Origin of the sequence: Sphingomonas fucosidasi (genome assembly GCF_036663855.1) — a bacterium.
Classification (GTDB): Bacteria; Pseudomonadota; Alphaproteobacteria; order Sphingomonadales; family Sphingomonadaceae; genus Sphingomonas; species Sphingomonas faeni_B.
On sequence record NZ_JAXOJR010000008.1, the window covers coordinates 115,344 to 173,014 of the forward strand.

General features: G+C 66.3%; 48 protein-coding genes (2 of these 48 cut by a window edge). 26 read left to right on the top strand and 22 right to left on the bottom strand.

All coding sequences use genetic code 11. The features are described from left to right. Nucleotides 1–564 carry the 5' portion of a ribonucleotide-diphosphate reductase subunit beta gene (locus tag U1737_RS15395; protein ID WP_056060836.1) on the bottom strand. The gene continues 489 nt to the left of window position 1, outside the view, so only the first 564 of its 1,053 coding nucleotides appear in the window; the start codon lies at nt 562–564; its stop codon lies off the left edge, out of view. A 62-nt stretch (nt 565–626) separates the two neighbouring features. Further along, a complete protein-coding gene (locus tag U1737_RS15400) occupies nt 627–830 on the bottom strand; it encodes a hypothetical protein (RefSeq protein WP_187502157.1) in 204 nt (67 codons plus the stop codon). A 71-nt stretch (nt 831–901) separates the two neighbouring features. On the opposite strand from U1737_RS15400, the gene U1737_RS15405 reads away from it, so the two are divergent. Then, nucleotides 902–1,162, top strand: a complete 261-nt coding sequence (locus tag U1737_RS15405) for a DUF2171 domain-containing protein (protein ID WP_187502156.1) — start codon at nt 902–904, stop codon at nt 1,160–1,162. Nucleotides 1,163–1,301: 139 nt separating this feature from the next. Here U1737_RS15405 and U1737_RS15410 read toward each other — a convergent pair whose 3' ends face one another. The 4 genes from U1737_RS15410 to U1737_RS15425 all read right to left on the bottom strand — a co-directional run bounded on the left by U1737_RS15410 (nt 1,302) and on the right by U1737_RS15425 (nt 9,907). Then, on the bottom strand, nt 1,302–3,188 hold the full coding sequence (locus tag U1737_RS15410; RefSeq protein WP_443027138.1) for a ribonucleoside-diphosphate reductase subunit alpha: 1,887 nt from the start codon (nt 3,186–3,188) through the stop codon (nt 1,302–1,304). A 660-nt stretch (nt 3,189–3,848) separates the two neighbouring features. After that, nucleotides 3,849–5,978, bottom strand: coding sequence for a hybrid sensor histidine kinase/response regulator (locus U1737_RS15415; RefSeq protein ID WP_332797366.1), 2,130 nt, complete (start codon nt 5,976–5,978; stop codon nt 3,849–3,851). Between the two features lie 117 nt (nt 5,979–6,095). Continuing rightward, nucleotides 6,096–6,821 (bottom strand): haloacid dehalogenase type II, encoded by a 726-nt coding sequence (locus U1737_RS15420; protein WP_248523435.1) that lies wholly within the window; start codon nt 6,819–6,821, stop codon nt 6,096–6,098. Between the two features lie 431 nt (nt 6,822–7,252). Next, nucleotides 7,253–9,907: an EAL domain-containing protein gene (locus U1737_RS15425; protein WP_332797367.1), complete on the bottom strand. Its 2,655-nt coding sequence runs from the start codon at nt 9,905–9,907 to the stop codon at nt 7,253–7,255. Nucleotides 9,908–10,110: 203 nt separating this feature from the next. Here U1737_RS15425 and U1737_RS15430 point away from each other — a divergent pair, with 203 nt between their 5' ends. Further along, nucleotides 10,111–11,250: a Gfo/Idh/MocA family protein gene (locus tag U1737_RS15430; protein ID WP_332797368.1), complete on the top strand. Its 1,140-nt coding sequence runs from the start codon at nt 10,111–10,113 to the stop codon at nt 11,248–11,250. Between the two features lie 5 nt (nt 11,251–11,255). Continuing rightward, nucleotides 11,256–11,813 (top strand): transcriptional regulator, encoded by a 558-nt coding sequence (locus U1737_RS15435; RefSeq protein ID WP_332797369.1) that lies wholly within the window; start codon nt 11,256–11,258, stop codon nt 11,811–11,813. A 405-nt stretch (nt 11,814–12,218) separates the two neighbouring features. Here the strand turns inward: U1737_RS15435 and U1737_RS15440 are convergent, their stop codons facing one another. The 3 genes from U1737_RS15440 to U1737_RS15450 are packed head-to-tail and all read right to left on the bottom strand — an operon-like array spanning nt 12,219 to nt 18,307. Continuing rightward, the gene (locus U1737_RS15440) at nt 12,219–13,808 is read right to left on the bottom strand and encodes an efflux transporter outer membrane subunit (RefSeq protein WP_332797370.1); all 1,590 of its coding nucleotides are present in this window, start codon (nt 13,806–13,808) and stop codon (nt 12,219–12,221) included. Further along, a complete protein-coding gene (locus U1737_RS15445) occupies nt 13,805–17,080 on the bottom strand; it encodes a multidrug efflux RND transporter permease subunit (RefSeq protein WP_332797371.1) in 3,276 nt (1,091 codons plus the stop codon). The genes U1737_RS15440 and U1737_RS15445 overlap by 4 nt, the downstream gene beginning before the upstream one ends. Before the next feature lie 6 nt (nt 17,081–17,086). After that, nucleotides 17,087–18,307 carry an efflux RND transporter periplasmic adaptor subunit gene (locus U1737_RS15450; RefSeq protein ID WP_248523679.1) on the bottom strand — a complete coding sequence of 407 codons (1,221 nt, stop codon included), beginning with the start codon at nt 18,305–18,307 and terminating at the stop codon, nt 17,087–17,089. Between the two features lie 477 nt (nt 18,308–18,784). Here U1737_RS15450 and rpiA point away from each other — a divergent pair, with 477 nt between their 5' ends. From rpiA to U1737_RS15520, 14 genes are all read left to right on the top strand, one after another. Continuing rightward, entirely contained in the window at nt 18,785–19,465 is a 681-nt protein-coding gene (gene rpiA, locus U1737_RS15455; protein WP_248523423.1) for a ribose-5-phosphate isomerase RpiA, read from the top strand. Between the two features lie 68 nt (nt 19,466–19,533). Continuing rightward, nucleotides 19,534–21,624 carry a transketolase gene (gene tkt, locus U1737_RS15460; RefSeq protein WP_332797372.1) on the top strand — a complete coding sequence of 697 codons (2,091 nt, stop codon included), beginning with the start codon at nt 19,534–19,536 and terminating at the stop codon, nt 21,622–21,624. After that, on the top strand, nt 21,624–22,748 hold the full coding sequence (gene tal / locus U1737_RS15465; protein ID WP_332797373.1) for a transaldolase: 1,125 nt from the start codon (nt 21,624–21,626) through the stop codon (nt 22,746–22,748). Before tkt ends, tal begins: the two co-directional genes overlap by 1 nt. A gap of 136 nt (nt 22,749–22,884) precedes the next feature. Beyond that, entirely contained in the window at nt 22,885–23,868 is a 984-nt protein-coding gene (gene gnd / locus U1737_RS15470) for a phosphogluconate dehydrogenase (NAD(+)-dependent, decarboxylating) (protein WP_332797374.1), read from the top strand. Further along, complete coding sequence (locus U1737_RS15475) at nt 23,865–24,707, top strand: HAD family hydrolase (protein WP_332797375.1); 843 nt, start codon at nt 23,865–23,867, stop codon at nt 24,705–24,707. The genes gnd and U1737_RS15475 overlap by 4 nt, the downstream gene beginning before the upstream one ends. Then, the gene (locus tag U1737_RS15480) at nt 24,704–25,447 is read left to right on the top strand and encodes an HAD-IIB family hydrolase (RefSeq protein WP_332797376.1); all 744 of its coding nucleotides are present in this window, start codon (nt 24,704–24,706) and stop codon (nt 25,445–25,447) included. Before U1737_RS15475 ends, U1737_RS15480 begins: the two co-directional genes overlap by 4 nt. 4 nt (nt 25,448–25,451) lie before the next feature. Further along, nucleotides 25,452–25,919 carry a GreA/GreB family elongation factor gene (locus U1737_RS15485; protein ID WP_332797377.1) on the top strand — a complete coding sequence of 156 codons (468 nt, stop codon included), beginning with the start codon at nt 25,452–25,454 and terminating at the stop codon, nt 25,917–25,919. Continuing rightward, nucleotides 25,919–26,101, top strand: a complete 183-nt coding sequence (locus U1737_RS15490) for a hypothetical protein (RefSeq protein ID WP_055881387.1) — start codon at nt 25,919–25,921, stop codon at nt 26,099–26,101. The genes U1737_RS15485 and U1737_RS15490 overlap by 1 nt, the downstream gene beginning before the upstream one ends. A 556-nt stretch (nt 26,102–26,657) precedes the next feature. Continuing rightward, on the top strand, nt 26,658–27,830 hold the full coding sequence (locus U1737_RS15495) for a BaiN/RdsA family NAD(P)/FAD-dependent oxidoreductase (RefSeq protein ID WP_332797378.1): 1,173 nt from the start codon (nt 26,658–26,660) through the stop codon (nt 27,828–27,830). Nucleotides 27,831–27,887: 57 nt separating this feature from the next. Next, nucleotides 27,888–29,657 carry a DEAD/DEAH box helicase gene (locus U1737_RS15500; protein WP_332797379.1) on the top strand — a complete coding sequence of 590 codons (1,770 nt, stop codon included), beginning with the start codon at nt 27,888–27,890 and terminating at the stop codon, nt 29,655–29,657. A gap of 243 nt (nt 29,658–29,900) precedes the next feature. Next, complete coding sequence (locus U1737_RS15505) at nt 29,901–30,368, top strand: YaiI/YqxD family protein (protein ID WP_443027141.1); 468 nt, start codon at nt 29,901–29,903, stop codon at nt 30,366–30,368. Nucleotides 30,369–30,609: 241 nt separating this feature from the next. Beyond that, nucleotides 30,610–31,908: an Hsp70 family protein gene (locus tag U1737_RS15510; protein WP_332797381.1), complete on the top strand. Its 1,299-nt coding sequence runs from the start codon at nt 30,610–30,612 to the stop codon at nt 31,906–31,908. Continuing rightward, the gene (locus U1737_RS15515; protein ID WP_332797420.1) at nt 31,905–32,567 is read left to right on the top strand and encodes a polyamine aminopropyltransferase; all 663 of its coding nucleotides are present in this window, start codon (nt 31,905–31,907) and stop codon (nt 32,565–32,567) included. The genes U1737_RS15510 and U1737_RS15515 overlap by 4 nt, the downstream gene beginning before the upstream one ends. Beyond that, nucleotides 32,564–33,622, top strand: coding sequence for an AbrB family transcriptional regulator (locus tag U1737_RS15520; protein WP_332797382.1), 1,059 nt, complete (start codon nt 32,564–32,566; stop codon nt 33,620–33,622). The genes U1737_RS15515 and U1737_RS15520 overlap by 4 nt, the downstream gene beginning before the upstream one ends. A 96-nt stretch (nt 33,623–33,718) precedes the next feature. Here the strand turns inward: U1737_RS15520 and U1737_RS15525 are convergent, their stop codons facing one another. Together U1737_RS15525 and U1737_RS15530 are read right to left on the bottom strand one after the other, a co-directional pair. Continuing rightward, nucleotides 33,719–35,056 carry a sigma-54-dependent transcriptional regulator gene (locus U1737_RS15525; protein WP_332797383.1) on the bottom strand — a complete coding sequence of 446 codons (1,338 nt, stop codon included), beginning with the start codon at nt 35,054–35,056 and terminating at the stop codon, nt 33,719–33,721. Then, nucleotides 35,053–36,837 (bottom strand): sensor histidine kinase, encoded by a 1,785-nt coding sequence (locus U1737_RS15530; RefSeq protein WP_332797384.1) that lies wholly within the window; start codon nt 36,835–36,837, stop codon nt 35,053–35,055. The genes U1737_RS15525 and U1737_RS15530 overlap by 4 nt, the downstream gene beginning before the upstream one ends. Before the next feature lie 205 nt (nt 36,838–37,042). On the opposite strand from U1737_RS15530, the gene U1737_RS15535 reads away from it, so the two are divergent. The 4 genes from U1737_RS15535 (at nt 37,043) to U1737_RS15550 (ending at nt 42,666) form a co-directional block, all read left to right on the top strand. After that, nucleotides 37,043–38,446 carry a dicarboxylate/amino acid:cation symporter gene (locus tag U1737_RS15535; protein WP_332797385.1) on the top strand — a complete coding sequence of 468 codons (1,404 nt, stop codon included), beginning with the start codon at nt 37,043–37,045 and terminating at the stop codon, nt 38,444–38,446. A 58-nt stretch (nt 38,447–38,504) separates the two neighbouring features. Next, complete coding sequence (locus U1737_RS15540; RefSeq protein WP_332797386.1) at nt 38,505–40,142, top strand: alginate export family protein; 1,638 nt, start codon at nt 38,505–38,507, stop codon at nt 40,140–40,142. A 240-nt stretch (nt 40,143–40,382) separates the two neighbouring features. Beyond that, complete coding sequence (locus U1737_RS15545) at nt 40,383–41,579, top strand: acyl-CoA dehydrogenase family protein (protein ID WP_248523669.1); 1,197 nt, start codon at nt 40,383–40,385, stop codon at nt 41,577–41,579. A 4-nt stretch (nt 41,580–41,583) separates the two neighbouring features. After that, a complete protein-coding gene (locus tag U1737_RS15550) occupies nt 41,584–42,666 on the top strand; it encodes an acyl-CoA dehydrogenase family protein (protein ID WP_332797387.1) in 1,083 nt (360 codons plus the stop codon). A gap of 128 nt (nt 42,667–42,794) precedes the next feature. Here the strand turns inward: U1737_RS15550 and U1737_RS15555 are convergent, their stop codons facing one another. After that, nucleotides 42,795–43,112, bottom strand: a complete 318-nt coding sequence (locus U1737_RS15555; RefSeq protein WP_248523397.1) for a hypothetical protein — start codon at nt 43,110–43,112, stop codon at nt 42,795–42,797. 41 nt (nt 43,113–43,153) lie between these two features. Then, nucleotides 43,154–44,068, bottom strand: coding sequence for a LysR family transcriptional regulator (locus tag U1737_RS15560; RefSeq protein WP_332797388.1), 915 nt, complete (start codon nt 44,066–44,068; stop codon nt 43,154–43,156). Between the two features lie 106 nt (nt 44,069–44,174). On the opposite strand from U1737_RS15560, the gene U1737_RS15565 reads away from it, so the two are divergent. Further along, nucleotides 44,175–45,701 (top strand): CoA-acylating methylmalonate-semialdehyde dehydrogenase, encoded by a 1,527-nt coding sequence (locus tag U1737_RS15565; protein WP_332797389.1) that lies wholly within the window; start codon nt 44,175–44,177, stop codon nt 45,699–45,701. 88 nt (nt 45,702–45,789) lie between these two features. On the opposite strand, the gene U1737_RS15570 is transcribed toward U1737_RS15565, so the two are convergent. Next, a complete protein-coding gene (locus U1737_RS15570; protein WP_332797390.1) occupies nt 45,790–46,113 on the bottom strand; it encodes a GIY-YIG nuclease family protein in 324 nt (107 codons plus the stop codon). A gap of 112 nt (nt 46,114–46,225) precedes the next feature. Between U1737_RS15570 and U1737_RS15575 the strand changes: the two genes are divergently transcribed. The 4 genes from U1737_RS15575 (at nt 46,226) to mmsB (ending at nt 50,432) form a co-directional block, all read left to right on the top strand. Beyond that, nucleotides 46,226–47,383 carry an acyl-CoA dehydrogenase family protein gene (locus U1737_RS15575; protein WP_332797391.1) on the top strand — a complete coding sequence of 386 codons (1,158 nt, stop codon included), beginning with the start codon at nt 46,226–46,228 and terminating at the stop codon, nt 47,381–47,383. Nucleotides 47,384–47,495: 112 nt separating this feature from the next. Then, nucleotides 47,496–48,536 carry an enoyl-CoA hydratase/isomerase family protein gene (locus U1737_RS15580; protein ID WP_332797392.1) on the top strand — a complete coding sequence of 347 codons (1,041 nt, stop codon included), beginning with the start codon at nt 47,496–47,498 and terminating at the stop codon, nt 48,534–48,536. 92 nt (nt 48,537–48,628) lie between these two features. After that, the gene (locus U1737_RS15585; protein ID WP_332797393.1) at nt 48,629–49,405 is read left to right on the top strand and encodes an enoyl-CoA hydratase; all 777 of its coding nucleotides are present in this window, start codon (nt 48,629–48,631) and stop codon (nt 49,403–49,405) included. 94 nt (nt 49,406–49,499) lie between these two features. After that, nucleotides 49,500–50,432: a 3-hydroxyisobutyrate dehydrogenase gene (mmsB, locus tag U1737_RS15590; RefSeq protein WP_443027139.1), complete on the top strand. Its 933-nt coding sequence runs from the start codon at nt 49,500–49,502 to the stop codon at nt 50,430–50,432. A 24-nt stretch (nt 50,433–50,456) separates the two neighbouring features. Here the strand turns inward: mmsB and U1737_RS15595 are convergent, their stop codons facing one another. From U1737_RS15595 to U1737_RS15630, 8 genes are all read right to left on the bottom strand, one after another. After that, nucleotides 50,457–50,852: an MAPEG family protein gene (locus U1737_RS15595; protein WP_332797395.1), complete on the bottom strand. Its 396-nt coding sequence runs from the start codon at nt 50,850–50,852 to the stop codon at nt 50,457–50,459. Nucleotides 50,853–50,891: 39 nt separating this feature from the next. Next, entirely contained in the window at nt 50,892–51,110 is a 219-nt protein-coding gene (locus U1737_RS15600) for a hypothetical protein (protein ID WP_187504449.1), read from the bottom strand. Between the two features lie 85 nt (nt 51,111–51,195). Beyond that, nucleotides 51,196–52,569 (bottom strand): MATE family efflux transporter, encoded by a 1,374-nt coding sequence (locus U1737_RS15605; protein WP_332797396.1) that lies wholly within the window; start codon nt 52,567–52,569, stop codon nt 51,196–51,198. A gap of 385 nt (nt 52,570–52,954) precedes the next feature. Continuing rightward, on the bottom strand, nt 52,955–54,085 hold the full coding sequence (locus U1737_RS15610) for an extracellular catalytic domain type 1 short-chain-length polyhydroxyalkanoate depolymerase (RefSeq protein ID WP_332797397.1): 1,131 nt from the start codon (nt 54,083–54,085) through the stop codon (nt 52,955–52,957). Nucleotides 54,086–54,183: 98 nt separating this feature from the next. Beyond that, nucleotides 54,184–55,437 (bottom strand): adenosylmethionine--8-amino-7-oxononanoate transaminase, encoded by a 1,254-nt coding sequence (locus tag U1737_RS15615; protein WP_332797398.1) that lies wholly within the window; start codon nt 55,435–55,437, stop codon nt 54,184–54,186. Next, entirely contained in the window at nt 55,434–56,051 is a 618-nt protein-coding gene (bioD, locus tag U1737_RS15620) for a dethiobiotin synthase (protein ID WP_248523375.1), read from the bottom strand. The genes U1737_RS15615 and bioD overlap by 4 nt, the downstream gene beginning before the upstream one ends. Continuing rightward, nucleotides 56,048–57,166 carry an 8-amino-7-oxononanoate synthase gene (locus tag U1737_RS15625; RefSeq protein WP_332797399.1) on the bottom strand — a complete coding sequence of 373 codons (1,119 nt, stop codon included), beginning with the start codon at nt 57,164–57,166 and terminating at the stop codon, nt 56,048–56,050. The genes bioD and U1737_RS15625 overlap by 4 nt, the downstream gene beginning before the upstream one ends. Nucleotides 57,167–57,584: 418 nt before the next feature. Further along, on the bottom strand, nt 57,585–57,671 hold the final stretch of the coding sequence (locus U1737_RS15630) for a 2-dehydro-3-deoxy-6-phosphogalactonate aldolase (protein WP_332797400.1). It continues 555 nt past the right edge of the window; only the last 87 of its 642 coding nucleotides appear in the window; the start codon falls outside the window, past its right edge; the stop codon is at nt 57,585–57,587.

A 57,671-nucleotide genomic window follows, 5' to 3' on the forward strand; every position in this document is an offset into this window, starting at 1 on the left:
CGACCACGTGACGATCTGGCCCATGCCCTTCATCTTGTTGAAGCGCGGGAAGTTCATCAGCATCGCGAACGACGCGAACAGCTGGACGCCCTCGGTGAAGCCGCCGAACATGGCGAGCGTGCGCGCGATATCCTCGTCGTTGTCGACGGTGAACTGCTGCATGTAGTCATGCTTTTCCTTCATCTCGGCATATTCGAGGAAGGCGCCATACTCGCTCTCGGGCATGCCGATGGTGTCGAGCAGATGGCTGTAGGCGGCGATGTGGACCGTCTCCATGTTGCTGAACGAGGTCAGCATCATCTTGATCTCGGTCGGCTTGAACACGCGGCCATACTTCTCGTGGTAGCAATCCTGCACCTCGACGTCGGCCTGCGTGAAGAAGCGGAAGATCTGCGTGAGCAGGTTGCGCTCGTGATCGCTGAGCTTCTGCGCCCAGTCGCGGCAATCCTCGCCCAGGGGCACTTCCTCGGGGAGCCAGTGGAGCTGCTGCTGGCGCTTCCAGAACTCGAACGCCCAGGGGTATTCGAACGGCTTGTACTGCTTGGAGGCGTGAAGGAGGGACATGGGGTAAGCCTTTCGGGGAATTGGTTTTAAATCTGGAAACTGGTTGGATCAGGTCGCGCGTTTCATGTCTCGGTGCTCCATTGCCACATCGCGGCGGCGGACATGGCGAGGACGATCGCGCCCGAGGTGAGCATGATGCCGATCATGCGGAACGCGTAGGTCTGTTGCTCGGTGACGCTGGGGCTGCGCAGACGGAGCAGCATCGCGGTGCCGACGATTCCGAGCACGCCCGCGACCACGAACATGATAGCTGAACCATATGTCATGCGGCGAACTCGCATGACGTGCGTTGAGATGCCGAGCCCCGTATCGGGGAACCCACAACAGGAGAACGACCATGGTCGATGCAACCCAGATCCAGGAACATGCCGAAGTCATCGGCGCGGACGGCGTCCATGTCGGCACCGTCGACAAGGTCGAAGGCAACCGCATCAAGCTGACCAAGAAGGATTCCGGCGCGCAAGTCGTCGAGGGCAAGGGTCGCCATGAAGGGCATCATCACTTCATCTCGCTCGGGCTGGTTGCGGATATCGAGGACGGCAAGGTCCGGCTTTCCGCCAACGCCGACGTGGCGGTGACGTTCGAAGAAGAGGCCTGAACTCTTAGCGGCGCGTGTCGTACGCGCCGTCGAGACTGCCCGAACCCCGGTCCGCTTCGCGCGGGCCGGGGTTTTTTGCGTCAGGCGCCCCCCGGTCCGTGTTTCACGGGCCAGGGTCACGCTTGAGCGCCGGGGCGCCTTACTGGCAGGCAAGGCACTCATCGTAATCCTTCGACTCGACGTCGATCTGGCGCAGGTCGATGGTGTTGTCGGCCTCGACCCCGCCGGCAAAGCCCGCGCGCTGGACCGATTTCGAGCGGAGGTAATAGAGCGACTTGATGCCGAGCTCCCACGCGCGGAAGTGGAGCATCAGCAGGTCCCACTTCTCGACGTCCGCCGGGATGAACAGGTTCAGCGACTGCGCCTGGTCGATGTACGGCGTGCGATCCGCCGCTAGCTCGAGCAGCCAGCGCTGGTCGATCTCGAACGACGTCTTGTAGCAGTCCTTTTCCTCGGTCGAGAGGAAGTCGAGATGCTGGACCGAGCCGCCCTGTTCGAGGATCGAGTTCCAGACCGCGTCCGAGTTCTTCGACTTCTCGCTCAGCATCTTTTCAAGATACGGGTTCTTGATCGAGAAGCTGCCCGACAGCGTCTTGTGCGTGTAGATGTTCGCCGGGATCGGCTCGATGCACGCGCTGGTGCCGCCGCAGATGATCGAGATCGACGCGGTCGGGGCGATCGCCATCTTGCAGCTGAACCGCTCCATCGCGCCGACATCAGCCGCGTCGGGGCAGGGGCCACGCTCGATCGCGAGCTGCATCGAGGCTTCGTTGGCCTGGCTGCTGATGTGCTTGAACATGCGCAGGTTCCACGACTTCGCCATCGCGCCCTCGAACGGGATGCCGCGCGCCTGGAGGAAGCTGTGGAAGCCCATCACACCGAGTCCGACCGAGCGCTCGCGGCCTGCCGAATAGGCGGCGCGTTCCATGCCGGGTTCGTGGCGGTCGATGTAGTCCTGCAGTACGTTGTCGAGGAAGCGCATGACGTCCTCGATCAGGCCCTTCTCGTCCTTCCACTGATCCCACGTCTCGAGGTTCAGCGACGACAGGCAGCAGACCGCGGTCCGCTCGTTGCCGAGGTGATCCTTGCCGGTCGGCAGCGTGATCTCCGAGCACAGGTTCGAGGTCGAGACCTTGAGGCCGAGCTCGCGGTGATGCTTGGGCATCGCCTTGTTCACGTGATCGGCGAAGACGATGTACGGCTCGCCGGTCTGGAGGCGGGTCTCGACGAGCTTCTGGAACAGCGAGCGCGCGTCGACGGTGGCGCGGATCGCCTGGTCCTTCGGCGAGCGGAGATGCCATTCGTCACCGTTGCGGACGGCTTCCATGAAGTCGTCGGTGATCAGCACGCCGTGGTGGAGGTTCAGCGCCTTGCGGTTGAAATCGCCCGAGGGTTTGCGGATTTCGAGGAATTCCTCGATCTCGGGGTGCGAGACGTCGAGATACACGGCCGCCGAGCCACGGCGCAGCGAGCCCTGGCTGATCGCAAGCGTCAGCGAATCCATGACGCGGACGAACGGGATGATGCCGCTGGTCTTGCCGTTGAGGCCGACCGGCTCGCCGATGCCGCGGACGTTGCCCCAATAGGTGCCGATGCCGCCGCCGCGCGAGGCGAGCCAGACATTCTCGTTCCAGGTGTCGACGATGCCGCCGAGGCTGTCGGGGACCGAGTTGAGGTAGCACGAGATCGGCAGGCCGCGCCCGGTGCCGCCGTTCGAGAGAACGGGGGTGGCGGGCATGAACCAGAGCTTCGAGATCGCGTCGTACAGCCGCTGCGCGTGGCCGGCGTCGTCGGCGTAGGCCGACGCGACGCGGACGAACAGGTCCTGGTAGCTCTCGCCCGGGAGCAGATAGCGATCCTTGAGCGTGTCCTTGCCGAATTCGGTGAGGAGCGCGTCGCGGCTGTGATCGACCTCGACCGGGTAGATCTGCGCGCGCACGGAATGGCTGTCCTGCGCCTGGCGCGGCGCCTTCGGAGCCTCGGCTTCGATGGTGGCAGTGGTCTGTTCGATCGTATCTGTGGTCATGTCGCTATCCCGGCTGCTGTCTCTGAAATCCATCGAAACCGCTCCTAGTGTTCTGTATTCGTTCGAATCGGTCGCCTGTCGCCATGCTACCATCGGACGGGCTCAAACGGGAGAACAAAAAGTGACCATCGCGGCGGTGGAAGGCGCGCTTACGGTCATATCGCATATGGCTATGCGAGGGTTGTTCTACCAGCGATTGGGTCCGCCCCTGAACGCAACCCCAAGAGATTGTGCCAAAGCGCGAAGAGACGCAAGGGGGTGCGGGGGTGGTCGGGGGCTCGGTTCGTCGCGTTCGTCGCGGGGCTGGGCGAGCGGGGATTCGCGACGCGTGGACTTCTGCGGGGTTCGCGATGTGCAAGGGAACGAGGCGGGAACGAAAAATTATTTCGGTGGTCGAAGTGGCAAATGTTGCTTCCGTTGTGAGCGAGGGCGGGGCGCTTGATATGGGGTAAGTCCCTAACGATCCTCCCCCGCCAGGGGGAGGTGGCTGGCACTCGCCAGACGGAGGGGGAGGTAAGCGCCACCTTCGTTCCGTGTCCTCCCCCTCCGTCGCCTAAAGGCGCCACCTCCCCCTGGCGGGGGAGGGTCGAAGTTTGGGTGGCGTTTCACTCAGCCACGGCTTCGCCGGGGGTGACGGAGGGAGAGGGCGGCTTCCTACCCCTATCCCTCGATGATCGTCCGGATCTGAGTCGCGAGGGCCTCCATCGCGAAAGGCTTGGTGACCATCGACATGCCCGGCTCCAGGAAGCCCGCTGCGAGCGCCGCGTTTTCCGCGTAGCCGGTCATGAACAGCACGCGGAGTCCGGGACGCATCGCGCGGCCGGCGTCGGCGACCTGGCGGCCGTTCAACCCCGGCAGGCCGATATCGGTGACGAGCAGGTCGATCCGCTCCATCGTCCGCAACCGTTCGAGGCCGGTCGGGCCGTCATGCGCCTCGACCGCCTGATAGCCGAGTTCGCCCAGCACCTCGACGATCAGCGACCGGACGACGGCATCGTCCTCCACGACCAGCACGATCTCGCCCGCGTCGGTAACGTGGTCCTGTGTCAGGCCGGGAAGCGGCTCGTCCTGCTCCGCTTCACCGTAATGGCGGGGGAGGTACAGCTTGACCGTCGTGCCCTGGCCGACTTCGCTGTAGATCTTCGCATAGCCCTCCGACTGGCGCGCGAAACCGTAGATCATCGACAGGCCGAGCCCGGTGCCCTGGCCGATCGGCTTGGTAGTGAAGAACGGTTCGAACGCCTTCGATATGGTGTCGGCGGACATGCCGGTGCCGGTGTCGGACACGCAGATGCAGACATAATGGCCGGGGCGCACGTCGCGCTGGCTGGTGGCGAAGTGATCGTCGAGATGCGCGTTGCACGTCTCGATCGTCAGCTTGCCACCATGCGGCATCGCGTCGCGCGCGTTGATGACGAGATTGAGCAACGAGTTTTCGAGCTGGTTGGGATCGCACAGCGTCGTCCACAGGCCGGCACCAAGCACCATCTCGAACTCTATCCGTTCGCCGATCGTGCGGCGGAGCAGATCCTCCAGCGACGCGACCAGCGGGTTGGCCTTCACCGGACGCGGATCGAGCGGCTGGCGGCGCGAGAAGGCGAGCAGGCGGTGGGTGAGCGAGGCCGCGCGGTTGGCGGCGGTGGTCGCGCCGGTGATGAAGCGGTCGAGCTCGCCGACCCGCCCCTGCGCGACGCGGCGCTGGACGATCTCGAGGCTGCCGGTGATGCCTTGCAGCAGATTGTTGAAGTCGTGCGCGATGCCGCCCGTGAGCTGGCCGACCGCCTCCATCTTCTGCGCCTGACGGAGCGCCTCCTGCGCCTCGACCAGTTCCTGCGTGCGATCGCGGACGCGCTGTTCGAGGTCGGCGTTGAGCGCCTGCAGGTCGCGCTCCAGCATCTTGCGGTCGGTGACGTCGGCGCCCTCGACGAAGATTCCGACGACCGCCCCGTTCGCGTCGCGGATCGGCTGGTAGACGAAATCGAGATAGCGATCGTCGACCGGGCCGCCGGGCGCTGCCTGTACCGCATAGAGCATGCCGGACGCGGTGAACGGCTCGCCGGTTGCGTAGACATGGTCGAGCAATTCGAGAAAACCCTGTTCGACCGCATCGGGCAGGGCCTCGGCGACGGTGCGGCCGAGCATGAAACGGTGGCCGACCAGCTTGTCATAGCCCGGATTGGTCAGTTCGAAGCGGTGCTCGGGCCCGCGCAGCATCGCCATGAAGGTCGGTGCCTGCGCAAACATCTGGCCCATCCGCTCGCGCTCGTCGCGGAGCGCGCGTTCGATCAGGACCCGCTCGGTACTTTCGTAGGTCGAGCAGAACATGCCGGCGACCGCGCCGCTCTCGTCGCGCACCGGCGAATAGGAGAAGGTGAACCAGGTCTGCTCGTCATAGCCCTTGCGATTGGTGACCAGCGGCAGGTTTTCGAAGAACGACGCCTTGCCGGCGAGAGCGCGATCGACCAGCGGGCCGATGTCCGACCAGAGTTCCGACCATATGACATCGAGCCGACCGCCCAGCGCGGCGGGGTGCTTGTCGTAGAGAATCCGCGCGTAGTGATCGTTGTAGAGGAAGCCGAGTTCGGGGCCCCAGGCGACGCACATCGCGAATTCCGAGGCGAGCATGAGCGACACGATCGACCGCAGCGATTGCGGCCATTGCTCGATCGGGCCGAGCGGCGACGACGACCAGTCGTGCACGCGGATCATCGTCGCCATATCGCCGCCACCGGTGAGGAAGTCGGCTGCGGCGGTCGGCTGTCCCGCCGGGGTCTTCGCGTCTGTTGTCATCTCAGAGTCCTGCCGGGTCGCACACCGGACCGGAGTATACTCCGATGTCGGGTCGATACCGGCTCGGCCCACGATAATCCATCGGTCGCACGACTCTGGCCGCCACGGGTCGGCGGGTCATCGGCACAGCTCGTCGGCAAGTCGGGTCAGGCTGTCGACGCTGAACTCCCAGTCCTGCGCGTCGTTGGCGTCGGGTGCGGGGCGGCCGCCATATTCCAGCGGGCGATCGACATAGGCGGTCTGCAAGCCGGCGGCGCGGGCGGCGGCGAGGTCGCTGTGATGCGCGGCGACGAGGCAGAGTTCGGCAGGGTCGACCGCGAGCATGCGCGCGGTGGCGCGGTAGGATTCGGGGAGCGGCTTGTAGACGCGGCTGACTTCGGCGCCGAGGATCGCGTCCCAGGGTAGGTGCGCGCGGCGGGCCATGTCGAGCATCAGCGCGATGTTGCCGTTGCTGAGCGTGACGACCGGATAGCGGGCCTTGAGGCGGGTGAGGCCTTCGACGGAATCCGGCCATGGGTCGAGCCGGTGCCAGGCGTGGGTAAGGTCGACGATCGTGGCTTCGTCGAGCGTGGCGGGATCGATGGCATGGTGGCGGAGCAGGTCTTCGAGCGCCTCGCGGTGGAGCGTGTCGAGGATCACGAACGGCCGCCGTCCGCTGCGAACTTCCTCCAGCGCGGGCTGATAGCGTCTGCGCCAGCCATCGGCGAAGGCATGCGGGTCGATATCGCTGCGACCGAGCCGCGCGAGAACGGGTGCGGCGTCGCGGGCTATCCCGGAGCGCCAATCGACCACGGTGCCGAATACGTCGAAGGCGAGGGCCTTGATGGGGGTGCGCTGGGGCATGGGAGAGAGACGGTATCGGGGGGCGGTTGGTTCCGAGCGGGGGGGCGTGAGTGCGTCCCTATGTGCCAATTCGGGTTGTCCAGCACCCGGGCATCTCCCACCCGGGCTAGCTACCACCCGGGCTAGCTACCACCCCGGCGGAGGCCGGGGCCCAAGTGGGGGCGGTGCATTGGCGTATGCTGCGCGCGTTTACTTCGACCTTTCCAATTGGGCCCCGGCCTTCGCCGGGGTGGTTGGTGGGGTTTGCGACCTGCTCTCTCACCGCGGCCCGCTGCCGTCGACGATTCGTCACCCAACAAAGTTCGTCACAAAAGCGAAAGCTGGGGTCTTCCGGTTGTCGCGCGTGAGCTTGCCGCACGAGACCCCAGCTTCCGCTGGAGTGACGGGAGAAACTGGGGTGACGGGAAAGAGGCTAACCTGACGCCCCTCCGTCACCCCACCCGGCGGATGCGAGCTGCCTGGCCGGGGTTCAACCGTTCCAGATTGAACGCCTCGTCGAACTCGATCCCCGCCTTGCCGCCGCGCGCCCAGCGGACCCGGGCGGGGGTCATCTGGTTTTCGAGGAGTTCGATCTGGATCTCGATGCCGTCGGGGTTGCCGTCGAACTTCAGGCCGTCGAGCATCGCGCCCGAGGTCGAGATGTCGCGGATCCGGACGTCGCCGTGGATGCCGTCGAGCAGGATGCGGGCGGAGCGCAGCATCTTGTGGCGGCGGGCGCGGCTAACCTTGAAGCCGCTCGCGGTCGCCGCACCGTTCTCGAGGCCCAATTGCCGCAGCGCCTCTTCCGCGCGGACCGGGCGACCATAGACATAGCCCTGGATGTGGCTGCAGCCGAGATCGCGCAACAGGTCGATCTCGTCCTGCACCTCGACCCCCTCGGCGGTCGTCTCCATGCCGAGCGTGTCGGCGAGCGTGACGATCGCCTTGATGATCGCGGCGTTGCGGTTGCCGGGTTCGGCGGCGCCCTTCACGAACGACTGGTCGATCTTGATCTTGTCGAACGGCGCGTTGCGTAGATAGCCGAGCGACGAATAGCCGGTGCCGAAGTCGTCGAGTGCGAGGCGGACGCCGACGCCCTTGAGCGCCCTGAACATCTGTTCGGACGAGCGCGTCTCGTCGAGGAAAACGCCCTCGGTGATCTCGAGTTCGAGCCGGCCGGGGGCGATCCCCGACTGGGCCAGCGCGCTGGTGACGAGCGCGGGGAGGACCGGGTTGGCGAACTGGATCGGCGAGACGTTGACCGCAACGCGGATCGTGTCGGGCCAGCGTGCCGCCTCGCTGCACGCGGTACGCAGGACCCATTCGCCGATTGCCTCGATCAGCCCGCATTCCTCGGCCACCGGGATGAAGTCGGCGGGCGAGACCAGCCCTCGCGTCGGGTGGTTCCAGCGGATCAGCGCCTCGTAGCCGACGATCCGCACCGAGTCCGTGCTGACGACCGGCTGGTAGCAGAGGTGGAACGCGCCCTCCGACACGGCGACGCGCAGGTCGTCCTCGAGCAGCTTGCGCGTCCGCGCGCCGGCCAGCATCTCGTCGGCGAAGAACCGGTGGACGCCGCGGCCGTCGCCCTTGGCGGCATACAGCGCGAGATCGGCGTTGCGGACCAACGTCTCGGAATCTTCGCCGTCGTCGGGCGCGATGGCGATGCCGATCGAACAGCCGATCGTGACCGCGGTGCCGCTGATGAAATACGGCTGCGACAGCGACGCGATCAGCTCGCGCGCGAGATCGGCGAGCGTATCGCGATTGTCGATACCCGGCAGCACGACCTTGAACTCGTCGCCGCCGAGCCGCCCGACCAGCCCGGTGCCGCCGACTCCGCGCTGCAGCCGTTGCGCGACCTGCTTCAACAACGCATCGCCGGCCTGGTGACCGAGCGTATCGTTGACCGCCTTGAACCGGTCGAGGTCCATCAGGAACAGCGAGGTCGCGCGGTACGGCCCGGTGTTCTGCGCGAGCGTTTTTTCGAGCGAGATCCGCATCCGCTGGCGGTTGGCGAGCCCGGTGAGGCCGTCGAACAGCGCCAGCCGGGTGATCTCCGCCTCAGACTTGCGCTGTTCGGTCAGGTCGCTGCCCGAGCCGATGAACCCCTGGAACCGGCCGAGGTCGTCGACCACCGGGCGACCCGAGATCGACCACCAGCGGTCGCTGCCGGAGGCCGCGGCGCAGACGGAATAGTCCGAGAACGACGTCCGCGACGAGATGTGGAAGGCGAGCGTGCGCTCGGTGCCGGGCGTGTCGCTGTCCATCTGGAACAGGTCGGTCAGCGACTGGCCGATCGCGCTGCCGGAGGGGACGAGATCGCGCGCGACCTTGGCCGAGAGATAGGTCACGCGGCCCTGGCGGTCGGCTTCCCAGAACCAGCCGGCGCCGTGCTGCTCGAACTCCGCGATCATCTTGACCGCGACGCAGCCCGCGTTCGAGGCCGCCGCGCGATCGAGTTCGCGCGCGTGGTCGATCCGTGCGAGGCGCAGCGTCGCTGCGATCAGGCAGCCGAGGAACAGCAAGGCGATCGCCACCGGGATGCCAGGCCCGGCGAGGACCGCCAGCGTCAGCACCAGCCCGCCGCCGAAGCCGAGCGACGCGGCGCGGACCGGGTGGAGGCTGACCGCGGTGATGCCGATCGTCCCCGCCACCGCGACCGCGTCGGTGAACCGGATCGGACCATCGGGCGCCGACGTGATGACCCACAGCAGCGCGGTCAGCATAGCCGCCATCGCCGCCGCGCAGAGCGTCACGATCCGGTTGCGCTTGTACGGCGCGAGCGCAACGAGCGCCGGCAAGCGGACGGTCGCGAAGATCGACAGCGAGGCCGCCAGGAGGATCGCGCACTGCGCGGCGGTCCCGATGAGGCTGACCTGCGTATCGTTAGCGCCGAATGCGGCGAGGCCGATCAGCAACGCACACGCGATGCCCTGGATCGCCAGCGTGAACGGCCAGACCGCGGCGACCTGCGCGAGCTTCAGCACGAACAGATCGGTCACCTGATCGCGGTCGTCCTCGCTCAGCCCGAACAGTCCGCGCAGTGCAAGGCCGTGCGGGCGGCTCTGCGCACGGCGATCGGCGGTGGGAAGCGGCGCGTACATCGGGAGTATCCTGCGGATTCGAGACGATCCGGGCATGTGCGGCGACGCAGGCCCCATGGTTGGAGCGAACGCGGTCGTGATGCCCGGCCGTCCACCAATCGACCCGAAGTGGTTTTTTAAGCGTAAACAGGAAGTTTGGTTCTGGGGATAGCTATGCGTGCTGTCGCGTTGAGGGTCCGAACCCCTTTTGCGAGGCATTCCCCATGAGCGTCGTTTCCAACATCACCTCCGCCCTCGGACTGGGCAAGAAGAAGGTCCGCTACGCGATTGTCGGACTTGGCGACATCTCGCAGGCATCGATGATGCCGGGCGTCGCGCATACCGGCAATTCCGAGATCACCGCGCTGGTCACCGACGATCCGGTCAAGGCGCGCGAACTGGGCAAGACGTACGGCGTCGAGGCGACCTATCGCTATGACCAGTTCGACGAACTTCTCGCCTCCGGGCTGATCGATGCGGTGTATCTCGGGACGCCGAACTGGCGGCATGCCGAGTTCGCGATCCCCGCGCTGAAGGCGGGCATCCACGTGCTGTCCGAAAAGCCGCTCGAGATTTCGGTCGAGAAGGCCGAGGCGATCCGCGATGCCGAGCGCGCATCGTCGGCCAAGCTGATGACCGCGTACCGGCTGCATTTCGAGCCGTCGACGCTCGACGCGATCCGGCGGATTCGCAGCGGCGAACTGGGCGAGCTGATCGCGTTCACCTCGTGCTTTACGCAGAAGGTCGATCCGGCCAATCACCGCGTGAAGAACGGCGTGCAGGCCGGGCCGCTGTTCGACATGGGTCCGTATCCGATCAACGCGACCCGCTATCTGTTCGGGGCGGAGCCGACCGAAGTGGTCTCGGCCATCGCCACGCGGCATCCCGAATTGGGGCTTGGCGATCTCGACGACACGTTCGCGGTGACGTTGCGGTTTCCCGGCAACCGGCTCGCGCAGTTCACCGTCTCCTATGCGGCCAACAACATCGACAGCCTGACGATCTCGGGCACCGAGGGCAGCATCCACATGGACCCGGCCTACGGCTTCGGCGACGCGATGGAACAGCGCGTGACGATCGGCGAGAAGAAGAGCCATGAGAGCTTCAAGCCGACCGACCAGTTCGGCGGCGAGATGCGCTATTTCTCCGACTGCATCCTCGAGGATCGCGACCCCGAGCCCGATGCCGAGGAGGGGCTGGCCGATCTGCGTGTGATCGAGGGCGTGCTGGAGGCGCTGAAGACGCGTGGCCCGGTAACGCTGCCGCCGTTCGTGCGCTCGCGGCGGATTTCGGCGGAGCAGGAGCAGACGCTGTCGCCGACCAAGGAGCCCAAGCTCGTCCACGCCGCCAGCCCGACCGGCTGAGCGGCATGCTCGCCTTCCTCGATTTCGAAGCGTCATCGCTGGGTAAGAAGAGTTACCCGATCGAGGTGGCGTGGGTGTTCGAGGATGGTGCGTCGGAAAGCCATCTGATCAAGCCTGCGCCCGAGTGGACCGACTGGGATCCGGCGGCGCAGGCGATCCACCGGATCGAGCGGCGGGTTTTGGAGGAGGAGGGCGAGGACCACCGGCTCGTTGCTGCGCGGATGGTCGAGGTGCTGGCGGGGCATGACCTGCTGGCCAGCGCGCCGTCCTGGGATGGGAAATGGCTGAGCACGCTGTTGCGCGCGGGCGGGCAGCCGAAGCGGGTGTTGTGGCTGCGCGATACGGACGCGGCGCAGTTGGAGATGGCGCTGGCGTGTCTCTCGGGCGTCGAACCGGCGGCGGTGCGGGAGGCGCTGGCGCGGGAGGTGGTCGGCGAGGTGTCGCAGCGGCGGAACGGGCGCGTGCCGGATCACCGGGCGCTTGCGGATGCGGAGGCTGAGTTGGCGCAGTGGCTGGAGGTGCGGGTCGAGGCGCAGAGGCGGGCGGCGGGGTGCCTGTCTTAAGCCACCACCCCCGCGGAGGCCGGGGCCCAGTTGGAAAGGTCGCGGTAACGGATCGTTGTCCGTCGTCAGCAACGTTCCCCAACTGGGCCCCGGCCTTCGCCGGGGTGAGGGCTATGGAGAAATGTCGAACCAGCCCATCTTGTTTCCCCGCGAAGGCGGGGACCCAGACTGGGAGTGCGGGGTCGGATCGTCCCCCGGACGATCCTTGTGCATGCGGAGCATGCACAACCCCGCGCTCGCCTTCGCGGGAGAACAAGGGAGCGAGTGTCGTCCGGCGTTGGTCTTAGTTGGGCCGCGCCCGCCTCCATTCGTCACCCCAGCGAAAGCTGGGGTATCCCGCTTGGGTCGCGGCGCCCGCCTAACCGGGAGATCCCAGCTTTTGCTGGGATGACGGGTTGGGCGCGTTCAGTCCGTCTCCGCGCGCGGCGCGCCGCTCTGCGTCACCGGTTGCGGCCCGTTTGCGGTCGCTTCTAGCGTCGAGTCCCCGCCCAGCACGCGGTACAGCGTCACGCGGTTGCTCGCGCCGACCAGCTGCGTGGCGACCAGATTGCGCTGCGCGGTGTAGAGCGAGCGTTGCGCGTCGAGCGAGCTCAGGAACGTGTCGATCCCGCCGCGGTAGCGCGCATCGGTGAGGCGGTACGTGTCCTGCGCCGCGGCCGAGAAGTTCTGGTTCGCCTTCAGCTGGTCGGCGATCGTACCTTGGCGCGCAAGCGCGTCGGCGGTTTCCTGGAACGCGGTCTGGATCGTCTTCTCGTAAGTGGCGAGCGCGGCGTCGCGCTGGGCCTTCGAATAGGCGACCCCGGCGATCCCGGCACCGGCGCGGAAGATCGGGTAGCTGACCGAGGGCGCGACCGAATAGTTGAACGCGCCGCCGCTGAACAGCGAGGTCAGCGACGTGCTCGCGAACCCGAGGATTCCGGTCAGCGAGATCCGCGGGAACAGTTCCGCGCGCGCTGCGCCGATCTCGGCATTGGTGGCGCGCAGTTCATACTCCGATTGCACGACGTCTGGCCGCCGCAGGAGGATGCTGCTGTCGAGCCCTGCCGGCAGCGTGGCGACGGTCGGCAGCGCCTGCTCGATCGACTCGGGCAGAAGCGCGGCGTCGACCGGCGCACCGACGAGCAATTGCAGTGCGTTCACGTCCTGCGCGAGCGCGGTGCGTTGCTGCGCGAGGTCGGACTGCGCGGTGAACAGAATTTGCTGCGCCTGTCTGAGATCGGTGCGCGGCGCGACGCCACCGCGCAGCCGCGCGTTGGTCAGCGTGACGCTGCGCTGCGAACTGGCGACAGTATCCTGCGCGATCTTGAGCAGGCTCTGGTCGGAGGCATAGGTGAGCCACGCGTCCGCGATGTCGCCGACCAGGGTCAGGCGGGTCGCGCGCGCGGCGGCTTCGGTCGAGAAATAGCGATCGAGCGCGGCGCCGGTGAGGGAGCGGATGCGGCCGAACAGATCGAGTTCGAACGCGGTGGTGCCGAGATCGACCGAAAAGGCACTGTTCGAGCTGGACGAACTGACGACCGATCCGGTCGAGCCGGTGCCCGTTCCGACGCCGCCCGTGCCTGTGCCGGTCCCACCGGTGCCCGTACCCGTGCCGCCGGTACCCGTGCCGGTGTTGCCACCCGTGCCACTCGTCACGGTATTGCGCGTGCCGTTTCCGCCGCCCGAATAGGTGTAGCGGCCGCTGGCATCGATCTGCGGCAACAGGTCGGCACGCTGGATGCGGTATTGCGCGCGGGTCGCGGCGATGTTGGCGGCGGCGACGCGGAGATCGCGGTTGTTCGCCAAGGCTTGGACGATGATCTGCTGGAGCCGCGGATCGCGGAACACGTCGCGGTAGGTGATTGCCGGCAGCGTCGCCTCGGTCTGGCGGAGGTACGCGTCGCCGACCGGAAGCGACGGCGGCACCGGCAGTTCGGTCCGCGCGTATTTGGGCGCGAGCGAGCAACCGGCGAGCGCGGTGGAGGCGGCGAGGATCAGGACTAGCGAGCGCATCATGCGGGCTCCGGCCGGCGAGGGCCTTGGGGTTCGGGCGGGCCCAAAGGTTCGTTGTGATCGCCATCCGTATCGTGATGACCACCCTGATGACCGGTTGGGCGCCCACGCAGCTTGGCGATGCCGTCGCGCGCGCCGCGGCGGACGAGGACGAAGAACAACGGGATGTAGAAGATCGCGAGGATCGTCGCGGTCAGCATGCCGCCGACCACCGCGGTGCCGATCGCGATGCGGCTGTTGGCACCCGCACCGGTCGACAGCGCCAACGGCAACACGCCGAGGATGAACGCGAACGACGTCATCAGGATCGGGCGAAGACGGATCTTCGCCGCGGACATCGCCGCCTCGATGACGCGCTTGCCCTTCTTTTCCTCCTGCTCGGCGAACTCGATCATCAGGATCGCGTTCTTGGCAGCCAGACCCATCGTCGTGAGCAGGCCGATCTGCAGATAGACGTCGTTGATGAGGCCACGCAGCGTCACCGCGAGGATCGCGCCGACCAGGCCGAGCGGGATCACGAGCAGCACCGCGATCGGGATCGTCCAGCTCTCGTAGAGCGCGGCTAGGCACAGGAAGACGACGAGCAGCGACAGGCCGTAGAGGATCGGCGCCTGACCCGAGGACAGCCGCTCCTGATAGGACAGACCCGACCAGGCGACCGAGGTACCGGGGATCTTGCCGGCGAGTTCGGCGATCTTCGTCATCGCGTCGCCCGAACTGACGCCGGGCGCGCCCGACCCCTGGATTTCATAGGACGCGATGCCGTTGAAGCGCGATAGCGTCGTCGGCGCCTGGCCCCAGCTGGTCTTCGCGAACGACGAGAACGGCGCCATCTGGCCGTTCGACCCGCGCACGAACCACTGGCTGAGATCGGACGGCTGCGCACGGAACTGCGCGTCGCCCTGCACATAGACGCGCTTGACGCGACCACGGTCGATGAAGTCGTTCACATATTGCCCACCCCAGGCGGTCGACAGCGTCGAATTCACGTTCGCCTGCGTCAGCCCAAGCGCCGAAAGCTTCTGCTGGTCGGCATCGACGCGCAGGGTTGCGACGTCGGGCAGTTCGGTGAGGCGGATCGCGGTGAGCGACGGATCGGCGCGGGCGAGCGCGAGCAACTTGTCGCGCGCGGCGTTGAATTGGACCTGTGAGAGGCTGCCGCTGTTCTGCAGCTGCATCGTGAACCCGTTCGACGAACCGAGACCGCGGATCGCGGGCGGCACGAGCGAATAGACCTGTGCGTCGCGGAAGCCGGCAAATGCCTGCGAGGCGCGACCGGTGATCGCGTCGGCGGTGTTTTCCTTGCCCTCGCGCTTGTCCCAGGGCGCGAACGAGATGAAGCCCTGGCCGGTGTTCTGGCCGCTCGCGCCGCCGCCGCCGCCGCCGCTGACGGTGAACATCGTGCCGACGTTCGCCTTCTCGTTGGTCAGGTAATATTGCTCGATCTGCTTCTGCAGCGCGAAGGTGCGGCCTTGCGTGGCACCGGCGGGAAGCTGGAACTGGACGATCCCGGTGCCCTGGTCCTCGGTCGGCAGGAAGCCCGTCGGCAGGCGCAGGAACAGCACCGCCAGCAAGGCCACGGTCCCCGCGTAGATCAGCAGGAACAGCCATTTCCGGTCGATCACCGACTGCACGCCACGGGTATATTTCTGCGTGCCCTTCTCGAACGTCGAATTGAACTTGTCGCCGGCGCGCGTGAAGAAATGCGACACCTTCGGAAATTTGCGTTCGCCCCAGCTCTTCTCGTGGTTGCCCTCCGCGTCCTTCTTCTTCTGCTTGAGCAGAGTCGCGGTGAGCGCGGGGGAGAGGATCAATGCGACCAGCACCGACAGCACCATCGCCGACACCATCGTCAGCGAGAACTGGCGGTAGATCACGCCGGTCGAGCCGCCGAAGAACGCCATCGGCAGGAACACCGCCGACAGCACCAGCGCGATCGCGACCAGTGCGACGGTGATCTCGTTCATCGACTCGATCGTCGCCTCCCGAGGCGTCATCTCGGGATTCTCTTCCATCAGGCGTTCGACGTTCTCGACTACGACGATCGCGTCATCCACGAGAAGCCCGATCGCGAGCACGAGCCCGAACAGCGTGAGCGTGTTGATCGAGAAGCCGGCGAGATAGAACACGCCGAAGGTGCCGAGCAGCACGACCGGCACGGCGATCGTCGGGATCAGCGTCGCGCGCCAGCTTTGCAGGAACACGAACATCACGATGACGACGAGGATGACCGCCTCGATCAGCGTCTCAACGACCTCGTCGATCGACAGCTTGATGAAGTTCGTCGTGTCGTTGGCATAGGCGTATTTCAGGCCGGGCGGAAAGCTCTTGGACGCGTCGTCGACATAGGCCTTGACCAGCTCTGCGGTCTTTAGCGCATCGGCGCCGGGCGCGAGCAGTACAGCGATACCGGCGCCGGGATGCGCGTTGATGCGGCTGCGCGCATTGTAGTTCTCGGCACCCAGCTCGATCCGGGCGACGTCGCGCAGCTTCACGGTGGCGCCGTCGTTGGTGGTCTTCAGGATGATGTTGGCGAACTGCTCGGGCGTCTGGAGACGCGACTGCGCGGTGACGGTCGCGTTGAGCATCTGCGTATCGGGCTGCGGCTGGCCGCCGAGTTCGCCGGCGGCGACCTCGGTGTTCTGCGCCTGGATCGCGGTCGTCACGTCGCTCGGGATCAGCTGGAAGCTGGCGAGCTTGTTCGGATTCAGCCAGATCCGCATCGCATACTGCGCGCCGAACACGTTGCTGTCGCCGATGCCGGGAATGCGGCCGAGCGGATCCTGCAGGTTCGAGACGAGATAGTCGGACACGTCCTGGTTGGTCAGCTTGTCGGTCTCGTCATAGACGCCGACGATCAGGAGGTTGTCCGGATTCGACTTGCGGACGACGAGGCCCTGTTGCTGGACCTGTTGCGGCAGGCGGGAGATCGTCTGCTGGACCTGGTTCTGGACCTGGACCTGCGCGATGTCGGGATCGGTGCCCTTTTCGAACGTCACGGTGATCGACACCGAGCCGCGCGACGACGAGGACGAGCTGAAATAGATCAGCCCGTCGATCCCGGTCAAAGATTGCTCGACGACCTGCGTGACGCTGTTCTGGATCGTCTGCGCATTGGCACCGGGGAAGCTGGCGCGGATCGAGACCTGCGGTGGCGCGACGTCGGGATATTGCGCGATCGGCAGCGCCATGATCGCACCGATGCCGCCAAGCATCACGATGATCGCGAGCACCCAGGCGAAGATCGGGCGATCGATGAAGACACGGGATAACATAAGGGTTTAGCCGGCCTTTTTCTGGCTGGACTGGCCGCTTGAGGAGTCACCCTTGGGCGCTTCGATCTTTTGCGCGGTGGTTTCGGGTACCGGCTTCACGCCCTGGTTCGGGGCGATCTTCGATAGCCCCTGGGTGATGATCCGGTCGCCGGGGTTGAGCCCGCCGGTCACCACCCAGAACGCGCCCTGCGTGCGGTCGGCCCTGATATCCTTCTGCACCGCCTTGTTGTTCGCATCGACGACATAGACCGTCGCATTGCCCTTCGCATCGCGCGATACGCCCGCCTGCGGCACGAGGAACGCGCGCTGGTTGATCGCCTGCGCGAACTTGGCCTGGACGAACATGCCGGGCAGCAGCAGCCCCTGCGGATTGGGGAAGCGCGCGCGCAGCGTCACGGTGCCGGTCTCGGTGTTGACCAGCGCTTCGGCGAACTGGACGGAGCCGGTCGCGCCATATTCGCTGCCGTCCTCGAGCGTGAGGCGGACTTCGGCGCGGGTCGCGACGATGCCGTTCTGGCCGAGCGAGCGGCGCAGCGCGAGCAGGTCGCCGGACGATTGCTGGATATCGACGAACATCGGATCGAGTCGCTGGATCTGCGCGAGCGGATCGGTCTGCGTCGCGGACACGAGCGCGCCGACCGTGAACAGCGAGCGGCCGATGCGGCCGGTGATCGGCGCGGGGACGGTCGTGAACTTGAGGTTGATCTGCGCGGTTTCCAGCGCCGCGCGCGTCTGCGCGACCGAGGCGGTGGCCTGGCGCGAGGTGGCGACCGCGTTGGTGTAATCCTGCTTGCTGATCGCCTCCATCTCGGCGAGCGGCTTGTACCGCTGCGCGAGGATATTCTGCGCCTGCTGGTTTGCGCGCGCGCTCTGGAGGTTGGCCTGCGCTTCGTTGGCGGCGGCGCGATAGAGGCGCGGGTCGATCTCGTAGAGCGGCTGGCCCTTCTTGACGAGCGTGCCCTCGGTAAAGAAGCGGCGGCGGATGATGCCGGTGACCTGCGGGCGGACGTCCGAGCTTTCGAACGCGGTGGTGCGGCCGCTGAGTTCGGTGGTCATCGCGACGCTGGTCGGCTGGACGACGACATAGCCGACGGTCGGCGTGCCCTGGCCGGGTTGGCCAGCCTTGCCCTTGCCTTGCGCCTTTTCGCCGCCGCCAGAACAGGCGGCGAGCGCCAGCGCAGGTACGAGCAGGAGGGCGCACTGCCGCGTGGAAAATCGTGTGGCTATCAAGTTTGGTATCCGCTCGCGATCGTGTGGGCAGCTGTTGGTCGGGCTAAACCACGAGGATGTACCAGAAGTGTGTCAGTTGAAAAGCGGGGGCGAGAAATAGGGAAGAAAGAGTAACCTGGTTGATTGGTTGAACGGTATTTCCTCGGGCGTGACGCTCGCCAATGTCTCGAGAGTTGTTTCCCCGCGAAGGCGGGGATCCAGACTGGGCTCCCGCCTTCGCGGGAGAGCAAGGAGGGGTGCGTTCCCGCGATTGCCCGCACAGCGTGCACCCACTGTACCACCCCGGCGGAGGCCGGGGCCCAATTGGAAAGGTCGCGGTAACATGGGACTGCGCTCCGTTAGCAACGTCGCCCAATTGGGCCCCGGCCTCCGCCGGGGTGGTGCTTGTTCCGCGAGTCCTCCAAACCAAATTCTCTCGGGTGCGTTGAGCAGTAGATGCCGGAACGAGCCCGGCATGACGGATGGGGTGGGGTGATGGCTCTGATCGATGACGACAAGAAGGCGGCGGCAGTCGCTGCCGTGCAAGAAGTTCGGGCCGGGATGCTCGTCGGCCTCGGCACCGGCTCCACTGCTGCGTTCGCGATTCAAGCGCTCGGCGAGCGAGTCGCCGAGGGACTCATCATCCGCGCGGTCGTCACGTCCGAAGCGTCCGGCAAACTCGCCCGCGAGGTCGGCATCGAGATCCTCGACTTCGCCACCGTCGCGCGCGTCGACCTCACGATCGATGGTGCGGACGAGATCGACGCGCAGTGTTTCGCCATCAAGGGCGCAGGCGGTGCGATGTTGAGGGAGAAGATCGTCGCCGCAAGCTCGGCACGGATGGTCGTGATCGCCGATGGCTCCAAGCGGGTCGACCGGATCGGCGTGGCCAAGCTGCCGGTCGAGGTGCTGCCGTTCGCCATCGCCTATGTGGTGCGCGCGCTGACCGACATGGGCGCCGCCCCAACGATCCGCGACAACTACCGGACGGATCAGGGCAATCTCGTCGTCGATTGCCATTTCGCCACGCTCGAAGATCCCCGCGCAACCGCCGCCGCCCTCTCCGCGATCCCCGGCATTCTCGGCCACGGGCTGTTCCTCGACGAAGTCGACGCGGCGTATATTGCAACGAATGGCGTCGTTACGCGACTGGAACGGGCGGGTGCATCCGCCTAAAGGCTCCCTATCTTGGCAACCAGATCGGATGCGCGGCGTTCGGTCACAGTCTAGAGCGAGGCTTTTCCATGACCGATACCGCAACCGCTGCCCCCAAGGCGGACCCCATGCTGCACGAGGACGGTTCGCCCGAACGCCTCACGATCGATACCATCCGCACGTTGTCGATGGACGCGGTGCAGAAGGCCAATTCGGGCCATCCCGGCACGCCGATGGCGCTCGCGCCGGTCGGCTACACGCTCTGGTCGAAGTTCCTGCGCTACGATCCCAAGCATGCCGACTGGCCCAACCGCGACCGGTTCGTGCTGTCGGTCGGCCATGCGTCGATGCTGCTGTATTCGCTGATCCACCTCGCCAAGATCGAGGAGATCGGCGCGGACGGCGCGAAGAGCGGCAAGGAAGCGGTCAGCCTCGAGGACATCAGGCAGTTCCGCCAGCTGTCGTCGAAGACGCCGGGCCACCCCGAATATCGCCACACCACCGGCGTCGAGACCACCACCGGTCCGCTCGGCCAGGGTTGCGGCAATTCGGTCGGCATGGCGATCGCCGAGCGCTGGCTCGCGGCACGCTACAACAAGGATGGCTTCACGCTGTTCGACCATGACGTCTACACGATCTGTGGCGACGGCGACATGATGGAGGGCGTTTCGGCCGAGGCGGCTAGCATGGCCGGTCATCTCAAGCTCAGCAACCTGTGCTGGATCTACGACAGCAACCACATCTCGATCGAGGGCGCGACTGATCTCGCGTTCGACGAGGATGTCGGCCTGCGATTCGATGCGTATGGCTGGAACGTCATCCACATCGATGACGCGAACGACACCGCGGCGCTAAGCCGCGCGATCGAGACGTTCAAGGCGACCACCGACAAGCCGACCTTCATCGTCGTGCATTCGGTCATCGGTTACGGCAGCCCCAAGGCGGGCAGCGAGAAGGCCCACGGCGAGCCGCTCGGCGAGGAGAATATCCGCCTCACCAAGCAGGCTTACGGCTGGCCCGAGGACAAGTCGTTCTACGTGCCGGACGGCGTGATCGAGCATTTCAACGGCGCGATCGCCGAGCGTGGCGCCAAGCTGCGCGACGAGTGGGTCGCGCTGACCGACAAGTATCGTGGCGCTTACCCCGAACTGTCCGCCGAACTCGATCTGCTGCTCAAGGACGAACTGCCCGAGGGCTGGGATGCCGACATCCCGACCTTCGAGGCGGATGCCAAGGGCGTTGCCAGCCGCGACTCCGGTGGCAAGGTGCTCAACGCCATCGCCGCCAAGGTGCCGTGGCTGATCGGCGGTTCGGCCGATCTCGCGCCGTCGACCAAGACCGACATCAAGGGCCAGCCCTCGTTCGAGGCGGAGAATTACGCCGGTCGCAACTTCCATTTCGGCATTCGCGAACATGGCATGGGTGCGATCGTCAACGGCATGGCGCTGTCGCACCTGCGCTCCTACGGCTCCACCTTCCTGGTGTTCGTCGATTACATGCGCGCGCCGGTGCGCCTGTCGGCGATCATGGAAGTCGGCGCGATCTGGGTGTTCACGCACGACTCGATCGGGGTCGGCGAGGATGGTCCGACTCACCAGCCGATCGAGCATCTCGCCACGCTGCGCGCGATCCCCGGTCTCGACACGATCCGTCCGAGCGACGCGAACGAAGTCGTCGCGGCGTGGAAGGCGGTCCTGAAGGACGCCAGCACGCCGGCCGCATTGATCATGTCGCGCCAGGCGCTGCCGACGCTCGACCGGACCAAGTACGCAAGCGCGGACGGGCTCGAAAAGGGTGGCTATATTCTCGCGGACAGCGACGGCACGCCCGACGTGATCCTGATCGCAACCGGCAGCGAAGTGTCGCTTGCGGTCGACGCGCACGAGAAGCTGAAGGCGGACGGCGTGAAGAGCCGGGTCGTGTCGATGCCGAGTTGGTATCGCTACGAATTGCAGGACGCCGCGTACAAGCAGAGCGTGCTGCCGCGCGAAGTACGGGCACGCGTTGCGATCGAGATGGCCGGGTCGATCGGTTGGGACCGCTATGTCGGCCTCGACGGCGCGACCGTGACGATGTCGACGTTCGGGGCCTCGGCACCGCTCGCCAAGTTGCAGGACAAGTTCGGGTTCACCGTCGACAATGTCGTCAAGGTCGCCCGCCAGGTTATGGAGACCAAGTGATGGGTGCGCTCAACGATCTCGGAGGCTTCGGCCAGGCGGTTTGGCTCGATTTCGTCGACCGGAAGTTCCTGGAGGCTGGTGGTCTCCAGAAGCTGGTCGACGAGGATGGCCTCACCGGCGTCACGTCGAACCCGTCGATCTTCGAAAAGGCGATGGGTCATGGCGATGCCTATGACTCGACGCTCGCGAAGTACGACAAGGAAAACCCCGGCGCGGCGACGATCGATCGCTACGAGCATCTGGCGATCCAGGACATCAAGGCGGCGGCGGAGACGTTGAAGCCGGTCTACGACAGGCTCGACGCGAAGGACGGCTATGTCAGCCTGGAAGTGTCGCCGTACATCTCGGACGATACCGACGCGACGATCGCCGAGGCGAAGAAGCTGTGGGCGGCGGTCGACCGGCCGAACCTGATGATCAAGATTCCGGGAACGCTTGCGGGCGGTCCGGCGATCTCTTCGACGATCGCGAGCGGGATCAACGTCAACGTCACGCTGCTGTTCGCGCTCGACGCGTATATCCGCGTTGCCGAGGCGTATGCCGCGGGTCTGGAAGAGCGCGTGAAGCAGGGCCAGCCGATCGACAAGATCGCCAGCGTCGCCAGCTTCTTCGTCAGCCGGATCGATTCGTCGATCGACAAGGAGATCGATGCGCGAGTCGAGAAGGGCGATGCCGAGGCCGAGGCGCTGAAGGCGGTCCGTGGCAAGGTCGCGATCGCCAACGCGAAGATGGCGTATCAATGGTATCTCGACTTCCTGAAGTCGGATCGCTGGCAGGCACTCGCGGCCAAGGGTGCGCAGCCGCAGCGGTTGCTGTGGGCGTCGACCGGCGTGAAGGATCCGAGCTATCCGGACACGCTGTATATCGACACGCTGATCGGCAAGGACACGGTCAACACCATGCCGCCGAAGACGATGGACGCGTTTCGCGACCATGGCACTGCGGCGGAGACGATCACGCAGGATGTGGAGGGCGCCAAGCGCACGCTCGCCGAAGCCGAGCGGCTGGGTCTCGACCTGAACGGCGTGACCGGCAAGCTGGTCGAAGAGGGCGTCGCGTCGTTCGTGAAGGCGTTCGACGACCTGCTCAGTTCGATCGCGAAGAAGCAGCCCGCGACGGCGTAATTCTACGTCATGCCGGGCTCGTTCCGGCATCCATCGTTCCGCGAACGCGATAGACTCGATTGTGCGGAACGGTGGACCCCGGAACAAGTCCGGGGTGACGGACCTGGTGCCCCATCACCTACACAAAGGACTCTCCATGAAGATCGGACTGATCGGCCTCGGCCGGATGGGCGGCAATATCGCGCGCCGGTTGATGAAGAACGGCCATGAGGTCATCGCCTACGACCGCGACGCCGAAGCCGTGAAGAAGCTCGCCGCCGACGGCGCGATCGGCGCGGATTCGCTCGACGACATGCGCGCCAAGCTCGACACGCCGGCGATCTGGTGGGTCATGGTTCCCGCGGGCGAGCCGACCGAGAGCACCGTCCAGGCGATCGCAGCGAAGGCTAACGACGGCGACATCATCATCGACGGCGGCAACAGCTTCTACAAGGACGACGTTCGTCGCGCGAAGGAACTGGCCGAGAAGGGCATCCACTATGTCGACGTCGGCACGTCGGGCGGCGTCTGGGGCCTCGAGCGCGGCTATTGCATGATGATCGGCGGCGACAAGGAAACGGTCGACCTGCTCGATCCGATCTTCGAGACGCTGGCGCCGGGGATGGGCGACATCGTCCGTACACCGGGCCGCATCGCAGGCCAGGCCGATCCGCGCGCCGAAAAGGGCTATATCCACGCAGGCCCCTCGGGCGCCGGCCACTTCGTCAAGATGGTGCATAACGGCATCGAATACGGCCTGATGCAGGCCTATGCCGAGGGCTTCGACATCCTCAAGGGCAAGTCGGGCGAGCATGTCGTCGAGGAAGAACGCTTCGACATCAATCTGGTCGACGTCGCCGAAGTATGGCGCCGGGGCAGCGTGATCTCGTCGTGGTTGCTCGACCTGTCGGCGATCGCGTTGGCGAAGGACGGCAAGCTGGAAGGGTTCAGCGGCAGCGTCGCGGATTCGGGCGAGGGCCAGTGGACGATCGACGCGGCGATGGAGGAGAAGGTGCCGGCCAACGTGCTGACCGCCGCGCTGTATGCGCGCTATCGCAGCCGCGTCGACCATACGTTCGGCGACAAGCTGTTGTCGGCGATGCGCTATGGCTTTGGCGGCCATGTCGAGATGCCCCAGTGAGTGGGGGCAGGAGCGGCGGCGCAGAAGGGTCGGCGATCAAGCTTCTCATTTCCGATGTCGACGGGACGCTCGTCGACAAGGAGAAGAAGGTGACGCCGGCGACCGTCGATGCGGTCGAGCGGCTGAAGGCGGCGGGTCTCGGCTTCACGATCATATCCGCGCGGCCGCGGTCGGGAATGATGCCGATCGCGGAGGTCCTCGGGATCGACGAGCCGATGGGCGCGTTTAACGGCGGCATCGTGTTCAAGCGCGACGGGACCGTGATCGAGCATCACATGATTGACGTCGACGTCGTGCGCGGCGCGATGGAGATCGTCGGCGATGCACCCGTGGATACGTGGTTCTTTGCGGACGATGTCTGGTATGCCAGCACCGACCAGGGTGGGCATGTCGGCAGTGAGCGCAAAGCGTCGGCGCAGGACCCGGTGATCGTCTCGGACTTCACCGACCTCCTCGCCAAGGCCGACAAGGTGACGTTCGTCAGCGATGACGAAGATCTGTTGCGCGACCTGCACGCCAAGGTCGCGGCGAAGTTCGATAGCAAGGCGACGATCGTCCAGAGCCAGACCTATTATCTCGACATCACGCCGGTGGCCGGGAACAAGGGCAGCGGGATCGAGGAACTGGCGGACGCGTTCGGCGTGAGCTTGACCGACACCGCTGCAATCGGCGATCAGGCGAACGATATCGCGATGCTAAAGCGGGCCGGGTTGGCCATCGCCATGGGCAATGCGCCGCAAAGCGTGCGCGATGTCGTCCACGAAATTACCAGCGCGAACGATGCCGACGGCGTCGCGCACGCGATCGACCGATTGATCCTTACCGGAGTGTCCGCATGAAAGAACTCGTTGCCTTCGATCTCGACGGAACGCTGGCCGAGAGCAAGCAGCCCTTGCAGGAGCCGATGGGCGAGGCGTTGGCCAGCCTGCTCGACGTCGCGCATGTCGCGGTGATCTCGGGTGGCGACTGGCCGCAGTTTGAAAAGCAGGTAGCGTCGCGCCTGCCTGAGCGCGCGGATCGTACCAAGCTGTGGCTGATGCCGACGACCGGCACGAAGCTGTACCGGTTCGATGGCGAATGGCGCGCGGTGTATGCCGAGCTGTTCGAGGACGAGGAGAAGCAGAAGATCTTCACCGCGTTCGACGAGGCTCTCGAGGCGACCGGGTTCGTCCCCGAGAAGACCTGGGGCGAGCGGATCGAGGATCGTGGCAGCCAGATCACGTTCTCGGCGCTCGGTCAGGAAGCGCCGATCGACGCCAAGCACAGCTGGGATCCCGATTTCGCCAAGCGCAAGGTGATCCAGGCTGACTTGCGGAAGCGCCTGCCGGGGCTGTCGATCAACATGGGCGGCGCGACCTCGATCGACATCACGCGTGAGGGTGTCGACAAGGCGTATGGATTGAAGAAGCTGAGCGATGCGAGCGGGATCGCGCTCGACAAGATGATGTTCATCGGCGACGCGATCTTCCCGGGCGGGAATGATTACCCGGCCGAGCAGCTTGGGCTCGACGTCGTGAAGGTGAAGAACGTCGACGGCACGCTGGCGGCGATCGCCGGGATCGTCGCGTGTCTGAAGTGATCTTGTGAGCGTCGCCTTCCGTCGCGAGAGTGACGAGGAACATCTCGAACCGAAGTTCGAACAGCCGATCGCGCCGGGGCCTAATCTGGTCACGGCGCGGGGGTTGCGGCTGATTGGCGAACGGGTGGTCGCGATCGAGGCTGCGGTTGCGGCGGAGACGGACGAGGAGGCTCGGAAGGTTCTGCTGCGGGATTTGCGGTATTGGCATACGCGGCAGACGACGGCCGAGATCGCTCCTGAGCCTGAAGAGGACGAGGTCGGGATCGGCTCACGGGTGCGCGTTCGGATGAACGGGGTGGAGCGGGTTATCTCCATCGTCGGTGGCGATGAGGCTGAGCCTGGTGAGGACCGGTTGGCGTTCTCGGCGCCGTTGGCGCGTGCGCTGATGGGCGCAGCGGTTGGCGAGACGGTCGCGTTTGCGGGCAAGGCAGATGCGATCGAGGTTCTGGCGATCGAAAAGGATGACGGCTGATGGCTGAAGCGAAATTCGAACGGCATCGGCAGGCGTGGACTCAGGACGAGATTCAGAAGCTGCATACGCTCGCCAAGAAGGGCATGGCGTTGAAGGCGATCGCCAAGGCGCTGACCCGGAGCGAGGAGTCGGTGAAGGTTCGGGCGAAGGAGGATTCGCTGAATATCGCGAAGCTGCGGTAGGGTTGGTGGGGGGGGCTCGTGGCTGACGGATTGACCGGCTGACGGATGGACGTGCCCTCAAACCCCGTCATCCTGGACTTGATCCAGGATCCAGAGCCACCGAGTGCGCCGATATTGGCTCTGGGTCCTGACTTTCGTCAGGATGACGGCGTTAGGGTCGGGGTGTGGCAGAACCCTCTCCCGGGCGGGGAGAGAGCCGAAGTTGGCTGGCTCTGCTTGGTTATCCGTAGTGTTAACAGCCGTGCCGTGTCGGCCCCCTGTACTACCACCCCGGCGAAGGCCGGGGCCCAATTGGAAAGGTCGCTGTAACGAGGGGCAACTGCGCCACTGCCCGCCCCCAACTGGGCCCCGGCCTTCGCCGGGGTGGGGCAACTTCCGTGCGCGGCATTGGTGGACGTGCGAGCAGGTCACCACCTATGTGGCTGATCTTGAACGCGCTACAGCGGCCACCCCTTACTTGTTCTCCCGCGAAAGCGGGAGTCCAGTCTGGGTCCCCGCCTTCGCGGGGAAACACTCTTGATTGGCGGCTGCTGACCGAAGCCGTACGGAGCTATACTTGGCTGACTACGACGCGATTATTCTCGGGGCGGGCGCCGCTGGCCTCATGTGCGCCGCTGTCGCCGGCCAGCGCGGGCGGAAGGTCCTGCTCGTCGATCACGCGGAGCAGGCGGGGAAGAAGATCCTGATCTCCGGCGGCGGGCGGTGCAATTTCACCAACGTCCACACCGCCGCTGACCGCTACATCTCCGCCAACCCGCATTTCGCCAAGTCCGCGCTCGGCCGCTACACCGCGCAGGATTTCATCGCGCTCGTCGAATCCTACGGCATCGCGTGGCACGAGAAGACGCTGGGGCAGCTCTTCTGCGACGGCTCCGCGAAACAGATCGTCGAAATGTTGCTCGACGAATGCGACAGGGGGCGAGTCGATCTGTCGCTCGGTCGCGCCGTCGCAGGGGTCGACCACGCCGACGGGCAGTACCGCGTGTCGCTCGACGGTCGCACCGTCACCGCGCCCGCTTTGGTCATAGCAACCGGAGGTCCTTCCATCCCGAAGATGGGGGCAACCGGCTTTGCCTATGATCTCGCGCGGCAGTTCGGGTTGAAGGTGGTCGAGCCGCGCCCGGCACTCGTGCCGCTGACGCTGGGCGGCGAGGAAATCCTCTTCCGCGAACTGTCCGGAGTCGCCGCCGACGTGGTCGCCACCGCCGGCAAGACCGCGTTTCGCGAAGCCGCCCTCTTCACGCACCGCGGCCTGTCCGGCCCGGCGATCCTCCAAGTGTCGTCCTATTGGCGCAACGGCCAACCCGTCGGGATCGATTTCCTGCCCGATCGCGAGTCCGGCTGGCTCCCCGCCGCCAAGCGTACCACGCCGCGCGCGACTCTGCGGAAACTGCTCGGCAGCACGCTGCCAGACCGACTCGCAGAAACTTTAAGCGAGCGTTTGGGCATGACAAACGAAATTTCCACGCTTACCGATCGGAAGCTCCAGGACGCCGAACGTGCGCTAAGTCGTTGGCAATTCACGCCAAATGGCTCGGAGGGCTATGCCAAGGCCGAGGTCACCGCTGGCGGAATCAGCACTGCGGACCTATCTTCGCAAACAATGCAAGCCAAACGCGTACCAATGTTGTATGCGGTCGGCGAAGCGGTCGATGTCACAGGGTGGCTCGGCGGCTACAACTTCCAATGGGCATGGGCGAGCGGGTGGGCCGCGGGCCAAGTCCTGTAGGGACCACCACGCCAGTGCTTTGCCGTAGCGTCAAGCCGGCCACCAATTAGGACGTACATGCCTTTTACAAATATTCCGTCGCTTCTCTCCGAGGCGCTCGAAGCGCGCGGCTATACCGCGCTCACCCCCGTCCAGGCTCATGTGATCGAGGACAATGCGATCGGTCGCGATCTCGTCGTGTCGGCGCAGACCGGCTCGGGCAAGACCGTCGCGTTCGGCCTGGCGATGGCCGGCGAACTGCTCGGTGAAGCCGGCGAGGACGGCGTCCAGCGCCTGCCCGCGCCGCACAAGCCGCTCGTGCTCTGCATCGCACCGACTCGCGAGCTCGCGCTCCAGGTCAGCCGTGAGCTGATGTGGCTCTATGCCAAGGCCGGTGCGCGCATCTCGACCTGCGTCGGCGGTATGGACGCCTCGAAGGAGCGTCGTTCGCTCGCGCACGGCGCGCATATCGTCGTCGGTACGCCGGGGCGTCTGCGCGATCATCTGGAGCGTGGCGCGCTCGACCTGTCGGCCCTTAAGGTCGCGGTGCTCGATGAGGCCGACGAGATGCTCGACATGGGTTTCCGCGAGGATCTCGAGCAGATCCTCGATGCGTCGCCCGAAGCGCGTCGCACGCTGTTGTTCTCGGCGACGATGCCGCGGCCGATCGTCGCGCTCGCCAAGCGCTACCAGAAGGATGCGCTGCGGATCTCGACCGTCGGCGAGGATCGCGGCCATGGCGACATCTCGTATCAGGCCGTCACGGTCTCGCCGTCCGAGATCGAGCATGCGGTGATCAACCTGCTGCGCTTCCACGAGGCGGAGACGGCGATGCTGTTCTGCGCGACTCGCGATAACGTGCGCCATCTGCATGCCAGCCTGGTCGAGCGTGGCTTTGCCGCGGTCGCGTTGTCGGGCGAGCATTCGCAGAACGAGCGTAACGCGGCGCTTCAGGCTCTGCGCGATCGTCGTGCACGCGTCTGCGTCGCGACCGACGTTGCGGCTCGCGGTATCGATCTGCCGACGCTGTCGCTGGTCGTTCACGTTGAGTTGCCGCGCGATGCCGAGACGCTCCAGCATCGCTCGGGTCGTACCGGTCGTGCGGGCAAGAAGGGTACGGCCGTGCTGATCGTGCCGTTCCCGCGTCGCCGTCGCGTCGAGATGATGCTCCGTGGTGCGAAGATCAACGCGGAATGGGTCAACGCCCCGACCGCCGAGGACATCCGCAAGAACGACCACGAGCGGCTGATCGGCATGCTGTTGCAGCCGGTCGAGGTCGAGGAGGAGGATCGCGCACTCGCCGTCCGCCTGATGGCCGAGAAGACGCCGGAGGATATCGCCGCCGCGCTGGTGCACATGCACCGGTCTACGATGCCGCAGGCCGAGGATCTGATCGACCAGAGCAAGCAGCCGACGCAGGACGAGCGTTCGCAAGGGCCGCGCGCTGGGTTCGAGGACACCGTCTGGTTCCGGATGGATATCGGTCGTCGCCAGAACGCCGATCCGCGCTGGATCCTGCCGTTGATCTGCCGTCGCGGGCACATCACCAAGTCGGAGATCGGCGCGATCCGCATCGGGCCGAACGAGACGGCGTTCGAGATTCCGCGCGCTGTGGCGTCGCGGTTCTCGGCGGCGATCCAGCGTACGGCGCAGGCTGGCGAGGAAGAGAGCGGCGTTGCGATCGAGGCGATGCAGGGCGCGCCGGAGAGCGGTGCTCGGCATGATGGTGGTGGCGGTGGTCGCAGCAATGCGAGTGGTCCACGCTCGACGCTGCACCGTGCGGCACCTCGCGGGGGTCCGGCTCCGACGCGGAAGCCGCCGTATCGTGGGAATCGCGAGCGGAGCTGAGCGACGACCCTTGCTGCCGTCACCCCAGCGAAAGCTGGGGTCTCCCCCCGTGGTTCGCGACGTGCGCTAAACGGGGATATCCCAGCTTTCGCTGGGATGACGGGTGGGGGGACAGGTGCAGAATGCCTCCAGCCCTCCGTCATCCTGACGAAAGTCAGGACCCAGAGTAACGAACGACCCCGCCTGTAATCCTGGGTCCTGACTTTCGTCAGGATGACGGTAGGGGTAGGGCGTGAGATGACCATGACTGACACGCCACCCCCGCTCCGCATCCTCGTCGACGCCGACGCGTGTCCGGTGAAGGACGAGATCTACAAAGTCGCGTGGCGGCACAACGTCCCCGTGACGATCGTCGCGAACAGCCATTTCCGCATACCCGTCCATCCGCTGATCAACCGCGTGGTCGTCAGCGACGGGTTCGACGCGGCCGACGACTGGATCGCCGAACAGGCCGATGCGAAGTCGGTTGTGATCACCGCCGACATCCTCCTCGCCGATCGCTGCGTAAAGGCCGGCGCGACCGTGCTCGCCAACACCGGCAAGCCCTTCACCACCAGCTCGATCGGCGGCGCCATCGCGACACGTGCGATCATGGCGGACTTGCGTGCGGGTGGCGACATCGTCGGCGGTCCGGCACCGTTTTCGAAGGCGGATCGGTCGAGCTTCCTGTCGGCGCTGGATGCGGCTTTGGTCCGGTTGAAGCGCCGCTGATCTCGCGCGCTGATCCTCCCCTATGAGGGGAGGTGGCAGGCCACAGGCCTGACGGAGGGGTAGCCCGCCATCGAGAGCCCGATACCCCTCCGTCTGGCAAGTGCCAGCCACCTCCCCTTGCAGGGGAGGATGTGACGCGCACCGATCCAGCAGCTCGTTTTGCCGTCCACCAAAACACGCTCGGGGTTGCCATCCCGTACCTCCCATCGGCATAGGCGCGCGTTCATTGAAGGACGACGCGATGCAGACGGACGCTGGCGGCCCCGCGCTGGGGCTCGATTTCGGCACGACCAACAGCGTCGTGGCGCTAGGAACGCGCGGTGGGACGCCCGAACTGGTGACCTTCGCGGCCCCCGCCGAGACGAGCCCGGTGTTCCGCTCGGCGCTGTGCTTCTGGCAGGACGACAGCGGCAAGGGGCTCGCGTCGGACGCAGGGCCGTGGGCGATCGCCGAATATATGGAATATCCGCTCGACAGCCGGTTCATCCAGTCGTTCAAATCCGTCGCGGCGATGAAGACGTTCGAGCAGGCCTCGGTCTTCGACAAGCGATACCGCTTCGAGGAGATGGGCCAGCTGTTCCTCGAAAAGCTGATTTCGCATGCAGGCGGCAAGCTCGATACGCGGCCGCAGCGGATCGTCGTCGGGCGGCCGGTGGAATATGCCGGTGCGCGGCCCGACGAGGCGCTGGCCCGGACGCGCTATGACGCGATGTTCAAGGGCTTCGGCGCGGAGATCCATTACGTCTACGAACCGCTCGGCGCGGCATACAGCTATGCGACGCGGCTGACCGAGCCTGCGACGATCCTGGTGGCGGATTTCGGCGGCGGTACGAGCGACTTTTCGGTGGTGCGCGTCGCCGAACCGGGTGCGGCGCGGCGGTGTACGCCGCTTGGGCATGCGGGCGTCGGGATTGCGGGGGATCGGTTCGATTACCGGATCCTCGACCGGCTGGTGCTGCCGATGCTGGGCAAGGGCGGCGCGTACAAGTCGTTCGGCAAGGAACTGGAGATTCCGCGCACGTATTTCGCCGACTTTGCGGACTGGTCGCGGCTGGCGCTGATGCGCAACCGGAAGACGATGACGGAGCTCGAGCGGTTGCAAAAGACCGCGATCGATCCGGATGCGATCGGGCGGATGATCGCGGTAATCGAGAACGAGCTCGGCTATCCGCTGTATGACGCGGTCGGGTCGCTGAAGCGTGCGTTGTCGAGTGGCGAGGACGCGCATTTCCACTTTGCGGGCGCGGGTTTGGAGATCGAGGCGGACGTGACGCGAGCGCAGTTCGAGGGCTGGATCGCCGACGACGTGGTACGGATCGAGGCGGCGGTCGACCGGGCCTTGGAGGTCGCTAACGTCGGCGGTGGCGATATCGACCGGGTGTTCCTTACCGGCGGATCGTCGCTGATACCGCGCATCCGCCGGATCTTCGTGGAGCGGTTCGGCGAGGCGGCGATCATGAGCGGCGGCGAGTTGACCTCGATCGCGCACGGCCTCGCGCTGATCGGCGAGCAGGACGATATCGCGGCGTGGTCGGCATGATCCCGCGCGTGCTTCTCGGGACGGCGCAGGTGCCGGGTGGGGGTGAACTCCGCTTGCTCCAGCGTGGTGCCGAGTTCTCGATCATGCTCGGCGCGAACGAGTTGATGAACAGCCGGTTGAGTGGGTCGGAAGAGGCGCTCGCGGAGCAGGCGTGTGATCGGATCGCCGACCGGCCCGGCGTGCGGATGCTGATTGGTGGGCTCGGGATGGGCTTTACGCTTCGTGCGGCGCTTGGTGGGCTCGGCCCTGACGCGGAGGTGGCGGTTGCGGAGATTGTGCCGGCGGTGATCGAGTGGGCGAGGGGGCCGATGGCGGCGTTGCACGGGGACAGTCTGACCGATCCGCGGACCCGGATCTTCGATGGCGATGTCGCTGCGGCGATCGGCGAGGGAGAGTGGGACGCGATCCTGCTCGACGTCGACAACGGCCCGGACGGGATTTCGCGGCCGGGTAATGATCGGCTTTATGGCGCGCACGGATTGTCTCTGGCGCGGGCGGCGTTGCGACCGGGGGGCGTACTTGCCGTGTGGTCGTCGGCACCGAGCAAGCCGTTCGCTACCCGACTTGCCGAAGCGGGGTTCGCGGTCGACGAGGTGATCGCTCGGGCGACGCGGAAGGGCGGTGCGCGGCATACGATCTGGTTCGCTACCAAGGCATGATCTGGCGCTGGACCGTGTTGATCGCGCTGTCGGGGGTGATCGCGGGGCTGCTGGAACTGGTCGGGCTGCCCGCGGGGTTGCTGCTCGGGCCGATGGTCGCGGCGGTGGTGCTGGCAGTGCGGGGATGGTCGCTGACCGTGCCCACGTCTGCTTTCCGAGGCGCGCAGGCGGCGGTCGGGACGCTGATCGCGGGGTCGATCACGACCGGGATCGTCGCGACCGTGGCGGATCACTGGCCGGTGTTCCTGATGGTCAATTTCGTCACGCTCGCTGCGAGCAGCGTGCTCGGATATTTGCTGAGCCGGTGGCAGGTGTTGCCGGGCACCGTCGCGGTGTGGGGATCGACGCCCGGTGCGGCGAGCGCGATGGTGTTGATGGCGCAGGCCTATGGCGCGGACTCGCGGCTGGTCGCGGTGATGACCTACACGCGGGTGGTGAGCGTGGCGGTGGTCGCGTCGGTGCTCGCGGCGGTGATGGTCGGCGGCGGGAGCGGGCATCATGTCGCGGGGGCGTGGTTCGCATCCGTAGACCCGGTCGCCGTGCTGCGGACGATCGCGATCGCTGGGGTTGGCGCGGGGGTGGGTGTCGCACTGAGGCTTCCTGCCGGTGCTCTGCTTGGGTCGCTGATCGCGGGAGCGGCGCTCAATGTTACCGGTGTTGCGCAGCCGGTGTTGCCGCAGTGGCTGCTCGCGATCAGCTACGCGGTGGTGGGGTGGCGGATCGGGCTGTCGTTCACGCGCGATACGTTGCGGGTCGCGGGTAAGGCTATGCCGCGGATTTTGCTGTCGGTCGCGCTGCTGATCGCGTTCTGCGGGGGGATCGCGGCGGTGTTGACGCGGTGGTGGGGGATCGATCCGGTGACTGCGTATCTGGCGACGAGCCCCGGCGGGATGGACTCGGTCGCGATCATCGCGGCGTCGAGTCCGGTGGATGTGCCGTTCGTGATGGCGTTGCAGGTGCTGCGGTTTCTGGGAGTGTTGTTGATCGGGCCACCGCTCGCCAAGTTCGTGGCGACGCGGCAGGGCGGTGTGCCGCCCCCGGTTATTCCGACTTAGCGCTGGGCAATGCCTACCATACCCCCGTCATCCTGACGAAAGTCAGGACCCAGGGTTACAGGGGATAGCGGTCGTAACCCTGGGTCCTGACTTTCGTCAGGATGGCGGCGGTGGTTTGGTCGGGCGATACGCCTCGACGTCGATCTCGTGACGCTTGAGTTTGTCGTAGAAGGTCTTTCGCGGGATGCCGAGCGCGGCGAGTGCGGAGCGGACGTCGCCGTTGACCTGTTGCAGGGTCGCGCGGATCGTGGCTTCCTCGAACTTGTCGACGCGGGCGGGGAGGGGGATGTCGCTGTCTTCGTCGACTGCGTCCTCGGCTTCGACGCGGAGGACCAGACGCTTGGCGAGGTTGTCGAGTTCGCGAACGTTGCCGGGCCAGTCGTGCTGGGCGAGATAGGCCAAAGTTGCAGTATCGATGGTCGGGACCTCGCGGCCGAACCGTTCGGCGGCCTGGTGGAGGAGGTGGCCGAACAGCAGCGGTATGTCGTCGCGACGTTCCCTCAGCGGCGGGATGCGCAAGCGCACCGCGTCGAGGCGGAACAGGAGATCGGCGCGGAAGCGGCCTTCCTCGACCGCGTGGTCAAGGCCGGGCTTGGCGGCGGCGATCACGCGCAGGTCGAGCGCGCGGGGGAGGTCGCCGCCGACCGGCATCACCTCGCGCTCCTCTAGCACGCGGAGCAGTTTCGCCTGGAACGCAGGCAGCGTGCTCTCGATCTCGTCGAGGAACAGCGTGCCGCGGTTGGACGCCTCGATCCGGCCGGTGCGGGGCAGGCGGGAGTCGCCGTCGTGGCCGAACAACTCGATCTCCGCGACCGCCTCGGGGAGCGCGGCGCAGTTGACCGCGACGAAGGGCCGCGAGCGACGGTTGCTCCAGCGGTGGAGCAGGACCGCGACGAGTTCCTTGCCGGTGCCGGTCTCGCCCTCGATCAGCACGTCGATGTCGGCCTGAGCAATTTGGCGCATCGTTTCGCGGAGGCGGACCATCACCGGGGTTTCGCCGATCAGCGGTTCGGCGCCGATCGTTTCTTCGGCGGCGGCGCGGAGACGGCGGTTGTCTAGGACGAGGCGGCGCATTTCAAGCGCACGCCGGGCGCCCGCGATCAGGTGATCGGTCGCGAACGGTTTGGGGATGAAGTCGAACGCACCGTTCTTCAGCGCGGCGACCGCCATCGCGACGTCGCCGTGCCCCGTCATCAGCAGCACCGGTATCTCTTGGTCAATCGCGGCGATCCGGCGGAAGAGTTCGAGGCCGTCCATCTTCGGCATGCGGATGTCGGATACGACCGCGCCGTCGAACCCGGCGGTCACGCGGGCCAGCGCAACGGTTGGGTCGCGCTCCGCGATCACCGCGATGCCCGCGAGTTCGAACGATTGTTCGAGCGCGCCGCGCAACACGTCGTCGTCGTCGACGAGCAATACGGCTTGCTCGCTCATGCCTTCACCAGGATCATACGGAAAATGGCGCCTTCGGGTGCTGGGACGAGGTCGAGCGTGCCGCCGAACTCGGTCATGATGTCGCGCGCGATGCCGAGGCCGAGCCCGAGGCCGTCCTTCTTGCTCGTCGCGAACGGGGTGAAGAGGTGGTCGGCGATCGCCGCGTCGATGCCGGGGCCGTTGTCGGCGACGGTCAGCACGACGTCGCGGCCTTTCCGACCGACGGTGACGCTCACGCGCGCATCGCGCCGGTCGGCGACCGCGTCGAGCGCGTTCTGGAGGAGGTTGACCAGGACCTGCTCGAGGCGGACGCGGCCGGCGATGACCGTCAGCCGCGCTTCGGGGCCGGTGGGGAGGTCGAGCGTCACGCCTTTCGCGCGGAAGCGGTCGCCGATCAGCAGGCGTACGCCGTCGATCGCCTCGTCGAGCGCCACCGGGCCGATCGAGCCTGCGCCGCGCCGTGCATAGCGCCGCAACCCAGCGGTGATGGTGCCGATCCGGCTGGTGAGATCGACGATCGACTGGAGGTTGGTCGCCGCGCGCGCGGGTTCGCCGCGGTCGAGGAAGGCGGCGGCATTGTCGGCAAAGGTGCGGATCGCGGCGACCGGCTGGTTGATCTCGTGCGCGACGCTGGCGGTGATCGTGCCGATCGAGCCGACGCGGTTGGCGTGCGCCAGTTCCTCTCGCGCCTGGCGGAAACGCTGGTCGGACGCCTCGCGCTGTTCCACCTCGATCTGGAGGCGATCGGCGGTGGCGCGGAGTTCGGCGGTGCGGCGCGCGACCTCCGCCTCGAGTTCGGCGCGTGCGCCGGCGTTGCGCTTGCGACGCTCATAGAGCCACCACGCCGCCAGCATCGCCGCGATCGTCGCCAGCGCCGCGATCGCGGTCGCCCAGCGCGTTCGGGCGGCGGCAGTGCGCAGCGCGGCGTCGAGCGGCTCCATATGCACCAGTCGCCAGCCCGCGATCGGCACCGGCAGCGACACCGTCACCGCCGGCGTCCCGTCCGAAAGACGCGCGCGATCCTCGTCGAGCAGAAGCGGTGCGCGCGCGAGCGGCGAGTTTCCGAACTGTCGGGTGGCGATCAGCGCGGCGCGGCGCGCGGGCGCAAGCGGGCGCGTGGTGCGGAATTGCAGTGCCGGGTCGCTGGAGATCAGGATGATGCCGTCCGCATCGGTGACGAAGGTCGCCATGTGATCCTGGATCCACGCCCGCGCGATCTTGCCGAACTCGACCTTGACCACGACCACGCCGAGCGGCCGTCCGTCACGGTCGATGCGTCGCGAGAGATACAGGCCGGGGCGCCCGCTGACGCTGCCGAGCGCGAAGAACTCGGTCGCGCCCGATGCCATCGCCTTGGTGAAATACTCGCGGTACCGATAGTCGTGGCCGAGGAAGCTGTCGGGCCGCGCAGCGTTCGACGCGGCGATCGTCATCCCCTGCGTGTCGAGCGCATAGATCACGGGGGCGCCGGTCCGCTCCGCGAGCATCGCCAGCTTTTCGTTGAGCGCCGGGTCGACCCGTCCCGATGCGAGCGCGGCGCGCACCGCGGGATATTCGCCGAGCATCACCGGGAGCAGGCGATAGGTCTGTAACTCGGCTTCGAGCAGGCGGAGGTTGCTCCGCGTCTGCTGCACCGCGCGCATCCGGACGCTGGCGGTGACGTCGGCGACGGCGCGCGGACCATAGATCGAGGCGACTCCGGCGACGATCACGCCGAGCGCGGCGAATGCCAGCAACACCGTCAGCGCGGTGATAAAGAGAGGGGATCGAAGCCGCGCCATTTGTGCGGATTATCACACACGAACGGGGTTCGCCATCACCGAAACACGACATTTTCCACACATCTGAAAATCAGGTATGCCGAAAATCCTCGGAAAACCAACGTTTTATGAGGGACGCGGCGCTGACTTGTAGTCCCCGGTTCGGCCCGGCATTACCGTCGCCATAACGTCCCGTGGCAGTGGACGAGAGTTTCAGGAGGCGATGTTGACCCTACCATCCCAGACCTATGGTGTCGCGGAAACGCCCGCGCGGAAGCGCTGGAGCGGCCAGCTGTATATCCAGGTGCTGATCGCGATCGCGCTCGGCGCGGCGCTCGGGCATTTCTATCCGACCTATGGCGCAGCGCTGAAGCCGCTCGGTGACGCATTCATCAAGCTGGTGAAGATGATCATCGCGCCGGTGATCTTCCTGACGCTCGTCACCGGCATCGCCGGCATGAAGGAGCTTGGCTCGGTCGGCCGTGTCGCGGGCAAGGCGTTCGCGTACTTCCTGTTCTTCTCGACGCTGGCGCTGATCGTCGGGCTGATCGTCGCCAACGTCGTCCAGCCGGGCGCGGGGATGAACATCGACGCCGCCACGCTCGATACCAAGGGCATCGCGGATTACACCGTGAAGGCGCACGAGACGACGATCACCGGGTTCCTGATGAGCATCATTCCGGACACGATGGTCAGCGCGTTCACCGATGGTAACATCCTCCAGATCCTGCTGATCGCGATCCTGTTCGGCATCTCGCTGAGCCTGGTCGGCGAGCCTGCCAAGCCGGTCCTGAACTTCCTCGAGCGCCTCAGCCTGATCGTCTTCAAGCTGGTCGGCATCCTGATGCGCGCAGCCCCGCTCGGTGCGTTCGGCGCGATCGCCTTCACGATCGGCAAATACGGGATCGGCAGCCTCGCCAATCTCGGTGCGCTGGTCGCGACCTTCTATCTGACCGCGGCGCTGTTCGTGGTCGTCATCCTCGGCACCGTCGCACGGCTCACCGGTTTCTCGATCTTCAAGCTGATCAAGTATCTGAAGGCCGAACTGCTGCTGGTGCTCGGCACGTCGTCGTCGGAAGCGGCGCTGCCGAACCTGATCCAGAAGATGGAGGCGGCGGGCTGCGAGAAGTCGGTCGTCGGGCTGGTCGTGCCGACCGGCTATTCGTTCAACCTCGACGGCACCAACATCTACATGACGCTGGCGGCGCTGTTCATCGCGCAGGCGACCAACACGCACCTGACGCTCGGCCAGGAACTGTTGTTGCTCGTCGTGGCGATGATCTCGTCGAAGGGTGCGGCGGGCGTTACCGGCGCGGGCTTCATCACGCTGGCGGCCACGCTGTCGATCGTGCCGACCGTGCCGATCGCCGGCATGGCGCTGATCCTCGGCGTCGATCGCTTCATGAGTGAGTGCCGCAGCCTGACCAACTTCATCGGCAACGCGGTCGCGACGATCGTCGTGGCGCGCTGGGAAGGTGCCCTCGACCGCGACAAGCTCGACGCCGCCTTGTCGGGCAAGCTGCCCGAGCTGGCGCCGGCGCAGACGTCCGCGCCTATGACGGCCCCCACGACGGCCCCCACGACGGCCCCCACGACGGCCCCCACGACGGCTGGGCCCGCAATCGTCTAAAATGAGGGTGGCAGTCGCCCGGCAGCGGGCAGCCACCCCAGCAGTTCGAGGTGCTTTTATGATCCGTCCGTCCATCGGTGGAGCGCTGTGCGCGCTCGCCTCCTCCCTGCTCGCGTCCACCGCTATGGCCCAGACGGCTATAGCTCAGACGGCGGGAGTTCAGACCGCGCCGGCGACCGATCCCGTGGCGGCGGAGCCCGCGGCCGATCCCGTCCCTCTCTCCGATGGCGTCTCCGCAGGTGTGCCCGCAACGGCCCCGCGCCAGCTGAGGGCGCGACGCAATCCCGTTTCGAAGGACCAGTCGGCCAGCGCTGCGTCGTCGCCAATCGCCGAGAGCTATCCCAATGCCGCGATCGGCGACGGGACGACCGCGGGTGGCTACAACCAGTCGCGCTGGGCGGAGGATTGGTCGAAGCTGCGCGATCCGGCCAAGCGCAAGGACATCGTCGACCAGCTGAAGTTCATCCCGATCGCCGCGGACGGCGAGGTGTATCTGACGCTGTCGGGCGAGGCGCGGTTGCGCGTCAACCAGACCACCAACCCCAATCTGCGCGATGCCGAAGCGCAGCGGCAGGATATCCTCCGTCTGTTCGGCGGTGCCGATCTGCATGTCGGCGAGCATTTCCGGTTCTACGGGGAATTGGCGCACGGCACGCTGGAGGGGCAGAATCTCGGCACCGCATTGCCCAATCTGCGCAACAAGCTGGCGGTGCAGCAGGCGTTCGTCGACGTGACCGGGACGGTCGCCGATGTCGATCTGGGCGTGCGCTATGGTCGGCAGACCTTTGCGGACGGTCCCAACCTGCTGGTCGTGCCGCGCGACAACAACACGCTGTATTTCGGGTTCAACGGCTTCCGCGCCTGGGCGCGGACGGCGGGCGTCCGCGCCGACGTGTTCGATTTTAAGCCGACCGCCTACGGCAATGGGGGAACGCAGGACGACAATGCGGAGAGCGATCGGCGGTTTTCGGGTATCTCGACCGGGATCGTCATGCCTGAATCGCTGTTCGGCGGATCGAAGCTGTACGTCGATCCCTTCCTCTGGCGGCTGCGCGATCGCTCGGTGACGTGGGGTGCCGACACGGCGCGCGAGGTGCGCAATTTCTACGGCCTGCACGTCTGGGGCGATGCCGGGCCGGTCAACCTCGACTGGACGGTCAACTATCAGGGCGGCAGCTACGACAACCGCTCGATCAAGGCGTGGCTGATACTCCTCGCGCAGACCTACAAGCTGGGCGAGGGCAAGAACGCGCCGCGCGTCGGCGTGCATGCGGATTATGCCAGCGGTGGTGGTGCGTATGGTACCGGCACGCTCCGGAACTCGCTCGCGCCGTTCGGCAACAACATCTATTACAGCTACCAGCTGTTCGCGACGCCGACCAACCTGATCGCGGTCGCGCCGAACTTCAGCTTCACCACGCTCGGCAAGCTGCGGCTGACGGCTGAATACCAGCTGTCGTGGCGCGATACGACGAGCGACGCGGTGTACCGTGCGAACGGGTCCGCGTTCGCCGGCACGCAGAACTTCGGAGGGAAGAAGATCGCCGACACGATCCGGTTCCAGGCGGTGTATCCGATCAGCTCGCGGCTGTCGTTCACCGGCCGGTACGAGCATCTGATCGCGGGACCGGCTCTGACGAATGCGGGGTACAAGAACTCGGACTTCCTGGCCGGGTGGATCAGCTACCGGTTCTGACCCGCTCCGTCATCCTGTCCTTCTCCCGTCATCCTGACGAAAGTCAGGACCCAGAGCCACGAAGTCAGTGCCTGGTACCCTGGGTCCTGACTTTCGTCAGGATGACGAGAAGGGCGGACGATACCGGCTGGATTAACCTGCGTCGCTCGGTCCAGCGTTTTCTCCGATTTCGACCATACCGGTCCTTCAATTTCTTATCTGACTGTGGCACATGGGCTCCAACATCAGGAGCACATGGCCATGGATCTCAGCTTCACGCCCGAAGAAGAATCGTTCCGCGACGAAGTTCGCGCGTTCTTTCGCGACAAACTCCCCGCGCGTCTCTCGACGCTGGTCCGCGAAGGCAAGCGCCTCCGCAAGTCGGACATGGAAGAATGGCACGGTATCCTCAACGAGCGCGGCTGGCTGGCGAACCATTGGCCCGAGGAATGGGGTGGTCCGGGCTGGAGCGTGATCCAGCGCTTCATCTTCGACAATGAATCCGCGCTTGCGCACGCGCCTCGCGTGGTCCCGTTCGGCGTCAACATGCTCGGGCCGGTGCTGATCAAATACGGCTCCGAGGAGCAGAAGAAGCATTGGTTGCCGCGCATCCTCGATGGCTCCGACTGGTGGTGCCAAGGCTATTCCGAGCCGGGCGCGGGGTCCGATCTCGCCGGCCTCAAGACCACCGCGGTCCGTAAGGGCGACGTCTATGTCGTCAACGGCCAGAAGACCTGGACCACGCTCGGCCAGCATGCCGACATGATCTTCTGCCTCGTCCGCACCGATCCGGCCGCCAAGAAGCAGGAGGGTATCTCGTTCCTGCTGATCGACATGAAGTCGCCCGGCATCGAAGTCCGCCCGATCACGCTGATCGACGGCGAGCAGGAGGTGAACGAGGTGTTCTTCACCGATGTCGAGGTGCCGATAGCCAACCTCGTCGGCGAGGAAAACCAGGGCTGGACCTACGCCAAATATCTGCTGACCTATGAGCGGACCAACATCGCCGGCGTCGGCTTCTCGATCGCGTCGTTCGAGCGGCTGAAGGAAGTCGCGCAGATGCAGAAGAAGGGCGGGCGTGCGCTGGCCGACGATCCGTTGTTCGCGGCACGGATGGCACGGGTCGAGATCGATTTGGCAAACATGCAGACGACCAACCTCCGCGTGCTGGCGGCGGTCGCGGGCGGCGGTGCGCCGGGTGCGGAGAGTTCGATGCTCAAGATCAAGGGCACCGAGATCCGCCAGGAGATCACCTCGCTGACCCGCCGCGCGTACGGATCGTACGCGGCGCCCTACATACCCGAGGCTCTGGAGGCCGGGTGGAACGGCGAGGATGTCGGCCCGGAGGACGCGGCAATGGCGGCGCCGAGCTATTTCAACAATCGCAAACTGTCGATCTTCGGCGGGTCGAACGAGATCCAGAAGAACATCATCTCCAAAGCCATCCTGGGTCTCTGATCACATGAACTTCGAACACACCGACGACCGCCGCATGCTCGCCGACACGCTCGTCCGGGCGCTGCGCGATGGGTATGCGATCGATACGCGCAATGCGGGGGCGTATAGCGAGGCAGGGTACGACCCGGCGGTCTGGCAGCATTTGAACGAGCTGGGCATCGTTTCGGCCTTGTTCGACGAGGCGGCGGGCGGCTTCGGCGGCAGCGGGTTCGACATCATGGTCGTGTTCGAAGCGCTCGGCCGCGCGCTGGTGGTCGAGCCGTTCCTCGGTGCGCTGATGGCGGGGCGTGCGTTGGCGAAGGCCGGCGGACAGGACGATATGCTGGCCGGCGTCGTGTCAGGCGAGACGATCGCCGCGTTCGCACTCGATGACGGCGCCACGCCGGTGACCGCGACCAAGAGCGGCGATGGCTGGACGCTCAGCGGGACGAAGGCGGTCGTGCCGCAGGCGGGCGCGGCGGCGGTGTTCGTCGTGTTGGTCGAGCAGGACGGCGATCCGCTGGTGCTGGTCGTTCCCGCGGACACGGCGGGCGTGTCGGTGCGGAGCTACAACACCGTCGAGGGCGGCGCGGCCGGCGACGTGACGTTCGATGGCGTGATGCTAGGGGCTGAGGCGCGGCTTGGCGGCGACGGGCAGGGGCAGGCGATCGTGGACGCGGCAGTAGGGGCGGGGCTGCTTGCGCTGTCGGCCGAAGCGGTGGGCGCGATGGAGTTCGTCAAGGAGGCGACGCTCGGCTATCTCCGCGACCGGAAGCAGTTCGGCGTGCCGATCGGCAAGTTCCAGGCGCTCCAGCACCGCATGGCGACCGTTCTGCTCGAGATCGAACAGGCGCAGTCGGCGGTGATCAACGCTGCGTCGGCCTTCGACGGCGACGACGCGAAGGCGCGCGCACGGGCGCTGGCGGCGGCGAAATACACGATCGGGCGGACCGGGGCGTTGGTCGCAGAAGAGTCGATCCAGCTCCACGGCGGGATCGGGATGACGTGGGAATACGCCGTCTCGCATTACGCCAAGCGCTTGGTGATGATCGACCACCAACTGGGCGACGAGGACCATCACCTCCAACGCTACATCGCGCTGGGGTGATCGGCATCCCGGCGCCGTCACCCTAACGAAAGCCAGGGCCCAGGGTCACGGGCGCCGTCGCTGATGGCTCTGGATCCTGACTTGCGTCAGGATGATGGTGGGCCTCAGGAGAACGGTGGCCGGAGGGCCTACCGCCCGCGCTTCCCGATCATCGGTCGCAGCCGCACGCCAAGGCAGATCACCGTCGGCCACAGCAGCGTGTTGAGGATATCCAGCGAGGTATCCTCCCACCGCCACGACCCGAAGTTCATCCGGTCCATGATCTCGTTGAACGCCTCGCCCGCGACGACGACCCACCACGGGATGAACGTCCCAAACGACCGCCGCGTGATCAGCCGCGCGATCATCAGCAGCGCCATGCCTGCGTGGATGTGCAGGATCGTATCGGGCAGCCCGGTGCCGTCGCCGATCCAGTCGATTATCTTGTGGTAGAGGGTCGGGATCACGCTGTTACTCCGGGGGAACTGCCGCCGTGGCTATACGGCGCTCAATTCCGAGCGGCAATCGCAGGCATCGTGCCCAGCATCAGCGGCTTCAACTCGCCGATGGTCGCGTCCAGCCAGGCGATGAACCGGTCGATCCGCGCGATCCGGCGGACGTCGCGGTGGACGACGAGCCAGAACGAGCGCGCGATGTCCACCGCTTCGGGCAGCACGCGGACCAGCCCCGGCATCCGGTCGCCGATGAAGCACGGCAATATCCCGCAGCCCGCTCCCGCGGCGATCAGTTCGGCCTGCGCGACGATGCTCGAACTGCGGATCGACGCGTCGAGCCGTCCGTCGATCTCCGCCAGATACCGAAGTTCGGGCGCGTAGATCATGTCGGGGACGTAGCCGATCAGCCGGTGCCGCATCAGATCCGCGGTGGTCGCGATCGGCCCGGTCCGCGCGAGGTGATCCGGATGTGCGTAGAGGCCGAGATGATAGTCGGTGAGTTTCCGCGCCACCAACGGGCCGCTCTTGGGTCGCGCGAGCATCACCGCGATATCCGCCTCGCGCCGCGACGGATTGAGGAACCCGGTCGACGCGATCAGGTCGACGGCGATCCGCGGATGCTGGTTGGTGAACGACGCGAGGCGCGGCGCGAGGATGCGGCTGCCGAAGCCTTCCGAGACGCTCAACCGGATCGGTCCCGCGAGCACGCCCGCGTCGTTGCCGACCACTTCCTGGATGCCGAGCGCGGCCGCCTCCATCGTTTCGGCATGTGCGAGCAGCGCTGCGCCGCGCTCGGTCAGCGCGTAGCCAGCCACCGTCTGTTCGAACAACGTCGTCTGAAGCCTGCGTTCGAGCCGCTGTAACCGCCGCGAGACGGTCGTGGCGTCCTGCCCGAGCAGTTTTGCCGCTGGCCCAAGCCGGTGCGTGCGCGCCAGGGCGAGGAAATACCGGACGTCGTCCCAATCCATGAACGCCTCACCTTGAGCTGCATATCTGCAGAGCGAATCTGCAAACAGCCCCACTTGGCTGCGAAACGCTTATGGCCGACGATACGCGCAACTAGAAGAGGATGCCATGCGGACCATCGAGAATTTCGTGAGCGGTGCGGCCAGCACGGCCGAGCGCTTCGGCGACGTGTTCGACCCGAATTCGGGCGAGGTGCAGGCGCGGGTTCGGTTGTCGGGTGCGACCGATCTGGACCGCGCCGTCGCGGCCGCGCAGAAGGCGCAGCCTGCCTGGGCCGCGACCAACCCGCAGCGTCGAGCTCGCGTCATGTTCGAGTTCAAGCGGCTCGTCGAGGCGAACATGGACGAACTCGCGCGGCTGCTTTCGTCCGAGCACGGCAAGGTGATCGCGGATTCGAAGGGCGATATCCAGCGCGGGCTCGAGGTGATCGAGTTCTGCTGCGGCATCCCGCATATCCTCAAGGGCGAATACACGCAGGGCGCCGGGCCGGGGATCGACGTGTATTCGATGCGTCAGCCCCTCGGCATCGGCGCGGGCATCACGCCGTTCAACTTCCCGGCGATGATCCCGCTGTGGATGTCGGGCGTCGCGATCGCCACGGGCAACGCGTTCATCCTGAAGCCCAGCGAGCGCGATCCGTCGGTGCCGGTGCGGCTGGGCGAGCTGTTCGTCGAGGCAGGGCTGCCTGAGGGCATCTTCCAGGTCGTCCACGGCGACAAGGAGATGGTCGACGCGATCCTCGATCACCCGGCGATCTCGGCAGTGAGCTTCGTCGGGTCATCCGACATCGCGCATTACGTGTACCGTCGCGGCGTCGAGGCGGGGAAGCGCGTCCAGGCGATGGGCGGCGCGAAAAACCACGGTATCGTCATGCCCGATGCGGACCTCGACCAGGTCGTCGCCGACCTGTCGGGTGCGGCGTTCGGATCCGCGGGCGAGCGCTGCATGGCGCTGCCGGTGGTGGTGCCGGTCGGCGAGAAGACGGCTGTAGCTTTGCGCGAGAAACTGATCCCGGCGATCGCTGCTCTGCGCGTCGGCGTGTCGACCGACAACGACGCGCATTACGGCCCAGTGGTGAACGCAGCGCATCGCACCCGGATCGAGAACTGGATCCAAACCGGCGTCGACGAGGGCGCGGAACTGGTCGTCGATGGGCGCGGGTTTGCGTTGCAAGGGCACGAGAAGGGCTTCTTCATCGGGCCTTCGCTGTTCGATCACGTCACGACCGAGATGTCGGCGTACAAGGAGGAGATCTTCGGACCTGTCCTCCAGATCGTCCGCGCCGCCGATTTCGAGGAGGCGGTGCGCCTGCCGAGCGAGCATCAATACGGCAACGGCGTCGCGATCTTCACGCGCAACGGCCACGCCGCGCGCGAGTTCGCGGCACGGGTGAACGTCGGGATGGTGGGGATCAACGTGCCGATCCCGGTGCCGGTCGCGTATCATACGTTCGGCGGGTGGAAGCGCTCGGCGTTCGGCGACACCAACCAGCACGGCATGGAAGGCGTGAAGTTCTGGACCAAGGTCAAGACGATCACGCAGCGCTGGCCGGACGGGTCGGCCTTGCCGGCGATGGTCCAGGATGGTGGGCCTGCGCGCAACAACGACGCCTTCGTCATTCCGACGATGGGGTGAGTGGGGTGGGCGCTCCCAATCCCGTCATCCTGACGAACGTCAGGACCCAGAGCCACGGGCGTTGGGGCTCGTGGCTCTGGGTCCCGGGTCAAGCCCGGGATGACGGTTGGGGGAGCGGTCCGAATCCCAAGTCTTCCGCCAGATCGCGCCACGTCGGATTGTCAGCTTCGATCAGTTCGATTTTCCAGGCGCGGTGCCAGTTCTTCAATTGCTTTTCGCGAGCTATGACGCTTTCCATCGTGTCCGCCATCTCGAACCATACGAGCCGTTTGACACCGTACATTCGGGTAAAGCCCCCGAAGGACCCCGCACGATGCTGAGCGACCCGTGCCATCAGGTCGGAGGTTACGCCGATGTACAACGTACCGTTGCGCCAGCTCGCGAGGATGTAGACCGCCGGTTGCCGTCCCACGCCATTTCCCCCAATCGTCATCCTGACGCACGTCAGGACCCAGAGCCACGCATACCGGCGTCCGTGGCTCTGGGTGCCGGGTCAAGCCCGGCATGACGGAGATAGGACCACGATGAACCAGTTCACCTCCAACCAGTTCGACCTCACCGACGACCAGCGCGAGATCCAGGACCTCGCGCGCCGATTCACCGCCGACCGGATCACGCCGCATGCGGGCGAGTGGGACGAGAAGCACATCTTCCCGCGCGACACGATCAAGGCGGCGGCCGAACTCGGCTTCGCGGCGATCTATGTCAGCGAGGAAAGCGGCGGGATCGCGCTTGGGCGGCTCGAGGCGGCGCTGATCATGGAGGCGATGTCGTATGGGTGTCCTTCGACGAGCGCGTTCATCAGCATTCACAACATGGCAGCTTGGATGATCGACCGGTTTGGTTCGCAGGGCGTGAAGGACAAGTACCTCCCCGATCTCGTGACGATGGACCGGCTGGCGAGCTATTGCCTGACCGAGCCGGGCTCGGGCTCCGATGCGGCTGCTCTGAAAACGCGTGCGGTGCGCGACGGCGACGACTGGATCGTGACCGGCTCGAAGCAGTTCATCTCGGGCGCGGGCGAGAACGAGGTGTATGTCACCATGGTTCGCACCGGTGAGGACGGGCCGAAGGGCATATCCTGCCTCGTGATCGAGAAGGACATGCCGGGAGTGTCGTTCGGTGCAAACGAGAAGAAGCTCGGCTGGCATTCGCAGCCGACACGGCAGGTGATCTTCGACGGCGTCCGCGTGCCGGCCGCGAACATGGTCGGCGGCGAGGGCGAGGGCTTCCGGATCGCGATGATGGGGCTAGATGGCGGGCGGCTGAACATTGGCGCATGCTCGCTCGGCGGGGCGCAGCGGTGTCTCGACGAGGCGATCGCGTATACCAAGGACCGCAAGCAGTTCGGCAAGGCGATCGCGGACTTCCAGAACACGCAGTTCATGCTGGCGGACATGGCGACCGAATTGGAGGCGGCGCGCGCGCTGCTGTATATCGCGGCGGCGAAGGTGACGGCCAGTGCGCCCGACAAGACCAAGTTTGCGGCGATGGCGAAGCGGCTGGCGACCGATACGGGGTCTTCGGTGGTCGATCGCGCGTTGCAGTTGCACGGCGGGTATGGGTATCTGCAGGACTACCCGATCGAACGCTTCTGGCGCGACCTGCGCGTGCATTCGATCCTTGAGGGGACGAACCAGGTCATGCGCATGATTGTCGGCCGCGAACTGACGCGGCAATGAGTCCGCGCAGCACTTTCGTCCCTCTTCTCTGCGTCCTCTGCGCCTCCGCGCGCAAAAACTTTTCGCGCGGAGGCGCAGAGAGCGCAGAGATTTTGCCCGAAAGGCTTGTGTCGTGACCGACCTGATCGTTGAACGTGAAGGGCCTGTCGGCCGTATTCGTTTGAACCGGCCCAAAGCGCTGCACGCGCTCAATCTCGGCATGTGCCAAGGCGTGCTCGAAGCGCTCGAAGCTTGGCGGGGCGATGCGGCGGTCGAGGCGATCGTGGTGGATCATGCCGAGGGGCGTGGGTTCTGTGCTGGCGGCGATATCCGCATGCTCGCCGCCTCGGGGGGGACCGACGGCGTCGAGGCGCGCGCGTTCTTTCATGCCGAGTATCGGATGAACCATCGGCTATTTACCTATGCCAAGCCGATCGTCGCGTTCATGGACGGGATCACGATGGGCGGCGGCGTTGGGCTGGCGCTGCCGTGCCGGTTCCAGGTTGCGACCGAGAACACCAAGTTCGCGATGCCGGAGACGGGGATCGGGCTGTTCCCGGACGTCGGCGGCGGCTGGTATCTGTCGCGGCTGCCGGGGCGGATCGGGCAGTATCTGGCGCTGACTGGACACCGGCTGGATGGCGCGGAGTGTCTCGCGCTCGGGTTGGCGACGCATTTTCTGGCGAGCGACGCGCTCGACACCGCCAAGGCGCGGATTGCGGAGACGCCGCAGGATATTGCCGGCGTACTCGATGCACTGGCGACTTCGCCGCCCGACGCGAAAATTCTTGCCCGGAAGGACGACATCGACCGGCTGTTCGCGTCGGACGTGCTGGAGGAAATCTACGGCGCGCTCGAAGCCGATGGTGGCGAGTGGGCGACGCAGACGCGCGCGACGCTCAAGACCAAGTCGCCGCAGACGATGAAGGTGTCGTTGCGGCTGCTCCACGAAGGTGCGGCGATGGCGAGTTTCGCGGACGAGATGAAGCAGGAATATGCGGTCGGCGCGCATGTCGTGCAGCGGCATGACTTCATCGAGGGCGTGCGCGCGGTGATCGTCGACAAGGACAACGCGCCGCGCTGGGATCCGGCGACGCCCGCGGACGTGACCGATCATGTGATCGACCAGATCTTCGCGCCGTTGCCGGAGAGCGAGGCTTGGACGCCGGGTTGACAGAACGCCCGTCACCCCAGCGGAAGCTGGGGTCTCCCGGTAATGATGAGACCCCAGCTTTCGCTGGGGTGACGAAATTGGAAGGGTTTGGAATGGCCGAATACGAAACGATCCTCGTCGAGCAGCGCGGTGGCGTTACGCTCGTCACGCTGAACCGGCCGCAGGCGCTAAACGCGCTCAATTCGCAGATTCTGGCGGACCTGATCGCCGCGTTTGCCGCGTTCGATGCGGACCCGTCGCAGGGCTGTGCGGTGCTGACCGGTAGCGCCAAGGCGTTTGCTGCGGGCGCGGACATCAAGGAGATGCAGAGCCAAGGGTTCGCGGACATGTATGCGAGCAACTTCTTCGCCGGGTGGGAGAATTTCACGCGGACGCGCAAACCGGTGATCGCGGCGGTCGCGGGCTATGCGCTTGGCGGCGGGTGCGAACTGGCGATGATGTGCGACTTCATCCTCGCCGCTGATACCGCCAAGTTCGGCCAGCCGGAGATCAAGCTGGCAGTGTCGCCGGGCATGGGCGGATCGCAGCGGCTCACGCGCGCGGTCGGCAAGGCGAAGGCGATGGAGATGTGCCTGACCGGGCGGATGATGGACGCCGCCGAAGCCGAGCGCGCGGGGCTCGTGTCGCGGATCGTGCCGGCGGACGAACTGGTCGAGGAGGCGGTGAAGACCGCCGCGACGATCGCGGCGATGGCGCCGCTGGCGGTGCTGGCGAACAAGGAAATGGTCAACGCCGCGTTCGAGACGGGGCTCGCGATGGGCGTGCAGTTCGAGCGGCGACTGTTCCACGGGCTGTTCGGGACGGCGGACCAGAGCGAGGGCATGGCGGCATTTGTCGAGAAGCGCGCCGGGACCTGGACGGGGAAGTAGCCTCCGGCCTGCGCTCCCGTCATCCTGACGAAAGTCAGGACCCAGAGCCCAGCAGCGCCGACGCCTGTAACCCTGGGTCCTGACTTTCGTCAGGATGACACGGTATTTGGTTGAGAAGCACGGACGACAAAGTCGCTGTGAATTGAGGAGAGAGAACATGGCACGGATCGCATTTATCGGGCTCGGCAACATGGGCGGCGGAATGGCGGCGAACCTCGCCAAGAAGGGCCACGACGTTCGTGCGTTCGACCTGAGCGCGGACGCGCTGGACAAGGCGAAGGTGGCCGGCTGCCTCCCCGTCGCGTCCGCTGCCGAGGCCGCAGACGGCGCCGAGGCGATCGTGACGATGCTGCCGGCGGGCAAGCATGTCGCCGAGGTCTATGATGCGCTGTTCGGCGTCGCGTCGCCTTCCGCGATCCTGATCGAATGCTCGACGATCGACGTCGCGACCGCCAAGCAGGTCGCCGAAGCCGCGCAGGCCAAGGGACTTGTCCCGGTCGATGCACCAGTCTCGGGCGGGATCGGCGCGGCGAATGCGGGCACGCTGACCTTCATGGTCGGCGGTTCGGCCGAAGCGTTCGGGCGGGCTCAGCCCATCCTCGCCGACATGGGCAAGGCGGTGATCCACGCCGGGGCGAACGGGGCGGGACAGGCGGCGAAGATCTGCAACAACATGATCCTCGGCGCGACGATGATCGCGACCTGCGAGGCGTTCGTGCTGGCGGAGAAGCTGGGGCTCGATCCGCAGGCATTCTACGACATCGCGAGCGTGTCGTCGGGCCAGAGCTGGTCGATGACCACCTACGCGCCGCTGCCGGGGATCGGTCCCGATACGCCCGCCGATCACGACTATCAGGGCGGCTTCGCGGCGGCGCTGATGTTGAAGGACCTGCGGCTCGCGATGGCAGCGGCGAAGGATGTCGGCGCGGATACGCCGATGGGTGCGAAGGCTGCCGAGCGCTACGAGGCGTTCGCCGAGGCCGGGCAGGGGAGCCTCGACTTCTCGGCGATCATCCGCACGCTTTGAGACAAGCCGGGGCGAGGCTGACCCTCAGAGGAAGCGGATCAGCATCAGCAGCAGGCCGAGGATCGACACCATCCAGCACAGGCTGCGGATATATTTGACCCCGAACAGGCACAGCGGAATGTAGGCGATCCGCGCGCCGAACCAGAGCCACGCACCGATCGTACCGATGCCGCCGGTGCGATCGGTGACGGCCAGTCCCAGCGCGAGCGCGACGAAAACCGGATAGGTCTCCTGGAAATTCTTCAGTGCTCGCTCGGCGCGGCCTGCCATCTCGCCGAGGGGCTTCTGCTCGCCGTCGCGCGGCCCGGCGTTCCAGTCTAGCCCGCGGTCGCGCGTCGCGGTCTGGCCCTGGATCATCACATAGGCGAACAGCAGGACCGTCGACCAGCCGAGCAGCAGCAATTCGGTAGGCAGCGTCATGATCGATCTCCGCAGGGGGCCAGCGGATTTCGAACGCCGCTATGCCAGCGAGGTTGCGCTGGGTTGGACGGGATTGGCAAGCTGGCGTGCATCGCGGGCGCGGTGGAACGCGCGGTCGGCATCGTCGATGGCACAGAGCAGGCTGCCGAAGCACGGCACCTCGTCGATCGGATAGACCCGCGACAGGTCATGGCCGAGCGCGAAAACGTCGCGCTGCGTGAGCAACCCGATCGCGACGATGCGGTCTTGATCAGGCATATGTCAGGCTCCAGTGGTGTAACACACGTTAACACGTCTGAGCTGCTATGTATCAGTAATATCGGATAAAGAGGCCAAGCGAGCCTTAGCCGAGGCCAAGTCGTTCGCGCGCCTGCCACCGGGCGATCATCAGCACCGAAACCACCGTCAGTCCGGCCGCCAGCCCTGTCCAGATGCCGACCCCGCCCCAGTCGCGCCCGAACGCGAGCCATGCGCCGACACCGATGCCGATCCCCCAATAGCCGATAGCGGCGAAGATCATCGGCACCTTGGTATCGCCCAGCCCGCGCAACATCCCCGCGCCGATCACCTGCGCGCCGTCGACCACCTGGAACACCGCGGCGACCGCGAGCAGCGATATCGCCAGCGCGACGACGGGCGCATTGGCAGGCGCATCGACGTCGAGGATGATGCCGATCAGGAGTTGCGGGGCGAGGATCAGCAACGCGGCGGTGAGCACCATGAAGCCTTCGCCGATCGCGAACGCCGCCCAGCCCGCGCGGCCGATCCCGGCGCGGTCGCCGCGTCCGGAGGCGAGACCGACGCGGACGGTGGCGGCTTGCGCGATGCCGAGCGGGACCATGAAGGTGACGCCGGCGATCTGGATGGCGATCGCGTGTGCGGCAAGCGGTACGGTGCCGAGCAACCCCATCAGGAAGACCGCGGCGATGAACACCGTGGATTCGAACCCGAGCGTGATCGCGATCGGCAGCCCGAGCGTCCAGACCGCGCGGTATCGCGGCCAGTCGGCGCGCCAGAACCGGCCGAGCAGGCGATAGCGGCGGAACGGCCTTGCGTAGACGATGACGGCGGCCATCGCGACGAAGCTGAGGCCGTTGGCAATGCTGCTCGCCATGCCCGAGCCGAGCAGGCCGAGCGCGGGGAGGCCCGCATGGCCGAAGATCAACAGCCAGTTGAGCGCAGCGTTGACCACCAGCAGCCCGACCATCACCACCAGCGACCAACCCGGCCGTTCGAGCGCGGCGACGAACGCGCGCAGGACGAGGAACGCGAGGCTCGGCAGCATGCCCCACATGACGGCGCGCACGAACCGCGCCGCGTCGTGCGCGAGCAGCGGGTCCTGATCGAGCAGGTGAACGAGGATCGCCTCGGCATTCCAGAGAATGATCCAGGACGGGAGGCAGAGCGTGGTCGCAACCCAGATGGTCTGGCGCACGGTTCGCCGGATATCGCGCACGGCATGCGGCCGCGCACCCCGCTCGCGCGCGATCATCGGGACGGCGGCGGTGGTGAGGCCCATGCCGAAGACGAGGAACACGAGATAGAGGTTCAGCCCCAGCGTCGCCGCCGCCAAGGTGTCGGGCCCGAGCCGCCCGAGCATCGCCACGTCGGTCGCGCCGACCAGCGCCTGGGCGAGGTTCGTCGCGACCAGCGGCCAGGCGAGTTTGAGCGTGGCGGCGAATTCGGTGCGCCAGGGACGGGGCGGGATGGACGTCATGCGCTGGCTTTACCCGGGTTCACGGCCAAGTCGATTATTCCTGCTTACCCTCCCCTGTCAGGGGAGGTGACGCCTCAGGCGACGGAGGGGTGACCCGCTATCGAAAGGGCGATACCCCTGCGTCTGGCAAGAGCCAGCCACCTCCCTTGCCAGGGGAGGATCGTGTGGAGCGATCCGGTACGAAAGGCGCGGGGACGATCCCGCAACGTTTTCCCAACCACCCCGTGGTTTCCCAACCACCCCGGGTTCCGCAACCCCTTCCCGTCATCCTGACGAAAGTCAGGACCCAGGGTAACGAACGGTGTCTTGTGTGGCTCTGGATCCTGACTTTCGTCAGGATGACGGTGGGGTGTTTGGCGCGCTCAACTCCCGACCCTCCGGCATCCTACCGCATCAATCCGGCAGCGCGGAGGGCGTTTTCGATGGTCGCCTGGATTCCGGTAGGTGCCTCGGCGCGAGGCTTCGGCGCAGACTTCGCCGCGGGTTTCGACGAGACCGGGATCGCGATCTTCGCGACGCGTTCGACCGGTGCCGGCTTGGCCGCAGTCTCCGCCTTCGCCGCCGCAACCAGCCCCCAGGACTTGGCAATAACCGCCGTGCTCGAAATCCCGACGTCGAGCATGAACGGCCCAGCGGCGCCCAGTCGCTCGCCGCGCAGCGGGTCGATCGGCGTCCCGTGACCCATGCCCGGCACGGTCCAGTCCTCGACGACGTCACGTCCCTCGGCATCCGACCAGATCCGGTGGACCGCGGTGCCTACCCGCTCCGTGCGTACGGCGGTCGCGTCGACGCCGTGGATGCCGCGCCACTGTCGCGCGATCGTGTCCGCATTCGCGACGCTGACCGTGGCATCCGCGCCGCCGTGCCAGATCGCCAGCGTCGGCCAGCGCCCGTCATGCCCCCGCGAACCGCTGCGAACCGCGTCGGCCAGCGCGACGTCGCTGGTGTCGCCATGCCCGCGCATCCGGTCGAGCGCTTGCGACACGCCGGTCGCAGTGCCGTAGGCGAGGCCACCGATCACCGCGCCGCCCGCGAACAGGTCCGGTCGGGTCGCCAGCATCGCCATCGTCATCGCGCCGCCCGCCGACAAGCCGGTGACGTACACGCGGCCGCGATCGAGGCCGTGGCGGGCGATCATCGTCTCGCTCATCTGCGCGATCGATTCCGCCTCGCCGCCAGCCTGCGCGGTGTCCTCCGACGCGAACCAGTTGAAGCAGAGGTTGGGATTGTTCGCGCGCGTCTGCTCGGGAAACAGCAGCGCAAAACCAGCGAGGTCCGCGAGCTTCGACCAGCCCGACCCGTGATCATAACCTGCCGCGGTCTGCGTGCAGCCGTGCAGGACGACGACCAAAGCCGCGCCCGCTGGCAGGTCCTTGGGCACGTAGCTGTGCCCAAGCAGCGCGCCCGGATTAGTCCCGAACTCGATCAGCGGCGTCAGGCGACTCGGAGCGGTGTCGCGCGGCGTCGGTGCCCCGGCACGCGCCATGCGGGCGATGGTATCGGCGATGTTTCTCACGTGAATCGAGCCTTTCGTCGCAAGCGTACTCAGCCGCGATCCTATCTCAACGTCGCACCTACATCATTTGTTGCTGCAGTGCAGCAAGAACGTCAGCCTCAATCTCGGATCGCCTCGCACGCTTCGGCTATCGCGGCATAGATTCTGTCGAGATCGGCATCGTCTATACAGTAAGGCGGCATGACGTAGACGGTGTTGCCGAGCGGCCGGAGCAGCAGGTCGCGCTCGCGGAAGAAGGCGAGCAGGCGTGGGCCGATCTGCGAGAGATAGCCGTCCTCGCCGCGCAGCTCGACCGCGGTAATGGTGCCGATCTGGCGTGCGTTGGCGATGCGGGGGTGCCAAGCGAGTGCCTCCAGGCGCGATGCCTGCCGAGCGGTGAGGTCGGCGATCCGCTCGCGCACCGGTTCGTCGCGCCAGATCGCCAAATTCGCATTGGCGGCGGCGCAGGCGATCGGGTTGGCGGTGTAGCTCGACGAGTGGAAGAACATCCGCGCGCGGTCGGTGCCGTAATGCGCCTGGTAGATCGCCTCGGTCGCCATCGTCACCGCGAGCGGTATCGCGCCGCCGGTCAGCCCCTTCGACAGGCACAGGATGTCGGGCACCACGCCGGCCTGTTCGCAGGCGAGCAAGCTGCCGGTGCGGCCCCAGCCGGTCATCACCTCGTCGGCGATGAACAGCACGTCGTGCGCCGCGCAGATCCGGCGCATTTCGGCGAGAATGTGCGCCGGATAGATGTGCATGCCGCCCGCGCCCAGCAGCAGCGGCTCGACGATGAACGCGGCCGGGCGCTCGGCGCAGGCTTTCTCGAGCGCGTCGAGCGACGCCTGTTCGCATCCGGCGGCAGGGAAGGGGATCGTCCCCACGTCGAACAGCAGCGGCGCGTAGGCGCGGTTGTAGACGCCGCGCGCGCCGACCGACATCGCGCCGATCGTGTCGCCGTGATAGCCGTGCTCCATCACGAGGATGCGGTGACGGTCCTCGCCGCGATCGAGCCAATAGCCGAGCGCCATCTTCAGCGCGCACTCGACGCTGGTCGAGCCTGAGTCCGAGAAGAACACCCGCGTAAGGTCCGGCGGCATGATCGCAGTCAGGCCGCGCGCAAGGTCTTCGGCAGGCTGGTGCGTCCAGCCGGCGAAGATGATCTGGTCGAGCTTGCCCGCCTGTTCTGCGATCGCCGCCATGATCCTGGGGTTGGCGTGGCCATGCGTGGTCACCCACCAGGACGAGATCGCATCGACGATCCGTCGGCCATCCGATGTGTAGAGTGCGGCGCCGTCGGCATGCGTGACGAGCGGGATCGGCTCGCGCAGGCCGTGCTGCGTGAAGGGATGCCAGACGGGGGAGTCGGTCATCGGAACGCCTCCAGGTCGAAGTTCGCGGCGAACGCCTCGGCCAGCGTCGCGGCGTTCAGCGGATCGAGGCGAGGCAGGCGACCAAGCCTCCGGACCTTGCCGAGTGCGGCAATGGTCGCCTCGCTATCCTCGACCGCGTCGCCGACGAAGGCGATGCCGAGGATCGGCACGCCGCGGCTGCGCAACGCCTCGATCGACAACAGGCTGTGGTTGATCGTACCGAGCCCGGTGCGCGCGACGAGCACGACCGGCTTGGCCCAGCGCGCGAACAGGTCGGCGAAGATCAGGTCGCGCGTCACCGGCACCATTACGCCGCCCGCACCCTCGACCACCAGCGGGTCGTCGATCTCGGGCAGCGCCAGCCGGTCGGGATCGATCGTCACGCCGTCGATCTCGGCGGCGAGATGCGGCGAGCACGGCGTGGTCAGCCGGTAGGCTTCGGGCAGGACGTGGTCTGCGGGAACACCCAGGGTCACGACCGAAGCCGCATCGCTGCCGTCCGCGAGCCCGGCTTGTACCGGCTTCCAGTAGCGCGCGCCGAGCGCCGCGGTCAGGCCCGCGGCGAACACGGTCTTGCCGATATCGGTGTCCGTTCCGGTGACCACGATCGTCATTGCAGCACCTCTCCCAATACCGTTCCCAAAGCTTCGATATCCGCCGCGGTGGCGTTCAGCGTCAACGATATCCGCAACCGCGACGTACCGTCCGGCACGGTCGGCGGCCGTATGCCGCGGACGTCGAACCCGGCCGCCTGAATAGCGGCGGCGACGTGCATCGTCCGCGCGGCATCGCCGAGTATCAGCGGCAGTATCTGCGACCCGGTCGCCGCGACGCCGTACGGCGCCAGCACCCGCTCCGCCGTTGCGACGCAATCCCAGAGCCGCTCCCGCCGCCCCGGTTCGTCCGCCATGATCCGCAACGCCTCACCAACCGCCAGCGCCATCAGTGGCGACGGTGCGGTCGAGAAGATGAACCCGCGGCCGCGATTGACGATGAACGCGCGCATCACTGCCGGCCCGCACAACAGCGCGCCCTCGCAACCGAGCGCCTTGCCGCATGTCCGCAAGGTGATGACGTTGTCGCGTCCGTCGAGCCCTTCGGCGAGGCCCCGGCCATCGGTGCCGAACACGCCGGTGGCGTGCGCCTCGTCGATCAGGAGAACGGCGTCATGGCGGTCCGCCACGCGCGCGATATCGGCGAGCGGCGCGCGGTCGCCGTCCATGCTGTAGAGGCTCTCGACCGCGATCCACACGCGGCCCTTGCCGCCAGCCTTGCGCCAGGCGGCGATCACGTCCTCGAATGCACCGGCGTCGTTATGCGCCGCGCTCACACAGGTCGCCCGTGTCAGCCGCATCCCCTCATGCGCGCTCGCATGGATCAGCGCGTCATGCACGATCAGGTCATCGCGCTGCGGCAGCGTCGCGAACAGGATCGTGTTGGCGATGTAACCGCTGGCAAAGAACAGCGCCGCCTCGGTGCCGAAAAACCGCGCCGCATCCGCCTCCAGGATTTCATGCTCGGGCGCATTCCCCCGTAACAACCGCGAGCCGCCCGAGCCGACTGGCACGCCGCGCGCCAAGGCCTCGATCATCGCAGCCCGCAGACGATCCGATCCGGCGAGCCCGAGATAGTCGTTCGAGGCGAAGTCGACGCTGGTACGCGGTCGGAGCGATCGATACCGGTCGGCGGCGGCAAGCGTGGCGAGGTCTCGTTCCTGGTCGGCGAACATCGCGCCGCCCTAACCCCAACGCGCTGCGAAGACGATAGCGGGTCGATCACGAGCCCCAATCGATCACCCCGGATCGGTTACCCCAATCCGTCACGCGCCGATCCGTCACTCCGATCCGTCGCCCCGATCCGTCGCCCCCAATCCCTCACGCCCCAATCCGTCGCCCCAGCGAAAGCTGGGGTATCCCTGTTGTCGAGCGGGAGACCCGAACCGGGAGACCCCAGCTTTCGCTGGGGTGACGGACGGGGTTGGCAATGAGCAGGTTTATGACTGCTGGTGTGAGTGACGGGTGGGTTGGAATGTCGGGCTGCGGCTGCGGCTGCGGCTGCGACTGCGACTGCGACTGAGGTTGTGGGCGCGGCCACGACCGCGACCGCGCTCCTAGTCCGGATCGTGCCCGGCCACCAATGCCCGTTGGCTAGGCCTGCAACGCGTCGATAAACCGCCGCGCCCTTGCGCCGACATCGGCCGCGGTCATCCCCGGCGCATACAACGCCGAGCCGAG

Coding starts and splice junctions, on each gene's coding strand:
- U1737_RS15410 (WP_443027138.1), bottom strand. CDS start 3,188: ATGACCACAGATACGATCGAACAGACCACTGCCACCATCGAAGCCGAG.
- U1737_RS15565 (WP_332797389.1), top strand. CDS start 44,175: ATGCGGACCATCGAGAATTTCGTGAGCGGTGCGGCCAGCACGGCCGAG.
- U1737_RS15600 (WP_187504449.1), bottom strand. CDS start 51,110: ATGCCTGATCAAGACCGCATCGTCGCGATCGGGTTGCTCACGCAGCGC.
- U1737_RS15515 (WP_332797420.1), top strand. CDS start 31,905: ATGATCCCGCGCGTGCTTCTCGGGACGGCGCAGGTGCCGGGTGGGGGT.
- U1737_RS15595 (WP_332797395.1), bottom strand. CDS start 50,852: ATGACGCTGCCTACCGAATTGCTGCTGCTCGGCTGGTCGACGGTCCTG.
- U1737_RS15445 (WP_332797371.1), bottom strand. CDS start 17,080: ATGTTATCCCGTGTCTTCATCGATCGCCCGATCTTCGCCTGGGTGCTC.
- U1737_RS15625 (WP_332797399.1), bottom strand. CDS start 57,166: ATGTTCGCCGACCAGGAACGAGACCTCGCCACGCTTGCCGCCGCCGAC.
- U1737_RS15560 (WP_332797388.1), bottom strand. CDS start 44,068: ATGGATTGGGACGACGTCCGGTATTTCCTCGCCCTGGCGCGCACGCAC.
- U1737_RS15500 (WP_332797379.1), top strand. CDS start 27,888: ATGCCTTTTACAAATATTCCGTCGCTTCTCTCCGAGGCGCTCGAAGCG.
- rpiA (WP_248523423.1), top strand. CDS start 18,785: ATGGCTCTGATCGATGACGACAAGAAGGCGGCGGCAGTCGCTGCCGTG.
- bioD (WP_248523375.1), bottom strand. CDS start 56,051: ATGACGATCGTGGTCACCGGAACGGACACCGATATCGGCAAGACCGTG.
- U1737_RS15480 (WP_332797376.1), top strand. CDS start 24,704: ATGAAAGAACTCGTTGCCTTCGATCTCGACGGAACGCTGGCCGAGAGC.
- U1737_RS15525 (WP_332797383.1), bottom strand. CDS start 35,056: ATGAGCGAGCAAGCCGTATTGCTCGTCGACGACGACGACGTGTTGCGC.
- U1737_RS15540 (WP_332797386.1), top strand. CDS start 38,505: ATGATCCGTCCGTCCATCGGTGGAGCGCTGTGCGCGCTCGCCTCCTCC.
- U1737_RS15400 (WP_187502157.1), bottom strand. CDS start 830: ATGACATATGGTTCAGCTATCATGTTCGTGGTCGCGGGCGTGCTCGGA.
- U1737_RS15435 (WP_332797369.1), top strand. CDS start 11,256: ATGCTCGCCTTCCTCGATTTCGAAGCGTCATCGCTGGGTAAGAAGAGT.
- U1737_RS15510 (WP_332797381.1), top strand. CDS start 30,610: ATGCAGACGGACGCTGGCGGCCCCGCGCTGGGGCTCGATTTCGGCACG.
- mmsB (WP_443027139.1), top strand. CDS start 49,500: ATGACACGGTATTTGGTTGAGAAGCACGGACGACAAAGTCGCTGTGAA.
- U1737_RS15440 (WP_332797370.1), bottom strand. CDS start 13,808: ATGATGCGCTCGCTAGTCCTGATCCTCGCCGCCTCCACCGCGCTCGCC.
- U1737_RS15545 (WP_248523669.1), top strand. CDS start 40,383: ATGGATCTCAGCTTCACGCCCGAAGAAGAATCGTTCCGCGACGAAGTT.
- U1737_RS15585 (WP_332797393.1), top strand. CDS start 48,629: ATGGCCGAATACGAAACGATCCTCGTCGAGCAGCGCGGTGGCGTTACG.
- tal (WP_332797373.1), top strand. CDS start 21,624: ATGGGTGCGCTCAACGATCTCGGAGGCTTCGGCCAGGCGGTTTGGCTC.
- U1737_RS15505 (WP_443027141.1), top strand. CDS start 29,901: ATGACTGACACGCCACCCCCGCTCCGCATCCTCGTCGACGCCGACGCG.
- U1737_RS15520 (WP_332797382.1), top strand. CDS start 32,564: ATGATCTGGCGCTGGACCGTGTTGATCGCGCTGTCGGGGGTGATCGCG.
- U1737_RS15530 (WP_332797384.1), bottom strand. CDS start 36,837: ATGGCGCGGCTTCGATCCCCTCTCTTTATCACCGCGCTGACGGTGTTG.
- U1737_RS15430 (WP_332797368.1), top strand. CDS start 10,111: ATGAGCGTCGTTTCCAACATCACCTCCGCCCTCGGACTGGGCAAGAAG.
- U1737_RS15425 (WP_332797367.1), bottom strand. CDS start 9,907: ATGTACGCGCCGCTTCCCACCGCCGATCGCCGTGCGCAGAGCCGCCCG.
- U1737_RS15490 (WP_055881387.1), top strand. CDS start 25,919: ATGGCTGAAGCGAAATTCGAACGGCATCGGCAGGCGTGGACTCAGGAC.
- U1737_RS15405 (WP_187502156.1), top strand. CDS start 902: ATGGTCGATGCAACCCAGATCCAGGAACATGCCGAAGTCATCGGCGCG.
- tkt (WP_332797372.1), top strand. CDS start 19,534: ATGACCGATACCGCAACCGCTGCCCCCAAGGCGGACCCCATGCTGCAC.
- U1737_RS15415 (WP_332797366.1), bottom strand. CDS start 5,978: ATGACAACAGACGCGAAGACCCCGGCGGGACAGCCGACCGCCGCAGCC.
- gnd (WP_332797374.1), top strand. CDS start 22,885: ATGAAGATCGGACTGATCGGCCTCGGCCGGATGGGCGGCAATATCGCG.
- U1737_RS15420 (WP_248523435.1), bottom strand. CDS start 6,821: ATGCCCCAGCGCACCCCCATCAAGGCCCTCGCCTTCGACGTATTCGGC.
- U1737_RS15550 (WP_332797387.1), top strand. CDS start 41,584: ATGAACTTCGAACACACCGACGACCGCCGCATGCTCGCCGACACGCTC.
- U1737_RS15605 (WP_332797396.1), bottom strand. CDS start 52,569: ATGACGTCCATCCCGCCCCGTCCCTGGCGCACCGAATTCGCCGCCACG.
- U1737_RS15615 (WP_332797398.1), bottom strand. CDS start 55,437: ATGACCGACTCCCCCGTCTGGCATCCCTTCACGCAGCACGGCCTGCGC.
- U1737_RS15575 (WP_332797391.1), top strand. CDS start 46,226: ATGAACCAGTTCACCTCCAACCAGTTCGACCTCACCGACGACCAGCGC.